36 protein-coding genes and 1 pseudogene (1 of these 37 running past the window's edge) are annotated in these 57,671 nt (G+C 55.1%); 18 read left to right on the forward strand and 19 right to left on the reverse strand.

Going from position 1 to position 57,671, the window contains the following annotated elements; all coding sequences use genetic code 11:
* From FHS27_RS23750 to FHS27_RS23760, 3 genes are all read left to right on the forward strand, one after another.
* The coding region (locus tag FHS27_RS23750; protein ID WP_184307706.1) for an IS30 family transposase at positions 1-335 on the forward strand (335 nt) is incomplete at its 5' end.
* Positions 336-944: 609 nt separating this feature from the next.
* Positions 945-1,217, forward strand: a complete 273-nt coding sequence (locus tag FHS27_RS23755; protein WP_184307707.1) for a hypothetical protein — start codon at positions 945-947, stop codon at positions 1,215-1,217.
* Between the two features lie 235 nt (positions 1,218-1,452).
* The gene (locus tag FHS27_RS23760) at positions 1,453-1,974 is read left to right on the forward strand and encodes a hypothetical protein (RefSeq protein ID WP_184307709.1); all 522 of its coding nucleotides are present in this window, start codon (positions 1,453-1,455) and stop codon (positions 1,972-1,974) included.
* A gap of 359 nt (positions 1,975-2,333) precedes the next feature.
* Here the strand turns inward: FHS27_RS23760 and FHS27_RS23765 are convergent, their stop codons facing one another.
* Together FHS27_RS23765 and FHS27_RS23770 are read right to left on the reverse strand one after the other, a co-directional pair.
* Positions 2,334-3,899 (reverse strand): IS110 family transposase, encoded by a 1,566-nt coding sequence (locus FHS27_RS23765; RefSeq protein WP_184307711.1) that lies wholly within the window; start codon positions 3,897-3,899, stop codon positions 2,334-2,336.
* Between the two features lie 371 nt (positions 3,900-4,270).
* Positions 4,271-5,059 carry a hypothetical protein gene (locus FHS27_RS23770; RefSeq protein WP_184307713.1) on the reverse strand — a complete coding sequence of 263 codons (789 nt, stop codon included), beginning with the start codon at positions 5,057-5,059 and terminating at the stop codon, positions 4,271-4,273.
* A 554-nt stretch (positions 5,060-5,613) separates the two neighbouring features.
* Between FHS27_RS23770 and FHS27_RS23775 the strand changes: the two genes are divergently transcribed.
* The 9 genes from FHS27_RS23775 (at position 5,614) to FHS27_RS23820 (ending at position 20,467) form a co-directional block, all read left to right on the forward strand.
* Positions 5,614-6,225, forward strand: a complete 612-nt coding sequence (locus tag FHS27_RS23775; protein ID WP_184307715.1) for a hypothetical protein — start codon at positions 5,614-5,616, stop codon at positions 6,223-6,225.
* Between the two features lie 1,701 nt (positions 6,226-7,926).
* Complete coding sequence (locus FHS27_RS23780; RefSeq protein ID WP_246420747.1) at positions 7,927-8,904, forward strand: family 43 glycosylhydrolase; 978 nt, start codon at positions 7,927-7,929, stop codon at positions 8,902-8,904.
* Positions 8,897-9,871, forward strand: a complete 975-nt coding sequence (locus tag FHS27_RS23785) for a family 43 glycosylhydrolase (RefSeq protein ID WP_184307717.1) — start codon at positions 8,897-8,899, stop codon at positions 9,869-9,871. Before FHS27_RS23780 ends, FHS27_RS23785 begins: the two co-directional genes overlap by 8 nt.
* Positions 9,872-10,022: 151 nt before the next feature.
* Positions 10,023-11,171, forward strand: coding sequence for a hypothetical protein (locus tag FHS27_RS23790; RefSeq protein ID WP_184307719.1), 1,149 nt, complete (start codon positions 10,023-10,025; stop codon positions 11,169-11,171).
* 329 nt (positions 11,172-11,500) lie between these two features.
* Complete coding sequence (locus FHS27_RS23795) at positions 11,501-13,096, forward strand: sulfatase-like hydrolase/transferase (protein ID WP_184307864.1); 1,596 nt, start codon at positions 11,501-11,503, stop codon at positions 13,094-13,096.
* Positions 13,097-13,223: 127 nt separating this feature from the next.
* Positions 13,224-16,007 carry a GH116 family glycosyl-hydrolase gene (locus tag FHS27_RS23800; RefSeq protein ID WP_184307721.1) on the forward strand — a complete coding sequence of 928 codons (2,784 nt, stop codon included), beginning with the start codon at positions 13,224-13,226 and terminating at the stop codon, positions 16,005-16,007.
* 111 nt (positions 16,008-16,118) lie between these two features.
* On the forward strand, positions 16,119-17,405 hold the full coding sequence (locus FHS27_RS23805) for a sialate O-acetylesterase (RefSeq protein WP_184307723.1): 1,287 nt from the start codon (positions 16,119-16,121) through the stop codon (positions 17,403-17,405).
* Between the two features lie 185 nt (positions 17,406-17,590).
* Positions 17,591-19,441 (forward strand): glycoside hydrolase family 97 protein, encoded by a 1,851-nt coding sequence (locus FHS27_RS23810; protein WP_184307725.1) that lies wholly within the window; start codon positions 17,591-17,593, stop codon positions 19,439-19,441.
* 570 nt (positions 19,442-20,011) lie between these two features.
* Entirely contained in the window at positions 20,012-20,467 is a 456-nt protein-coding gene (locus FHS27_RS23820; protein ID WP_009101830.1) for a hypothetical protein, read from the forward strand.
* A gap of 66 nt (positions 20,468-20,533) precedes the next feature.
* Here FHS27_RS23820 and FHS27_RS31570 read toward each other — a convergent pair.
* The 5 genes and pseudogenes from FHS27_RS31570 to FHS27_RS23845 form a co-directional block, all read right to left on the reverse strand.
* Positions 20,534-21,704, reverse strand: a pseudogene (locus FHS27_RS31570) (zinc-dependent alcohol dehydrogenase).
* 475 nt (positions 21,705-22,179) lie between these two features.
* A complete protein-coding gene (locus FHS27_RS23830) occupies positions 22,180-23,454 on the reverse strand; it encodes a DUF1559 domain-containing protein (protein ID WP_184307729.1) in 1,275 nt (424 codons plus the stop codon).
* Positions 23,455-23,652: 198 nt separating this feature from the next.
* A complete protein-coding gene (glgB, locus tag FHS27_RS23835; protein WP_184307731.1) occupies positions 23,653-25,530 on the reverse strand; it encodes a 1,4-alpha-glucan branching protein GlgB in 1,878 nt (625 codons plus the stop codon).
* Between the two features lie 110 nt (positions 25,531-25,640).
* Complete coding sequence (locus FHS27_RS23840; RefSeq protein ID WP_184307733.1) at positions 25,641-26,942, reverse strand: DUF1552 domain-containing protein; 1,302 nt, start codon at positions 26,940-26,942, stop codon at positions 25,641-25,643.
* 7 nt (positions 26,943-26,949) lie between these two features.
* A complete protein-coding gene (locus tag FHS27_RS23845; protein WP_184307735.1) occupies positions 26,950-29,472 on the reverse strand; it encodes a DUF1592 domain-containing protein in 2,523 nt (840 codons plus the stop codon).
* A gap of 272 nt (positions 29,473-29,744) precedes the next feature.
* Here FHS27_RS23845 and FHS27_RS23850 point away from each other — a divergent pair, with 272 nt between their 5' ends.
* Positions 29,745-30,917 (forward strand): MraY family glycosyltransferase, encoded by a 1,173-nt coding sequence (locus FHS27_RS23850; protein WP_184307737.1) that lies wholly within the window; start codon positions 29,745-29,747, stop codon positions 30,915-30,917.
* Between the two features lie 86 nt (positions 30,918-31,003).
* Entirely contained in the window at positions 31,004-33,424 is a 2,421-nt protein-coding gene (locus FHS27_RS23855; protein WP_246420752.1) for an O-antigen ligase family protein, read from the forward strand.
* 41 nt (positions 33,425-33,465) lie between these two features.
* Here FHS27_RS23855 and FHS27_RS23860 read toward each other — a convergent pair whose 3' ends face one another.
* Complete coding sequence (locus tag FHS27_RS23860; RefSeq protein ID WP_246420754.1) at positions 33,466-34,968, reverse strand: tetratricopeptide repeat protein; 1,503 nt, start codon at positions 34,966-34,968, stop codon at positions 33,466-33,468.
* Positions 34,969-35,274: 306 nt separating this feature from the next.
* On the opposite strand from FHS27_RS23860, the gene FHS27_RS23865 reads away from it, so the two are divergent.
* A complete protein-coding gene (locus FHS27_RS23865; protein ID WP_246420756.1) occupies positions 35,275-36,387 on the forward strand; it encodes a hypothetical protein in 1,113 nt (370 codons plus the stop codon).
* Between the two features lie 349 nt (positions 36,388-36,736).
* Positions 36,737-37,132, forward strand: coding sequence for a hypothetical protein (locus tag FHS27_RS23870; RefSeq protein ID WP_184307739.1), 396 nt, complete (start codon positions 36,737-36,739; stop codon positions 37,130-37,132).
* Positions 37,133-37,224: 92 nt separating this feature from the next.
* Here the strand turns inward: FHS27_RS23870 and FHS27_RS23875 are convergent, their stop codons facing one another.
* The 3 genes from FHS27_RS23875 to FHS27_RS23885 all read right to left on the reverse strand — a co-directional run bounded on the left by FHS27_RS23875 (position 37,225) and on the right by FHS27_RS23885 (position 41,186).
* Positions 37,225-37,647, reverse strand: coding sequence for a hypothetical protein (locus FHS27_RS23875; RefSeq protein ID WP_184307741.1), 423 nt, complete (start codon positions 37,645-37,647; stop codon positions 37,225-37,227).
* Between the two features lie 330 nt (positions 37,648-37,977).
* On the reverse strand, positions 37,978-39,645 hold the full coding sequence (locus FHS27_RS23880) for an arylsulfatase (protein ID WP_184307743.1): 1,668 nt from the start codon (positions 39,643-39,645) through the stop codon (positions 37,978-37,980).
* A gap of 92 nt (positions 39,646-39,737) precedes the next feature.
* Entirely contained in the window at positions 39,738-41,186 is a 1,449-nt protein-coding gene (locus FHS27_RS23885; RefSeq protein ID WP_246420759.1) for a sulfatase-like hydrolase/transferase, read from the reverse strand.
* Positions 41,187-41,604: 418 nt separating this feature from the next.
* Between FHS27_RS23885 and FHS27_RS23890 the strand changes: the two genes are divergently transcribed.
* The gene (locus FHS27_RS23890) at positions 41,605-42,918 is read left to right on the forward strand and encodes a DUF1552 domain-containing protein (RefSeq protein ID WP_184307748.1); all 1,314 of its coding nucleotides are present in this window, start codon (positions 41,605-41,607) and stop codon (positions 42,916-42,918) included.
* A gap of 65 nt (positions 42,919-42,983) precedes the next feature.
* Positions 42,984-45,422 (forward strand): DUF1592 domain-containing protein, encoded by a 2,439-nt coding sequence (locus FHS27_RS23895; protein WP_390854434.1) that lies wholly within the window; start codon positions 42,984-42,986, stop codon positions 45,420-45,422.
* A gap of 28 nt (positions 45,423-45,450) precedes the next feature.
* Here the strand turns inward: FHS27_RS23895 and FHS27_RS23900 are convergent, their stop codons facing one another.
* The 8 genes from FHS27_RS23900 to FHS27_RS23935 all read right to left on the reverse strand — a co-directional run.
* The gene (locus tag FHS27_RS23900) at positions 45,451-48,522 is read right to left on the reverse strand and encodes a PVC-type heme-binding CxxCH protein (RefSeq protein ID WP_184307752.1); all 3,072 of its coding nucleotides are present in this window, start codon (positions 48,520-48,522) and stop codon (positions 45,451-45,453) included.
* A gap of 533 nt (positions 48,523-49,055) precedes the next feature.
* Positions 49,056-49,238, reverse strand: a complete 183-nt coding sequence (locus FHS27_RS23905; RefSeq protein WP_184307753.1) for a hypothetical protein — start codon at positions 49,236-49,238, stop codon at positions 49,056-49,058.
* A 71-nt stretch (positions 49,239-49,309) separates the two neighbouring features.
* Positions 49,310-50,464, reverse strand: a complete 1,155-nt coding sequence (locus FHS27_RS23910; protein WP_184307756.1) for a DUF1559 domain-containing protein — start codon at positions 50,462-50,464, stop codon at positions 49,310-49,312.
* 405 nt (positions 50,465-50,869) lie between these two features.
* Positions 50,870-54,343 carry a family 43 glycosylhydrolase gene (locus FHS27_RS23915; protein WP_221225345.1) on the reverse strand — a complete coding sequence of 1,158 codons (3,474 nt, stop codon included), beginning with the start codon at positions 54,341-54,343 and terminating at the stop codon, positions 50,870-50,872.
* 41 nt (positions 54,344-54,384) lie between these two features.
* On the reverse strand, positions 54,385-54,600 hold the full coding sequence (locus FHS27_RS23920) for a hypothetical protein (RefSeq protein WP_184307899.1): 216 nt from the start codon (positions 54,598-54,600) through the stop codon (positions 54,385-54,387).
* A complete protein-coding gene (locus tag FHS27_RS23925; protein WP_315854673.1) occupies positions 54,554-56,719 on the reverse strand; it encodes an arylsulfatase in 2,166 nt (721 codons plus the stop codon). Before FHS27_RS23925 ends, FHS27_RS23920 begins: the two co-directional genes overlap by 47 nt.
* A 5-nt stretch (positions 56,720-56,724) precedes the next feature.
* A complete protein-coding gene (locus FHS27_RS23930; protein WP_184307758.1) occupies positions 56,725-56,967 on the reverse strand; it encodes a hypothetical protein in 243 nt (80 codons plus the stop codon).
* Positions 56,968-57,061: 94 nt separating this feature from the next.
* A protein-coding gene (locus FHS27_RS23935) for a FecR domain-containing protein (RefSeq protein ID WP_184307760.1) crosses the window boundary here: on the reverse strand, positions 57,062-57,671 show its 3' end. The gene runs 827 nt beyond the window's last position; 610 of the gene's 1,437 nt are visible here — the last part of the coding sequence; the start codon falls outside the window, past its right edge; its stop codon occupies positions 57,062-57,064.

Below are 57,671 nucleotides of genomic sequence, written 5' to 3' on the forward strand. Positions count from 1 at the left end.
AGCAAAGTGCTGTGGTGATGAACCGTATCCTGGATATGTTCAAAGGAATCGATCCGTCCAAGATCCGCACGATGACGTTCGACAACGGCACTGAGTTCTTCTATCACAAGATGATCAGTGACGCGATTAATGTGAAGATCTATTTTGCGGACCCGTACAAGAGCTATCAGCGTGGGACGAACGAGAACACGAACGGATTGATTCGTCAGTATTTCCCAAAGCATCTCAACTATGGCTACATAAGCTGGCAGCAGGTTGCTAAAGTACAAGAGCAGTTGAACTCGCGACCGCGACGAAGGCTCCGCTTCCAAACTCCCATGTCTCAGTTCCAGTGATTTCGAAAAAAATTGCGTTTCGGATTTGAGTTCACGCCTGCGAGTAACCACGCGGTGCACCGGAGACGGCAAGCATCCGGAAACGCTAGTCGAAAACCAACCCGACCGGCCCGGTGACCTTAGACGTTCCCCGACTGCGACCGGCGGACTCTTCCGTTGCCTCAGACCTTCTCGACGTTGACGCGTGCCGTCCCCCTCATGTCCAAGACCCCCACCCCATACATGCCGCCCGATTCGATTGCCCCGTCTGATCGAGACGGCAACTGCTATTTGCGTCGGGTCAAACGAGTTTCTGGGTTTGTTGCGATAGGCTGCATTGCACTTCCGCCCTTCGGGACTGTTTTCGGTATGATTCGAGCATTCAATTCAATCGCGTCTGGGAGCACGGCTGCACCACCAGATGAGCTTGCGAGCACTATCCGCTATTCGATGTTTGTTTCGACTGTCCTGCTGCCGGTCGGAATTCTCGCGTTCATCACATGGTTTTTTTGCTGGTTCCGATTGCGTGGACCTACTCGACTTAGTATCAAAATCGGCGGGGAACAATGACATGCATAGGAGCACGGCCTGCGGCTTTTTTCCCAATGGATAGTCAACTCTCCGTGCCCCGTGATATCCGCCGCTATTGGACTGACTGACCCCATTGCCGCTTGCTGGACGCTACTCGGACATGGCAAACCAATTATCGCGGTACTTGTCGTTGTGACTCGGATCGCCAAGGCCCTCGCTTGGACCGTCGCCTTCGGATTGCTCGGGCTATCGCTCGCACCGGCGATCGCTTCTGCACCCCAGCAACACTATGAACTTCGGTACGTGATTGTTGGCGGTGTTTCCGGGCTGTTGATTGGCTTATTGCTTCACCGACCGTGGATTGCCCCATGATGCTTGCACGCGTATCACCGTCCCGGTGTTGCTTCTGCTCGCGCAGATCTTGCTCGACTCATGCTGATGACGTTCCGTCATTTTTTTCGACTCTCGTGGACCAATACTCGATCATTGCCCGCTATATTCGCCGATAACCATGGGTTGTTGACGGAGCGGCGGTGGTCGCCGTTCCTGTCTGCTTGCACGTCATTTGCCGCCGCCCGCAAAACCCTGCCGTTCTGCTATTGAACAAATGCACGATTTCGAATCATGGAAAGATCATTGTGACTTTCACGACCGGCGTGATTACGTGGGCTTGGTGGCACACTGCAAGAACGAAGTGAAACGCTCGCCGGGCGACCTTTACGCTGCGGAACGTTTGATGCAGGCATTTGTATTGAACGGCGATTACGAAGATGCAATTGATTTCGGCGCGACGTTGGAACGTGATCATCCAGGAATTGGGATGTTCTCCCATCACATTCTCGACGCATTGTTTGCAGTTGGGAAAACGGAGAGCGATTTCCCATGGGCTGTGCAACCAAGCATCATCCGACTCGATCGTAGCGTCGCGGATGATTGCTACGACTTTCTTCGACCCAAACGCAAACCTCGACGACTCGAAGATCTTCAGATTGAACTTTGGTTGCACGACTATGTGGCTTTCTCGGACAACGACCTGCTACACTACTTGAAAAGCGACCAGCGTTTCGTCGTGAATGGTGATTCGCCTAATGACGCGGAGATCGCAGTCAAACGCCGACGCAAAACGTGAACTCAAACCCGGTGAGGAAAAGCACTGTCATGGCCGAACTTAGTTTTGCTCGGGTTCGCACGCGGTGCGCGAACCGGTAGCGGCATTACCTCACGGTAACTTTTTTGCGACTCAAAGTCCAATGGCTTGTGCGCTACCGAGCACGTCTCGGTCAGCATGGATGGTTCAGTCTCGCCACCCTGGTAGATATCTGAAGCTTAGGAGCCTCACACTGTCTTATCCGGCGTTTGAACCGCTGACAGAGCACCACGCTTTTTCCACGGGCTTGTTGACTGCAGCTTCGAAAAGCCGCGCCTGCCCTCGGTGTCAGACGGTGTTATCAGTGTGCCGCAAGCAGCACGACAAGCCAGACGGAGACCCTAAGCTTCAGACGTTTCTGATTCTACTTCACTGGATTGGCCGACTCCAAGACGAACCAACAACGGGATCAATAAATCACCGATCGACGCTGTCTTTCCACGGCGTTTCTTTGAGAGCTTCGCTAGCGGTTTGGCTTCATCGGCATAGGTTGACTTTGGCAGCCACTCGAATGCCCTCTTCATGTCCGCGACGGTTGCCTCGAGCGTTGTGCCATGCCGGCGATGGAACTCGCGCAGTTTTGCCAGCAGGTACTCTCGATCGATCCCTTTGCCACGCCAGACTTGCCGGCCACTGACGATTTGAAATATCATTCGATTGGCGCGATTCGCCATACGGCATTGTCGGTCCACCGTAACGATGTTCCTCTTGGCCCAAACCGCCGCGAGACCACGATAGTAGGGATGGCACTTGATCAAGTTCTTTGCAACAAGGATGCAAGCAGCGCGTAGTTTTCGATTGCCGTGTCGCGCGATCGAGTCACTGCGATCGACTTCGTCGCTTTGGTAGCGAGATGGATAGAGCAACGCCCGACCATTGAGCGCTGTCGCGGAACCGTAGTGCTCAATAGGGCCTGCTTCACCAGCGAGCTCACCGGCAGAAACAACATTGATTCCTGTCACGGATAACAGGAGGACATATGGCGTTTGAACCCGGAAATGAGCTGTTTTCTGCTCAATATCGATAATCTGGCTCGTCATCAACGAATGGTTTTCGGCGAGCTGTTTCCATTGTTCGGTGAGCAACTTCTGCAGGGGCGGTGCGTCAGCGGCTTGTAAGCTCCAGGCATGTGTCTTGTCGAGCGTGCGTTCCTGAAACCGAACCTTGATGCTATGCAAGTACTTAACCAAGCCGGTTTGCTTTGCCTTCTTAACGGCTTCCGCCGACGAGAAGTGTTTTGCAATCGGCATCGCAATCGACTTGTTGAATAGCTTGTCCTCTTCCCAGAGATCTGCGTAGCCAGGCATCGATTGATGCATCAATGCCCTGATCTGAACTTGCAGCCTCGCTCGTTGCTTGACGAGGTTGCGACGGTGTCGTGAAAGTCGTTGCAGCGACAGATAGGTTTCGCTGACCGGCAATGAAGCCAATCCGTATCCGTTGATCGCCGCGTGGAAAATTGCTTCCAGGTCGGTGTCGTCAGTCTTGTTGCCTGGATGCAGTGGCTTGCGATAATGCGAAGACGCAAATGGATGTACGACACGCGTGTCAAACCCAGCTCGACGCAATGCCGCTTGGACCGGTCTGTGGTACACGCCGGTCATTTCCACTGCGGCGATCGAATCGACGATGCCCTCTGCTTGGCAAGCCGCCATAGCAGAGTTCACCATTGCCTTGAACGCTCCGGAATTGTGCTCGACGTTCGTTGGCTCAATGATGACGCGACCAAAATAGTCACACAGCATCCATTTGGATCGACGCTTTGCACAATCGACGGAGATGACAGCGAATCGTTCGGGTCCGACGTCACGTACGCGTGCTTGAATAACGCCATTTGGCTTGCCGATGTAGCGACGATTGGAGGACGCTTTCTTTGCTTTTCGAGTAGACTTGGTCTTGGCGGCCATCTGAGTGTCTCCATGCTGGAAGGAAGTTGATAGTTCTTCCAATGGAGCATTTGGATGGTCCCGCTGTTGGTTTTATTGAACCTGGGGGACATACCAGGTCTGCGGTACCAGTTAGCCGCAACGGTATTGGCCACCTTTTCTTCGGCAGCCTTAATCTACGACGTGATGTTTGCCGAGCGGGTGCCTGCCGCACTCTTGTTTACGGCGTTGAATGAGCGCAAGGATAGCGGAAGTGAATGGCGATCAAGTGCACCGAAGCCGGTCGGCCACTTGAATAGCCGTTCTTTGTGAACGAAGGTCACCGGCAACTCAGGGAAACGGTGCCAACTGCCTTAGGATGTCTCAACTCACCGTTGTTTGTTTACGAGAAACTAGGAATCGTCCGCACTGTTGAGCGTGGACTCCGCAACAGCGTTTGGCTGCCTATGGCTGACCGCGATTGCGATCAAGCAGAGACAGCCGCAGCCGAAAACGACCAACGCAAGAAGCTGATCCGCACGAATCAGTCCATTGAGATTGCGGGCTAATTCAGAGGGTGATGCGCTGCCCGAGTTGATCGCTTGCTCAAAACTGATCATCGACGCGCCGCTCCAGATGATGGCTGCAACGACGAGCACTGCAGTGCTGATGGCCACTGCGTGCTGGAAAAGGGAGCGTGATTTCAGGTTCCAGTAACTCCACCATTGCCGTTTAGCGTTTTCGATCGGGCGTCCTTTGAGACTGGCTACACAGACCAAGGTCGCAGCGGCGATAACGGTAAACCAGCCTGCCAACAGTGGCGTCTTCGTGCTCATGACGTCTGACACAAATGCGTCAGTGTTCGGAGCCTCTGAGGTGGCGAGCACTGTGAATGCCGCATGCATTTGTAAGGTTGCATAGGCGAGACATGCGGTGGCCAAGAAAAACGATGCGGTCGCCAAAAATGCAGGCACGCTAAGCCGTGAGGATTTCTCAAAGTCAACCAGTGCAAAAGCAAGCACGCCCAGCACGATCATCAACCAGCCACTCAGCCCAAGAATATGCCGCGCTGAAAAATGGAGCTCGTTCCCAGGTTTGAACGTGGTAAACGAAATCAGGGCGTCGTAAGTTGATGTCGACGTAAACAGCAGCGCAAGGACGGCACCCATCATAGCGAGGACTACGAACCACTTAGGTGACATGATGAAACTCTCTTTTCGCTTGGACCGTGACGGGTTGAGGAAATCGCTATTAGAGTGTCCTAACGATTCATCAAGACGCATTATACAACGAGCGGTTGGCGGCGTCAGTCGCGAAAGCAAAGGTGCGTGAAAAGCTGCCGGACTTTTTCATCGAGATGGAGATCGCTGTGTCGTTGATTCCCGATCGGTGAACAACTGCAACGCGACAGGCACGATGACCTATCCCGTTTCCGGCGAATTGGCATAGTTGAATGATCGAACGTCTCGACGACGAGAAGCTCGATCAAATCCAACGATTGAGTCGCCGGGACGGTGTGTTTAGTCAGGCAACTTGGGTAGTATCGATAACGCGCCGCATCGTGCTCGAGTCGCCCCTCCGTCTCCGACGCAAGCCTGAATGCATCGAGCTGATTCACGGGGCGTCAGCAACCGTCCGACGATGACGAAGCCAAACTCGGGTGGGCTGTCGTGTTCGTGAAAAGTCCGTAGGATCACGCTGGCCGAGCGATTTGCCGCTGGCTGACTACCTCGAATATTCGCCAATTTTTCGAAAGATGAACCACCTAACCCTTGTGATTTGCATCTGGTTTGCGTCTGCTCCTTTTCTCAATGGCGAGGAGTATCGCATTGATCTGCAGTCGAACGGGATTGAGCTTGACGTCGTTGAACTCGACATCGAAGACGGCATCGCGACCGCGACTGTCGGTGATACGACGGAGCGTTTTGATCTGAAGCAGAATCGTTGGTGGAACGAGGCGTCAGCCCAATGGGTGACACTTTCCCAATGCAAAACGTGGGCCGCGCAGTCGAAGAAGAGAACGAAGGCAAGTAGTGCGTCAATTCCTCCGCACGTCCGCTCGTTTGTTTTGTGGTCTCTCAATCCAACGTATGAATCCAAAGCGACCGGCACGTCACTAACGTTAACTTCGGGGCAAGTTGACTATCGCATCATGGGGAAGAAATCGAATCGCGATCTGTCGAACTACTTTGGATGTGCGAAGCTGAACGCTTACAAGAAGGCGATGACCGAACGCATGCTCCCGCCGTTCGCGGAACTGAAGGCGATCGACGCCATGGAACGCAGTGGTATTCTTCCAAGGTTGATCACAATCGAGATCCCAGGGATCCCGGACGCACCGACGATCAAGATGAGAATAAGTGATTGATAACTGATCGTTAGCCTATCACGAGCACGGCGAGACAACGCGTAAATCGGATCGTTGCTCGAGCGTTGGTTTGGTTCGCTTTGTTTGCTAATTCTTTGTTTAAGCAAGTTGCGTGCATGAACGGTGTGCCGTCGACGGGATTTAAATCATTTGGTTGAGATTGAACGGTGACTAGCCCGTGAGGCTGGGGGAGCTGCACGTGGGCGAATGGAGATGATGTGAGGGGGGGCGATGTTTGAATGGATTGGTGCTTGAGTTGTCGCGGACTGAGGCTCTCAGTCCGTGTTGGTTTGTGGGCCGACCGAGGGCCTCGGTTGGCTACGGGGGTGCTGGTTTGTTGTTTGAGGTGTGGGGAATGGGAATTGGTTGGGGGGGGGCGCGGACTGAGGCTTTTAGTCTGTGTTGGTTTGTGGGCCGACCGAGGGCCTCGGTTGGCTACGGGGGTGATGGGTTGTTATTTGGGGTGTGGGGAATGGAAATTGGTTGGGGTGTCGCAGACTGAGGCTTTCAGTCTGTGTTGGTTTGTGGGCCGACCGAGGGCCTCGGTTGGCTACGGGGGTGCTGGTTTGTTGTTTGAGGTGTGGGGAATGGGAATTGGTTGGGGGGGCGCGGACTGAGGCTTTTAGTCTGTGTTGGTTTGGGTGCCGACCGAGGGCCTCGGTTGGCTACGGGGGTGCTGGATTGTTTTTTGGGATGTGGGGAATGGGAATTGGTTTGGGTGTCGCGGACTGAGGCTTTCAGTCTGTGTTGGTTTGGGGGCCGACCGAGTGTCTCGGTTGGCTACAGGGGTGCTGGTTTGTTGTTTGAGGGTGTGGGGAATGGGAATTGGTTGGGTTGTCGCGGACTGAGGCTTTTAGTCTGTGTTGGTTTGTGGGCCGACCGAGGGCCTCGGTTGGCTACGGGGGTGCTGGTTTGTTGTTTGAGGGTGTGGGGAATGGGAATTGGTTTGGGTGTCGCGGACTGAGGCTCTCAGTCCGTGTTGTTTTGGGGGCCGACCGAGTGTCTCGGTTGGCTACGGGGGTGCTGGTTTGTTGTTTGGGGTGTGGGGAATGGGAATTGGGTGGGTTGTCGCGGACTGAGGCTTTTAGTCTGTGTTGGTTTGTGGGCCGACCGAGGGCCTCGGTTGGCTACGGTGTCTCTGCGGTTCCGAACTTTCTTTTGGGCCAGCGAATGCCCGCCCGTGGATTGAATACGTCTATCTGGTGTCTTCTCTAATTCGCATGTCGCAAATGCCTACGTTGAGGTCGCAAATCGTCCTCGCTTACGCGTTTCGGCTAGGTCAGAATCCATGGGGTTAAGTGAACGAGCGGCACGTACAAACGGCTCGCGAGAGTGTTGAGCATTCGCGTTGCCAGGTGAAATCATATTGGCTGGGTTTCGCGTTCTTGCGTGTGCCCGGGCTGGTAGTCGTTGCAAGCACGAGTGAAGCGTTCTCTGAATCCGTTGAAGTTACGGCGTTCTAGATAGATCAGGCAAACGTCTGGTCGGCGTTTGGTAACTTCGAGCATTTTTGTCTGCGATCGCCGGCGCGACGCAATCTCAACGCGGACTTCGTGGGTCTGGGTAGGGCCAAGTCGCTGCGGAAGTGCGAGGCGTCGTTCGAAACCGATGGTTCTGAAATGTCGAGGTTTGGAGTTGGACCTTCATTCTCGATGCCCTGCCACTAACGACCCAAATCGCTATACACCAAAGCTAGCCCCGATGAAATTGATATCGATGTTCTCTTGCGTTATCTGCCTGCTGATTGGAATTGCTCCGCTTACGGTGCAAGCTCAATCTCACGGGACGGCCTTCTTCACGCGGACCACTTTGTCGGGTATTGGCCCTGACAAATCCGTCTCCCGGCGTGACCCGAGCGATGTGATCAAAGTAGGCGACCTGTATTACGTTTGGTATTCCAGAGGGCTGGTCAAGACCGGCTATAACGCCACTGTCTGGTACGCAACATCGCCTGACGGGATGAGCTGGACGGAGATGGGTGAAGCGGTTGGCAAGGGCGAGGCCGGCGCGTGGGATGAAGCGAGCGTTTTTACACCTAATGTCCTGGTCGCCGACGACCAATACTGGCTGTTCTACACCGCGATTTCAAAAAGTCCTAAGGTAAAACCTGATTCGAAAATCGGTGTCGCCGTATCCGATTCACCGGACGGCCCTTGGCAAAAGCTGGCCACGAACCCGGTTCTGAAAAATAGCGATAATGAATCCGATTTTGACAGCCACCTAGTTGACGATTCGTGCCTGATTGTCCGGGATGGAAAGTATTGGTGCTACTACAAGGGCCGCCAATTGGGCAAAGGCGCAGCGGAAACGAAGATGGGATTGGCGATTGCGGAGTCACCCGGTGGCCCCTACATCCGGCATCCAAAAAGCCCGATCATTCCAGGGAATCATGAAGTTGTTGTTTGGCCGCAGGGTCCGGGGGTAGTCGCTATGGTGGACGGACTGGGCCCCAAGGAAATCGCAAACAGTATTCTGTATGCGGAAGACGGGATCCACTTCACCAAAACGCATGACGTGATTGATCGACCGAAGGCAGCAGGCACGTATCGGCCCGAAGCCTTTACGGACAGCAATCAGGGTGAAACTCCGACGTGGGGCGTCGAAATGGCTCCAGCGGGTAGGCTTCTTTGTATCGAGCGATTTGATATCGATTGGGAAAGTTCGAACGAGAATGAGTAAGACCATTTTGACGGCCACATTTCTCGCTTGTTTGGCTGCGATCTCTTCGGCGAGCGGCGATGATCAGGCGTTCGGAACGGTAAAGACTGAACGAACGGCCTTAAAGGGCATCGGGTTGGAGAAAGGCGTATCGCGTCGAGATCCGAGCGAGGTCATCAAGCACGGAGAGCTTTACTATGTCTGGTATTCCAGAGGCCGATTGAAAACTGGTTATGAAGCCACCGTCTGGTATGCGACCTCTCCGGACGGATTGAGCTGGACAGAAAAGGGACAGGCAATATCGCGTGGATCCGCGGGCAGCTGGGATGCGGGTAGCGTGTTCACGCCAAATATTCTCGTTGCCCAAGGGCGTTATTGGCTCTTCTACACGGCGACCACGACCTCCTATGGGAAGGGCTTCGTTCCCGATTCCAAAATTGGCGTCGCAGTATCGGATTCGCCCGATGGGCCGTGGGAACGATTGCCTGTCAATCCGGTGTTAACCAACAGCGACGATTCGCAGGACTTTGACAGCATGCTCGTCGACGACGCCTGTTTGATGGTGCGTGAAGGGAAGTACTGGCTTTACTACAAAGGCCGTCAGCAAGGCAAAAGCCCGGCGCATACGCAAATGGGGCTGGCTATAGCGGAGAATCCTGAAGGGCCATACATCAAACACGAGGCCAACCCCGTCATACCGGGCAATCACGCGGTGCTCGCATGGCCTCGGGGCAGTGGGGTTGCCGCGATGATTGGTACTACCGGCCCGGCAGACATCATCAACACGGTTCAATATGCAGAAGATGGGATCCATTTCGCAAAGACACACAATGTCGTCGATGGACCGCGGGCGGGTGGTGCCTTCCGTCCTGAGGCGTTCACGGACACGGATACAGGGGGGCCGATAAAGTGGGGCGTGGAAATTGGTAAGCACCAAGGCAAAGAACTCCCCTACATCCATCGCTATGATTTAATCTGGTCGGAATGAACAACTACGATGCGCCGAACGACCTTCCTGGGAACCGGCGGCTGAATGATCAGGCCTCGACTGCCATCGCTGCTATACGTTCTCCGGATGGTTCAGGACGAAAGAAAGAACGTCACTCGGTAAACGATTCAGATCGGAAGTGGAAGCACGCATGAACAAACGAGCCACATGGATTGGACTCGCCGTCACGATGTCACTTGGTTTCTCTGCGTTTGCGACTGCGCAGGCGACCAAGACCGTGACGTTTAACACTCGCGATAAGGGAGTGCCCCGTGTCATCAAAGAATGGGGGATCGATGCTACCTGGGTCAACTATTACAACGCCAAAGCTTCGTTGAAAAACGCAGGCGATCAAATTGACTTCATTCGGATCGGTTTCTATCTGCATGAACAAACCAACGAAGACGGGAGTTTGAGTGACGGGCAAATCGAAAAGTTGGACGGGGCTCTGCGATTTGTGGATATGGTCGATGAAGAAATGCCCGTGATGCTTAGCCCTTGCAACATGGCAGGGATCATTGATTGGTATAAAAATTCTGACGGGACTGCGAAAGTGGATCGTTGGTTCAACGTCATGCTTAGGAGCAAGCAATATGTTGAGTCAAAAGGGCATAAAGTCGTCTCGGTGGAGGTTTTCAATGAGCCAGATTTCCGCAAGTGGAACATGGGAAAGGCTGCGGACTTGAATCACTTGCTCGGAATGTGCGCAACACCGGAGGTAAAGCGTATTGGGCCGAGCACTTTGGCGACGCAGCCTGCTTCAGATTGGTATCAAGTCATTCGAGCCAATGTCGAAGTGGGGAGCACCCATACTCTCGGCGGAAACATGATGCAGTACGTCGAGTTCATCAACTTGGTGAAGCAGCACCGAAAACAGTTCATGAATCCCGAAGTTCATGCGCTGGTGGAAGCGATCGTGGGCGCTGAACTCGGGATTGATTCCGTCTGCTGGTGGGACCAAATCAACAAAGGGCGTGCGGCATTCATGAAAGCGAATCTGGGTAAGCGATTGGCATTTGTTCCAGTGGTTGAGAATTGGAGTGCCGCGTGCGTCTATCGAAGCCCTGACGAGGTTTTGTACGGGTTTGCCAGCACCAATGAACGCACAAACGGGAAGGATACGGTTTACGATTTTGTTTGTTTGGACAACGACGTGACCTACTGCTTGAATGGCAACGCTAAGAAGGGCGTTTCGGTGAAGAAGGGACAGCCGTTTAAGGTACAAGCCAAAGTAGAGGGGCAGGGAAAGGAGTCGATCACGAAGTGGTTCACGATCATCCCCAGCGATAAGGGGAACTGAGATGTTAAGTTGCATCCTTTCGGATTTTGCCGCACGCGCGAGGACGGGTTGGTTTACCACCTTTATTCGACGCGTGAGGAGATGGTGGTTGATGGACGTGGATGAGCCCCCGAGTTCGTTGCGGCCGCCGAAACGAAGATCGGTGAAGGTGAGTGCTGGTGAGTGTTCGCCTTTGCTGATCCATATTGAGAGGCCGTTCCTATTTGGTTGCAACACTAACTCGTCGCTCCGAATTGGCGTTTGGGCTAAGGTCGCTTGTTTAGGTTGGCTGGCACATCGTAAAAACTTGTTGAGTGAAGTCGCCTTTTTTACAAAAGGATATAGTGGTGATGGTTCATTACCTGCCTGAGGTGAGTCGTTTGTTTTATTGTCACTCAAGTTCTCGCGTCATTCACCTGTTTTTTGCCGGTGTCGTTCTGTCGTCTTGTTCGTTGAGTTTCGCCGACGAAGCGGCGCGTCGACCGAACATTGTCTTCCTGATGACCGATGATCAGCGTTGGGATAGTTTTGGTTGTTATGGGCGGCCTGAATTTGAAACGCATCACATTGATCGTTTGGCGGAAAATGGTGTGATCTTCGACAACGCTTACTACGCGGTGTCGATCTGTATGCCCAGTCGAGTGACCATGATGACGGGGCGTTATCTTTCGAGTCACCGAGTAGGCTTCACCGCGCCGTACGACAAGACCCTTTCCCAAAACGATTTCGCTAACAGCTATCCCGCTCTTCTCAAGCAAGCCGGTTACCGCACCGGATTCATCGGCAAGTTCGGATTCTCAGTGACCAAGGATGGAGAGCGGCCGAGCTATTTGAAAAAGAATGATTACGACATTCAAAAGCAAGTCGGGGATGTATTCGATTTTTATGCTGACGAGTTTGGGACGCATACTTACGGCGGGGCGGCATTCTGGCCAGCGAATGATGAAGGTTTGCAGCAAATTTACTCTGACGGGGGACGCAAAATGCTCGCCCGAACGTATCGCAACGGCAAGGCGATGATGCGTTTCCTGGACACCCAGTCCAAGGATCAGCCGTTTTGTCTTTCGGTCAGCTTTTATGCAGTGAAGCCAGGGCATTTTGATTCATCTGATGTTGGCAAATTCAAGAGCCGTCAGTTTTCGGTTCCCGAAAACTGGGTTGAAGGGCCCAATGAACGACTGCCCAAGGTCGTCGCTGAGAATGCCCGAGGTTATCAAATGCACATTGACCGTACGTCGACGCCAGTTCAGTATCAAAGACTCGTGCGTGCTTTTGCCGCTCAAGGGTATAGCGTTGATCAGCAAGTTGGCTTGCTAATGGACAAGCTCGAGCGGACAGGAATGCTTGACAACACCATCGTCATCTTCACCAGCGACAACGGACGCTTTCACGGTTCGCACGGACTCTACGATAAAGCGTTGCTCTACGAAGAGTCCATGAAGGCGCCGTTGATCGTTTTCGACGGTCGAACAAAAGCACCGGAGCGTGGACGTCGAGAAAGGGGGTTGGTTTCGTCGGTAGACATGGCACCTACGATCTTGTCACTGGCGGGGATTACTCCGCCCGCGAACATGCAGGGCTTCGACTTCACTACAGTGCTGAATCAAACTCAGGACATGTCGACGTGGCAAGACGCTGTCTTCATGGAAAACCTGTTTCTAGTGGGGATGGTTAACGCTAGCAGGAAAGGCGACGGTGTGGCGGCCAATCAGAATTTGATCAAGAGTAACAAGTCTTACCGGAGCCATGGCGTGCGAACGAATCGATGGAAGTATTTCGTGTACTACGAGCACGACCCCGTCATCGAGGAGTTGTATGACATGAGTCGAGACCCACTGGAACGCGACAACTTGGTCGACAACCCCGAGCACGCCGGTGTGCTAAATGAACTGCGTCAGAAAACCAAAGCATTGTACAGTGAGATCGTCAATCATCGCATTGAATAGGTCGGAATCAAAGCGGTGAAATGTTCGATAGCCCGTTCATTGCTGTGGCATTTTCGAAGCTCGATAACAATTCGCCGATCGGGCTGAGGATTGCATTCGACCTGTCCCTTCAGAACCAAAATGACCAATGAATCCAAAAACAAAGACTGAACCGACTGCCGATACAGCTTGCTGTTCCTCAGGCGGTGCATGCACGCCCTTGTCGGTTGGTCGACGTGATTTCGTTAAGACTTCTGGATTGGCCGCCGGCATGATTTTTGCGAGACAGTCCGCTGTCATGGCGGGACCGTTCACCATAGACGACTTCGATCACATCGTTCCTGCTGACAAGAAACTGAGCAAGCAATGGATCGATAGCCTGTACTCGCGAGGAAAGCCGCTCACGGCGTCTGGCAGCGAATTGAAATTCATCGGCATGCCCGTGAGTGGAATCGCCACAGGGCAAGTCTACCTAGGGGGCGACGGTCGACTCTGGTGTTGGAATTTGGACGGCGAACCCGACATGAAGTGGGAGGACGTTGGAAAAGGATACAAGTATCTGAAACCTGATGCTCCCTCCAGTCCGATGGACCAGGGCTTCGCTTTGCAGGTTGATTCCAGCGACAGCAAGCGTGTCTTCACTCTCGATTCCGACGGATTCCGCGACATCCGCTTCACAAACCAGTATCCCATGGGGAAGGTGACGTATGCTGACGCGGACTGCCCCGTGAAAGTCGAGCTGGAAGCATACACACCGTTCATTCCGTTGAATCGCGATGATTCCAGTTTTCCGGTGATTGTGATGCGGTACACGATCCAAAACGTGTCGGACCAGCAGCAGGAAGTGGCGATCGCAGGTTGGATCGAAAACTTTTCCAACTATCGCACTGGAAAAGAGAACGACAACGGAGTGCGGCAAAGTCAATATCGCGAACTGGATGGATTGTCGGTGGTGGAGTGCTGGGCGAAACCCCTCGATATTCAAGGTGCGGATGGTGAAAGTGTAAGTGAGAATGTGGCAACGCCCTTCGCCCTCGCCAATGATTTTGGGGCGGTCGCACTGGGACTGTTGGGGGATGAGAAACCGGACTTGGTCGACACGATGCGGTCCCAGATGGGGGCGACTGAGCTGTTTGATGCTCGGCCACCCAACGACGACGCTAGAAATGTACAGCAACGCCCATTCAGCGATCGAGCGTTGGCATCGATGGGACGCAGCGTCGAGTTGCAATCAGGCGAGAGCAAGACCATCGCGTTCACGCTCTCGTGGCGTTTTCCAAACGCAAGACATGTCACCGGATTTGGGCGTAAGGAATGGACCCGAGACGTTAACTATTATTCTACTCAGTGGCCCAATGCGAGCGATTCAGCCGCGTCCGTCGCCGCACGCGAAAACGAGCTGCGGGGCACGACACAGACCTGGGTCGATACCTGGTACGACTCGACGTTGCCGTACTGGTTCCTGGAGCGAACCTTCATCCCGATCGACTGCATGCAAACCCAACTCGCTCAGCGTTTGGCGATGCAGGAAGGACGGTACGCGCTCGACGAAGGTGTGACTTGCTGTGAGGGCAACTGCACTCATGTTTGGCACTATGCCCAGGGCTTGGCACGGCTGTTCCCGGTCATCGAACGCGAGTGTCGGGACAAAGTAGACTTTGGATTGAGTTTCCAGGACGACAGCGGAGCGATGAATTTTCGCTGTTCGACGAAGACTTTCCGCGAGGCGGTCGATGGTCAGTGCGGGACCATTTTGCGAGTCCTTCGCGAAAGCCAGATGACGACCGATTATCGGTTCCTCGAAAGCATCTGGGATCGGACCCGATTGACGATGGACTACGTCATCAAAAGATGGGACAAGGACCACGACGGACTGCTGTCAGGTGATCAGCACAATACGCTCGATAAAGCTTGGTATGGCAAGATTCATTGGCTGATTAATCTCTATCACGCTGCTCTCAAAGCATCCGCTCAAATGGCGAGGCAGATGGACCAACCCAAGGTGGCCGAGCGGTATGAGTCGCTGGTTGCCAAGGGGGCTGTCTCCATGGTCGACATGTTGTGGAACGAAGACTTCGGCCACTTCGTGCACATCCCCGAACGAAAGCCGGAACAGACGATCGGCTCAACGACGGGCTGCCACATCGACCAAGTGCTTGGCGAGTTCTGGTTGCGGAACCTTGGGCTGGATCCGGTTCTGCCTCAAGACAAGGTGCGCAAGGCACTGGCGTCTCTTTGGAAGTACAACTTCTCGCCGAACGTGGGCGATTTCCGAGCAGTGGAACGTAGCGGGCGTTGGTTTGCAGGGGAAGGTGATGCGGGACTGATCATGTGCACCTTCCCGCACGGCAAAGAAAACGCTCAGAAGACAAATTTTCATCGCTATTTCAACGAGTGCATGTCAGGATTTGAGTGGCAGGTGTCCGCCTCGATGATTTGGGAGGGCATGCTCGAGGAGGGGCTCGCCATCGGCAAAGCGATCAACGATCGCTATCAGCCAAAAAGCCGCAACCCGTACAACGAAATCGAATGCGGCGATCATTACTCCCGAGCCCTGGCAAGCTACAGTGCCTTCATGGCCATGTGCGGATACCGCTACGATGGACCGGAGGGCAAGCTTGGGTTTGGACCACGTATGCAACAGGAGAACTTCCGAGCCGCCTTCACGACGGCGGAAGGATGGGGCCGCTTCAGCCAGACCATCGAAGGCGGCAGGCAGAACAACGCGATTGAACTGCGCTACGGCACACTCTCGCTGAAAGAGTTAACTCTCGATACGGGTCTGGAATTTGAGGCGACCAAGGCGGAGATAACAGTGAATGATGATCGCATCGAAGCCCGATGGAAACTACAGGCGGAGCGAGCGGTCATCGAATTTCCTACCGTACTCGATCTCTCGGCAGGCCAAATAATGGTAGTGAAAATGTCGTAGCGATTCGATCAAGAGAGCTTACAGATCGCACACAAAGCGATCGTCCGGCGTTCGTGTTTTGCACCGCATGATGAACGCTGTCCAAGATAATTTCCTAGAAAAGAAACTTCGATGCTGTTAGAAAAACCTCACGTCCGGCGAATCGGCTTGGTATTGCTAATCACGGCGGCACTGTTCGGTCCGGTTAACTCGTTTGCCGAAAGCGAAAAGAAACCTTTGCGAGTTTATGTTTTGGTGGGGCAGTCCAACATGGTCGGTACGGGAGCGATTTCGACGATCGACTATATTGGCGAGGATCCGGAGACCGCTGGGTTGTTCAAGAGCATGCTCGATGAAGAGGGCAAGCCCAAGACATGCGAGCGTGTTTGGATATCATCGCTCAATGGCAAGTACCGGACCTATGGTGGCGAGGGCTTGGGGAAACTTTCCCCGGGCTACGGGCTTCGCCGAGAGGATCCGGCCACGCCTGGTGATTGCATTGGACCGGAGTACACGTTTGGGATCACGATGGAGCAGCACTATGACGGGCCCATTCTGATTATCAAAACGGCATGGGGTGGAAAGAGCCTACATCTTGAGTACCGACCGCCGAGTGCCGGTGAGTACCAGTTGCCGGGTGAGCTGGTCGAAAAGTTTCGCGAGAAGGGAGTTCTTGAAGCGAAGCAAGCAGAGGTCGACGAATACTCGGGCAAGTACTACCGCTACATGATTGAGCATGTGAAAAAAGTTCTCGGCGATATCAAACGCGTCTGTCCGGAGTATGAGCCAGAAGCGGGATATGAGCTCGCGGGCTTTGTTTGGTTTCAGGGGTGGAATGACTACGCTGCGACCGCAGAGTACCCAGCGTCGCAGGGAGATGCGCAGTTTGCCACGTACAGCGACTTGTTATGTCACCTGATTCGCGACCTGCGGAACGACTTGAACGCACCCGAACTGCCGTTTGTAATCGGCGTGATTGGCGTCAATGGGAATCATACTCCTGGGCTATTTTCGGGGCCACCGAATGCCCAAGAGAAGATGGAACGCCTACGTAGGGCCATGGCGGCGCCGGCTCAACTCGACGAATTCAAAGATTCGGTCATGGCCGTTCCCACCGCTCCTTTCTGGGACGACAAGCTAGGGAATCTTGGGATGAAACAGCTGAAGGTCCAGCGAATGCGGACGAGCATCTATAAGAAATCCGAGTCTGGCCCCAACGCAGACGGTTCCATGAGTCAGGCGGACATCAAGCGGTTCATGGAGGATTACACCTCGGAGATCTTCACACCCGAAGAACTCGCATTCAAAGAGCGAGCGTCGGGAACCGGTGGCTTTGTGCATTACTACGGAAGTGCCAAATTCCATGCGCAAGCAGGGCAGGCATTTGCGGAAGCTTTGTTAAGTAATCAGGCTCAGTAAGTGTCAGCCCAGTTCCTATCGGGTAAAGTATGAGCGCGACGCAGCAGCGTGAAGTTGCTCGCACCCGGTTCGCCCATTGATAGTTTCCTTGTCTCGGGTTTGCTCTCTTGGCGAATCGTTGCTCCTGCGGAATCCTGTTAGGACTCGGTCCTGCGATCGTATCCACGAACCCCACGCCTCCCACCATGAACTCAATGTCAAAGCTGTCTCTATTACCGATCGTCTGTTTGTTAATTCTTTCAGCGTTCACCGGCCGTTTACTAGCTGACGATATGAGCGTTTCATCTCCGTCAGGAAACCATGTGATTCGGTTTTTGCTGAAAGACGGAGTGCCGCATTACAATGTCTCCTATCGGGGAACGGCCATCCTTTCCGATTCGGGTCTCTCGTTGGACCTCGAAGGCGATGGCTTCAGCGACCGGTTTGTGGTCGAGGATACCCAGACCCCGTCGCAGGATGACAGTTGGGATCCCGTGGTCGGCTCCAAAAGTTCCTACCCGGATGCCTACCGCGAGTGTGTCGTTCAACTTCGGGAAGCGTCCGGCAAGAAGCGACGGCTCGATCTCGCGTTCCGTGCGTACGATGAAGGTGTTGCGTTTCGCTACATGATTCCCGCGCAGAAAGGCGTCTCGAAAATCACGCTCCGCTCGGAAGACAGCCGGTTTCAATTCACCGACGATCACTTGGTCTACTGGGACGACTACCCGCAGGCGGAGTATTCCAAAGTGCAATTGTCTGAGATGCCGGACCAGGCGATTCGGCCCTTGTTGTTGGAAACTAAATCGCATTTTGTGGCGATCGCCGAAGCGGGGAGTCTCGAACACTACGCACCGATGATGTTGAATCGATCCGGCGAGCTGCAACTGATCACTCGATTTCGCAGCGGAACGGTTTCGGCCAATGATTCTCTCACCACTCCTTGGCGAGTGGTTATGGTTGCCGACCATCCCGGCACGCTGGTCGAACACCATTACTTGCTGCAAAATCTTTCGGAACCGAGTGCGTTTGATGATACGTCTTGGATCAAACCCGGCAAGGTCTGGCGAAGCAATCTCGCGACTGACGCAGCCAAGGCGATCATCGACTACGCCGCCGCCAACAACTACCAATACGTGCACTATGACGCGGGCTGGTATGGGCCCGAACGGGCGGCCGATTCCAACCCGTTGACGGTTGTTGGTTCCATCGACATGCCGGAGACAATTCGATATGCGGACGAACACGGGATCGGTCTGATTTGTTACATCAACAAGATTGCGATGTCGCGATACGATCTGGACAAGACCTTTCGCACCTACCAGCAATGGGGCATTCGGGGCGTGAAGTTCGGATTTGTCGATTGGAAGAGTCAGTCCGACATGGAGTTCTTGTTCGGCTCGATCAAGACGGCCGCGAAGTACAAGCTGATCGTTGACATCCACGATAACTTTCGGCTGACAGGGATCGAGAGAACCTACCCAAATGTTTTGACGGTCGAAGGGATCCTTGGCAACGAGGAACTGCCGGAACGGGGGAACCCACCGAAGAATGTTCTGACAACATCCTTTGCCCGGATGATCGCTGGAGCGGGTGATTACACTCCCTGCTACCTCAACGGTCGAGTGGTGAGCCGCTCGTTTCAGCTGGCGTTGGGTGTCGTGTTTTATAGCCCACTGCAATACCTCCACTGGTATGACCAAGCTGATCGCTATGCCGGACGATCGTATCCTGAGTTAGAGTTTTGGAAGGAGATGCCGACGACATGGGATGATTCGAAAGTGATTCATGGATCGATCGGCAGCTACATGACCGTGGCCCGCAAGAAAGGTGAGCGTTGGTTTGTGGGAACGATCGTTAACGAGGCGCGAAGCCTCGACATCCCGTTGGACTTCCTTGGCCCCGGAGAGTACACGGCGAAGGTTTTTTCCGAGAATCCCGGGGACAAAAAACTGGTCACGGTCCAGTCGCGTGCAGTCACGTCGAGCAGTTCGCTGACGGCGACGATGAGATTCGGAAGTGGGTGTGCAATCATCATTTCGCCGGCTTCAGCGAAGTGACCTCGCTGAGTAACTGAAGTGTCCCCGAGAGTGTGATCAACGCACTTTCTGCTATGAAAACGACTGTGTGGTTTTAGCGAGCGATAATGGTCCGTGGTGGAGAGTAGGCGATCACGTGGGGCACGGCGAACCACTGCGTACATTCAAGACGAGCACTTCCAACGGTGGGTTTCGTATTCCTCTCATCAGTCGGGCACCGGGTAGGATGCCGGCCGGAAGCAGTTCGGATCTCGTCCATGCGAATATCGATCTGCTTCCAATGATCGCGAAACCGACTGGCGCCGATCTTCCTGATGACCGAGTAATTGATGGGCCAGATCTTTCTGGAATCGTTCACGGTACAGAAACGGAACTTGATCGGCCAGTCTTCCTTTACCAGAATTGATCGTTGCGAGCGGTAAGATATGGCTTATGTTCCAGAGAAGGATCGCCATTACATCTTGGGAACCACACTCTATAATCTTGTCGACGACATCGTCGAAACTTCCCGGCGATGCCAACGGTCAGCTAACCCCCAGTCCAACTCCTTGGAAACGTACCGCTAGATCCAACAAACGTGATGACGACCCTATGAGAATCGGAAAATACGAACGCCTTGCTGCTGATATATTCGGCTATACCTATGACAACTATCTAGGTCATCTCCAAATCGGTAACGAACGTTACGAGTCGTTGATGCCGAGGGATGCAAAATTGCTCGAAAAGGCGGTTGTCGAACGTTGGTCGATCCTACGGATCTCCGAGAAGTTGGAGGTGGATGTCGAACAGGCTGGCAAGTTGCTCGTGTTAACGAAGGACGCGTTAGAACGCTATGAGGCTGCGAATCCGGCGGAGTTCTTCCGAGTCGCTGTCCGACAAATGGTTGAAGAAGCTGTGTCAGAAGGTTTGAGTGACGAGAAAGATGTCAACGAGCTCGTCAGTCAGATTTGTCATGTCGCGTCTGACATGGCGGTTTTGCTAAAAGCCGAAAAATCCGAGATGGTTGAATATTCGGGTGAACTCCGGCGACCGGCGGGTGAAGTGTAGAGCATCGATACGCTGACCTCACCCATTGTCAACGTTTACCCGTCGCAATCGAGGGCGGTAGTGACCTTATGGTTTCAGAACGACTTTGATGCACCCGTCTTCTCTGTCTCGGAACTTCTTGTAGGCGTTTGGAGCGTTCTCGAGCGGTTCGACGTGGGTAATCACGAATGACGGATCGATTTTGCCTTCGGTGATTTTTTCCATCAGAGGCGTCAAGTAACGCTGCATGTGAGTTTGCCCCAGACGGATTTGCAGTGCCTTGTTCATCGCAGTTCCCCACTGCAAGTTCACGCTGCTGAAGTACACGCCGGGCACAGAGACTCGGCCGCCCTTGCGACAGCACTTGAAAATTTCGTTCAAGACGTGCGGGCGACCCGAGCCCAGATGTAGTGCCGTTTTGGCGTCATCGAGTGCGGATTGCAAATTGCCGGCGGCGTGGTTTTCGGCGCCGACGGCGTCGATACAACAATCCGGGCCACGCCCTTTTGTCAGTTGTTGCAGGGTCGCGTAGACATCAGACTTCTCGTAATCGACCACCTCCGCGTTGGAGATCTCTCGAGCCATTTTCAATCTTTCAGGCACTGTATCAATCGCGATAACGCGTTTGGCACCGAGCGATCCATGCACTTTGGATCGCGAATTGTCCGACGGGGCCACAGCCCCATACTGCAACTGTGTCGGCTGGTTGTATTTCGCAATTTTCTGCGGCCATGTAGCCGGTCGGGAAGATGTCTGATAAGAAAACAACCTGTTCGTCCGGCAAGCCATTGGGAACTTTGATGGGTCCGACATCAGCGTAGGGGACTCGCAAATATTCGGCTTGCCCGCCCGCGTAACCACCGAGCATGTGAGTGTATCCAAACAATCCGGCGGGCGAATGGCCCATCACCTTTTCCGCCTGTTCCGCATTGGGGTTCGACTGATCGCACAACGAATAGAGAGTTGATTGACAGAAGAAGCATTCGCCGCACGAAATCGTGAACGGCACGACAACCCGGTCGCCGACTCGCAACCGTTTGACGTCATTGCCAACCTCAACGACTTCTCCCATAGGCTCATGACCGATAATGTCGCCGGCTTCCATTGCCGGCGCTGCACCGGCCATCAGGTGCAGATCGGATCCACAGATCCCGGTAGCCGTGACTCGTATAATCGCGTCACGAGGGTCTAAGATTTTCGGATCGTCGACGTTGTCAACTCGAATGTCATTCCGACCGTGCCAGCAAACCGCTTTCATCAATTCTGTTCCTTTATCCAATGAGTTGGCCCCCGCGAATGAACGCAGATCTCAGTGCGATCTGAATGAGGGGCAATCTGAGTTCACGCTGCGTCTCGATGAGACGTTCGTTTGCTGAGGCAACTACGAAATTGACCTCCTGCGGGCGTGAGCAATCGCAACTCCCGTGCCGATCGCACACGCGTTGATGCGGGAGTGTCAGCGCGGATAGGCGTCGCGCCACCGCGCAGCGCACCCGATCATCCGAAAGATGCCGTGAAAGATGGCTAACGTAACTGTCGTGGTGATCGACTTCGTACGCATTCCAATGACGTTGATCGACATGACGGTCGATAATCGAGCAGCGTGCGGTTGCATCGACTACGCGGTTGTTATCACGGTCGCAAGAGAGACGCCCATAGATGCGTTGCGATCGGCGAGGTTCGAGATTGAGATTTGCACCGTTGAGCTCGAGGCGCGTTTTGATTGTGAAATACTACGGTGATTCAGGTTTTGATTCAGCGTTCTGTCGCGCTGCGATCGTGCCCAAGGCACCCCAGACGCCGTAAGGACTGTCAACGTTTGAGTCCATTGGGTTGTCTGTGTAAACGCTCGCTCGCGTGAGATCACCGGTGTCGATGGTGTTGACGACAAATCGCACAGCCCCGTCGGCAAACAAAGCGTGACAGCCGCCGTGGTGTAAGCTCGAGGCACTGAAAACGCCCTCGAGACGTAATTCGCGTTCGGTGTCGCAGTTCGGTGAATTGGGGGGAAGGATCGTGTTGAATCCCGACCAGGAGATTGCACCATCTGCCCAGTTTCCTCCCCGCGAGGCTTTCCCGTCGGGAGTGAATCGCAACTGAAAATCGGGCTTGACGTTGCCGCTGCTGTCAACGACGTCAAGACAACGTGAGGGATTGTCTTTCAAGTCCGTGATGTTGGCCGTGATACTGCTGAAGCCTCGTCGTGATGCGTCGCTCGTCGCGACTTCGGCGGCCAATAACGTGTGGTTCAATCCATCCGTGATGTCATCGAATCGCGTTGGACGTCCCGCTTTGAATGCACCTCGGTGCGATCCGGTGTCGGCCGTTCTCAATCGGAAGTCTAGAAACTCGCCGGCAGGGTAGCCGACGTCATGAATGGCGTCGCCGTAACAGAACACATAGTTGCTGAGCGCAGCATGCGCTTGAGGCTTTTGCGTTGGATCGCTCGGGCACCGCAGCGTAGACAATCCCCATTGCCAAATCGGATAAACGTTTGCTTTCCAAGGTGCGGGACCCATAGGCGGAAAATAGAATGATCCATCCTCGCTCATTAATGGGCCCGGTGCGACGGAGAGTGCGTCCAACTGATCCCGGAAAGATTCGCACGATTTTGTCTTGGTCAAATCGTCGAGTCCCTCATTTGATGAAGGATGCGGCCCGGTGGTGTACGGGTTGCTGATCATGTCCCACAGGCACGATGCCTCCACAAACGGCACGACGGCGACCCATGCGGATAGGCGATTCTGATTCGATAACTCGTCACCGCCGGCGGTAGGACCGGTGCCGCCGCATGCAGGCGGAAGTTGGAGAAAAGCAGCGTGGTAGTTATGGAACGCCAACCCGAGTTGTTTGGCATTGTTGATACACGACATTCGCCGCGCCGTTTCGCGTGCGGTCTGAATCGCGGGAATCAACAGTGCGAGCAGCAACATTAGGCAGCCCAGCAACGCGATGGCACCCGCTCGCGTCAACCGCCAGCGTTCTTTCGTTTGCGGTTCCCCTGACATCACACACTCTCCGTGGTCGACTTAATTCGATCCCGCGTGCCAATCCGTCGGCGACCACGAATCATGCCCGACTCTTTGACAACCACGCAAGCATGACCTGGCGTGGTGTAGCGAGAGCATTTCGGATGTTAACGTGCTCGTTCACCGTTGCTGGATATCGTCTCGATCGTGCTAGCGAAACAGGGTTCGGCGGCGTTGCTACGAGTTATCGGTTGCGGAGAGCATGACCATGGCGAGCGGAGGAATGTTGAGTTTGAGGCTCTGTTCGCGTCCGTGTGCCGCGATCGGATCGCTGGCGATCTTGCCGAGGTTACCGACGTTGCTGCCCCCGTAGAGTTTCGAATCGCTGTTGAGGATCTCGATGTACTTGCCCGATTGTGGAACGCCGATTCGATATCCCGCGTGCGGTGCGGGAGTGAAGTTCAGTACGACGACGACGGTACTGCCATCCGAGGCCATACGGCAGAACGTGAAGATGCTCTTATCCGCATCGTCAGCGGCGATCCATGAGAAACCGGCGGGGTCGCAATCGAGTTCATGCAGCGCCGGATAGTCTTTGTAAATGCGGTTCAGGTCGCCGATAAACCGCTTCACCCCGTCGTGCACATCGAACTGTAGCAGCGACCAGTCGAGTTGGCTCTCCGCATTCCATTCCGACGACTGACCAAATTCACATCCCATGAAGAGCAGTTTTTTACCTGGGGATGCGTACTGGTACCCGTACAGCAGACGCATGTTAGCGAATTGTTGCCATTGGTCGCCCGGCATTCGCGACAAGAGCGAGCCTTTACCGTGAACGACCTCGTCGTGCGAGAGCGGCAACATGAAGTTTTCGCTGAACTGGTACACCGAACGAAACGAGAGTTCATTTTGGTGGTATTTGCGATAGATAGGATCGCGCTTGATGTACTCCAGCGTGTCGTGCATCCATCCCATGTCCCACTTCATGCCGAAACCTAGCCCGCCGTTGTAGACCGGGCTCGATACGCCTCCGAACGAGGTCGACTCTTCGGCGATCGTCAACACACCGGGGAAGTCCGCATGCAGGTGAGTGTTGAACTGTTTGAGGAATTCGATCGCTTCCAGATTCTCGTTACCACCAAACTGGTTCGGAACCCATTCACCGTCTTCGCGTGAATAGTCGAGGTACAACATCGAGGCGACCGCGTCGACACGCAATCCGTCGATGTGATATTCCTTGCACCAGAATCGAGCACTCGCGTGAAGGAAATCGCGGACTTCCTGTCGTCCGTAATTAAAGATGTGCGTGTTCCAATCGGGGTGGAAGCCTTGACGTTTGTCGGCGTGTTCATAGAGTCCCGTGCCGTCAAAGTACGCCAAACCGTGTTCGTCATAGGGGAAGTGTGCAGGAACCCAGTCGACGATCACGCCGATGTTGTTGCGATGGCAGTGATCGACGAAGTATCGAAACTCGTCCGGGCCTCCGAAGCGGCTCGTTGGGGCGAAGTAGCTCGTGACCTGGTATCCCCATGATCCGTCGAACGGGAATTCCGTGATCGGCATCAATTCAATGTGGGTGTACCCGAGTTCTTTGACGTAATCGACCAGCATCGTGGCGAGTTCGCGATACGTGTGGTACCGGCGTCCGTCCCACGGGCGTTTCCAAGACGAGAGTTGCACCTCGTAGACGGAGATCGGTTGTTTCAACCAATCAACGAGTCCCCGGCGACACATCCAATCTTCGTCACGCCACTTGTACTTTTCCAGATCGTGAATGATCGATGCCGTGGCGGGCGGGTGTTCGGCCGCGAATGCGTAAGGGTCGGCTTTGTCGGTCACGATTCCTGATTTGGATCGCACGCCGTACTTGTAGTGCGTTCCGACACCGGCGCCGGCGATGAACCCTGACCACACGCCCGAGTCGCTGCCTTGCAACCAATCCTGGCCGTGTTGCCAGCCGTTGCCCTCGGTCAGCACGCTGACTTCGGTTGCGTTGGGAGCCCAGACGGCGAAACGTGCTCCCGCGACACCATCACGCGTTTCCGGGTGAGCACCGAGCCAGTGGTAACGTTCGTTGCGTTCGACCGACACGGGTGCTTCGTCGCTGGTTTTCATCTCGATGGATACCCAAGTTGTGGAGTCAGGTGAATGTTTCCAGCGAATTTTACAGGATCGGCGGGGACGCGTGTGAGGGGGTGCGACGATCTCTCAGATCGAGTCCGCGGTTACGACAAACCGTCCATTGTTCCGGTGCTGGTCGCAAATTGGTCAACTTCCAAACCGAATTTCTGCAGCAACGAAAGGTAGAAATTTGGCAACGGGTAGTTGTTCTTTTGACTGAACGCGAGGTGTCCGGCGTGGCGGAAGGGGCCACCCGCGATCAGCATGGGCATGTTCCGGTTGCTGTGGTTGGACGCGTTTCCGAGATTGCTCGTTAGGAACGAAGTGGTGTCGTCGAGAAGGCTGCCGCGAGCGTCGTCGGCCGAAGCAAGCGACCGTAAAAAACTGCCCCACTGTGCAACGAGTGCTTCTTCGACAATTGCGAGTTGCTCGAGTTTCGTGTCGTCGAGACCGTGATGGCTGAGTGAATGGTAGCCTTCCTCCACGCCCTCGATCGGAACAACGCCACCACCGCCGGGAAGATGCAAGGTGATGAATCGAGTGGAGTCCGTTTGCAACGCGAGGTGCATCAATTCACACATCGTTTGGAAGCGTCCGATCAGATCGTTCGGGTTGCGAATGTCGATCGGTCGGTCGGCGTCCACTTTGGGCTTCGGCATCTTTGCCCATCGTTCGGATTGTTGCATTCGCAGTTCGAGGCCGCGGACGCTCGAGAAATAGGCGTCCAGTCGATCCCGGTCGCCACGTCCGAGCGTCCGTTGCAGCGACTTCGCGTCTTCGGCGACCACGTCCATGATGCTGCGTCCCTGGCGAACGCGGGCGGCCTGTTTTTGCCGCTCTTGACGTGAGTCGTCGACGAACAACTCGGAAAACAATTGGGACGCGGACGTGATCGGAGGGATCATCGCACCGCTCTCGGTATAGCACGGGCTGTTGGTGCCACCGGTTGCCAATACCAATGAAGGGTACCGCGTCGCGTCACCGCGATGTTTGGCGAGCATCTGATCCACTGAGATCGTATTCACGGCGCGTCCGGCCGTACCCATCGGCGTCGCCGTCAGAATGCTGGCTTCGGCCCGGTGGCCTCCGCCGACGCCCGGGTGAGAGACTCCCGATGCGATGGTCAATTGATCGCGTAGATCATCGAGGGGACGCAGATACCGCGATGGCGTGTACTGTTTGCCCTCACCGGCAGGCATCCAGTTTTCACTGACCAAGCCCAATCCGACCGTCACGGCAACGAGGCGTCGTGGGTTCTGTCGTGCGTTCTCGTCCGCGGATTCTTTCGCAAAAGCCGATCGCATGGCCGAGAGCCAGGGCAAGCTCATTGCAACGCCGCTGCCACGCAAGACGGTTCGACGACGAAGACGTTTCTGCAAGTTGAACTGGGTAGATCGAGGTTTCATCGCGTGACTACTTATTGAGAAATGTTTTGCTGGAGACGACCGCGTGGAGAATGGAGCGGACGCCGTGATCCGATTCCTCCGTTTGACGCACAATCGACTTCACGATCGGGCGATCGGCAAACTGAATTTTGGCTCCGGTCGCGTACGTCAACAACTGCGAAGCCAGGTTTGCGGCTAACACGTCATCGTTGTTGGCGAGCAGTTGTCGAAATTCACCGAACGATTGAAACTCGGTTCCGTCGACCATCGTGTAACTCGCATCAACCACCGGTCCACGCACGTAGCGTTTGCCTTTGAGTTGTCGATAGTGATCTCGCCATTTTCCTCCGGCGTCGAAATTTTCGAGTGCAAAACCGGGCGGATCAAAATTTTTATGGCACGCCGCACAGGAAGCATCTGATTCATGTTTGGTGAGCAGTTCACGAATGGTCGTCGCACCACGAATGTCGGGCTCGACGGCCGGGACGTTTTTGGGTGGAGGGGATATTTCCTGACCTAAGATCCGTTCACAAACCCAAATGCCGCGCAGCACCGGCGACGTGTCGTTACCGTTGGCAGTCACTTTCAGGATGGAACCGTGTGACAGCAGCCCGCCACGTTGCGAATCACGATTGAGCGAAACCATTTGCACACGATCGTCGAGAGGATGACCGGTGATGTCGACGGGTTGCTCGATCCCGTAGTAGCGAGCGAGTCGCTCGTTGAGAAACGTGTAGTCGGCGTCGATTAAATTGCGAATCGGCAGATCGTTGTCCAACAAGTGTTGAAGGAATCGATGTGTCTCGGCGAGCATTGCGTTTTGCACCACTACATCAAAGTCGCGAAAGAGACGTCGATCGGGTTCCGTGAAGTCGATGTCGACGAGGTCCAGCCATTGTGCGGAAAACTCTTCGACGAACCGGCGTCCACGGGGCGTCGTGAGCAGTCGATCGGTTTGTTGACGCAATTGTTTGGGTGTACGCAACCCGCCATTGGCTGCGGCGCTACGTAGTTCATCGTCGGGCATCGACCCACACAGAAAGTAGCTCAGTCGAGAGGCGACCGACCATTGATCGAGGTTTCCGGCGTCGTCGGCGAATTCGCATAAGTAGAGAAAGCGGGGCGAACATAGGACCGCTCGATAACCCGAACGCAGTGCGGCGACATAGGCGTCTTCGCGTTTCTCGCCCAACGCGAGACTTTCACGCCACTGGGTTTCGGCGAACTCAACGTACGGCTGGATTTGTTCTTCGCTAGTTGGTCGGCGAAACGCCAATTCGCTGAAACTGTTGATTTGTTGAGCAAGTGCCTCAAACACTTCGGCGTCGTTCATTTCTCGAATCGATGGGACGCTGCGTTTGGTGTTTTTGTCGTAACGCAAGGTCATGTCGTCGAACAGTCGCTTGCGTACGCCGTGGTTGTCTGAGAGCGGATGGATGCGTTCCATCTTTAAGTGGTGCATGGCAACACCGGGGACGTCTTGGTCTTCGCACTCGCCGTATCCAACTTGGCCGCCTTGGACCGTCGCTCGTGGAAGGGTTGCATCGGCGGGACGGATTTCGATCATGTGCCCTTCAGGAATCCAAGCTTCATAGCTGATTGTTTTGGGGGATTCGGTGGCTCGGAAGGCGCCGATCCAATTCATCAACGGTGAACTCGCAACGCACTCGCCGCTGCGAACGCTGCACCAAACACCCGGAGGAAGGCTCACGTTGTCATCCGTTGGCGGATTGTCGGCAACAGCGGGTGGCTTCAGCGCCGACGCGGTCACCGTGATTCGATAGGTTCCCGATTCCGGGACTCGCGTTGAGGAGATGCGGCCGTAAAAGACAAGTCCTGCAGACCAAGTCACCGCAAGTCCCTCGCGGAGTTCGGGTTCTCGGTTGCGACGTTCGGGGCGTTTGTTTGCGATCTTTTTGGGTTCGTAGTCGATCGACCATGGACGTTCGGGCAACGTCGCTCGTTCGAACGCTTCGTCGAGCGCCGCATCGACGACATTGAGGTGTGATTCCAACTGAAAATGCGACATCGTCTGAGTGTCAGCAAGATGCACGAATCCGCTGTTGCGTGTTTCAGCGGGCATCAGGCGAGCGAGCGGCACGTCGATCATCAAAAGATCTTGGAGTGTCCGTTGCAATTGCATGTTGGTCAGTCGACGACCCTGCACACGACCGGCGCTGACTCGTGAGATCCGAGCGGCTCGCATCAGTGCCGCCTTGGTCGTCGGAAGGAACGATTGCAACTCGCTGCGTTCGAGTTCGGCGTCCTCCGGCGGCGGCATTTCGCCCTTCTCGACTCGGTCAAAGATCCGCACCCAAGTCTGGTAGCTCTGTAGACTATCGATGTCGTTCGACACGGCCTCGACATCGAACCCGCCTTCGCCCGAGGGCCCGTCATGGCAATCGACGCAATTGGATTGCAGAAATTCGATCGAAGAATCGGGGACAGACGTCGAGCCGTCGTTTTGTGCCGAAGCAAAATCTCCACTGACAACGATCAGGACGATCGTCAGTGCCAACATGGAAATACGCGAACCAGGAAACAAACGCATGAATGTTTGTCAGAAGATGGGGAGGGTCAATGAGCCCGCGAGCAGTGGGGAGGGAGGCTTAAGGCGGGGCTCGCGGACGGTAGGGCGTGTCTATTGTAGCGGTTGGTATGATTAATGGAAACGGATTCTCGCGAAACGCGTTTTGAAAGGCGGGATCACTTCGATTCGGTCGGTCCAATACCTGTTAAAATCCCGTGAACAAAATTCGCGACGCTGCGTAATGGCAACACGCATTCGATCTCTTCTTTATTCCAACCACACCCGCGTCTTCTATGTCGGCTACCGTCTTGCTCGTATTGGCGGCCGCCGGGATAGCGACCTTGATCAGTTGGTTGGTTCTCTATCCGGTTCGTTACTACGCGCGTCAATTGGGACTGCTCGATCGCCCAGGCGGGCATAGCAGCCATACCGTGCCGACGCCTCTCGGTGGCGGTATTGGAATCTACTGCGGTATCGCCGGAACGATTCTGATCGGTTTGATCGCGGCGTGGTGGATGCAGGATCCAGAACGAGCGGCGACTCTTCAACGATCGCTCGGTGGTCTGTTGCCGGATCAGTTTTGGGGCGCGGCGATCACGCACGCGCCCGGTGTTTGGTCTCGATCACCCGACATGTTCTGGTTGCTTACCGCCAGCACGATTTTGATGGTGCTCGGTTTGTGGGACGATCGCCGGGGCCTATCGATCATTGTGAGATTGGGCGTCCAGTTCGGAATGGCGGCGGGCGTCGTTTTCGGATTGGGGATCGAATTGACTGCGTATCTCGACGCCGGTTGGCTGACCAAACTCATGTCGGTGGTTTGGATTGTTGCGGTGATTAACTCATTCAACATGCTCGACAATATGGATGCGCTGTCCGGCGGCATCGCGGCGATCATTGCGAGTTCGATGGCAGTTGTGATGTTGACGACGACGGATCCCGGAACGGATCGCCCGCAGCTCTTGGTCGCGGGACTGTTGCTCGTCGTTGCCGGATCGCTGATCGGTTTTCTCTTTCACAATCGTCCACCGGCGAAAATTTTCATGGGCGACGGTGGCAGCTATCTGGTGGGTTTCTTGATCGCGGTTTCAATGCTGATGGCGACGTTCGTCGGCGGACCGTCCGCGGATGGGACCGTGCGTCCACACGCTGTGTTGGCGCCGTTGTGTGTCATGGCCGTTCCGCTGTACGACATGATATCCGTTTTGTGGATTCGCATTCGGGAAGGTCGCAGCCCGTTCCTGGGGGATCACAGTCACCTGTCGCACCGGTTGGTGGATTTGGGGCTGTCGCGAACGGCGGCGGTGGCCACGATTCACTTGATAACCGCGACGTGCGGTTTGTCTGCGATTTTGTTGACGCACGTCAGTCTTCTTCAAGCGATTACGGTGCTCGGCATTGTTGGCTGCATGTTGACTCTGGTCGCGATTCTCGAATCGACGCGCGACCGTGGGGCGAAGTCGTGAGCGGCCGAAGAGCTTCGTCGCAAAAGTCGACGTCGACGCCGATAAAACCCCACACGAGTGAACCGACGAAAACAGCGTCGACTGAAATGAGTCTACGAGAGAATCCTGCTGACTCCCTGGGCAGACTCGTTTTGTTGGCGCTTTTCTGCGTTGGGATGGTGTGGGCGGTCTATCATCCCGCCGATTCAACGGCAGTCGAAAATGGGGACGCGTTAGGACTATGCCTCGCGCTAATGATCTGGGGTGCCGGGGCAACGTGGATGCTACGCATGTCTCCAACGTTTCAATGGCGTCGAACATCGTGGTGGGGCGACGCCGCGCCGATCATGTTGGCCGGGTGGGTGTTCCTCTCCGCATGGATCACCGGGGGATTCTTTGCGTCAACTCAGCCAGCCGTTGGCGGCGATTTGCGGTCCGCGACGAACGAAGCGTGGTGGTGGATTGCGGGCGCGACGGTTTTCGTGGTTGCTCGCCGGTTGTTCCAATGCCGACAAGCTTCGGCCGCGGCAATCGGATTGCTGATCAGCCTCGGCGGCCTTCTCGCGGTACACACGCTGCACCAGTATTTCATCTCCTTTCCCGAAACGATTCGCGAATACCAGAACGATCCCGACGGAATGCTGGCCAAGATCGGTCTCGACGCCGAAGCGGGCACCGCAGCTCGAATGATTTTTGAAAACCGCATGAGGGACGGCGGTCCGACGGGGACGTTTGCCCTCGCCAATTCGCTCGCCGGACCGCTCGCGATGTGCGTGACGCTTTGCGCGGGTGTGGTCATCTGTTGGATCCCACGATATCGCAACCGTGACGGGAGTCGACCCGATTGGATCGGCGGCGCAGCGGTGGTTGGTGTGATGGTGTTGACGCTGATTGCACTCCTCACGACGGGAAGCCGCAGCGGCGTGTTATCGGTGATGGTCGTCGCGTTTGCATCGCTTGGCATCGTGTTCTACCGCAAACGGGCGCACTCGAAGAGCGAACGCGTCGATGCGATTACGTCGAACGACCGGAATAATCACAGTCAACCGGTGTCAATGGATCGACGTACTGCGACGCGGGTAGCTGTGTTGGCGACAGCCACTCTCGGTGTGTTCGCCGTGTTGTGGAAGTACGGACAATCGTTGTTGGGCGGTGAGTGGGTGACGCAAGCTCCGGCAACGATTCAATTACGGTCGCAGTACTGGCGATCCACGCTCGGTATCGCATCCGATCATCCTTGGTTTGGTGCCGGGCCCGGTAACTTTCAGCTCGTTTACCAGAAGTATCGGGACGTACGTGCGCACGAGTTGATTGCTGAGCCGCATAACTTTTTCTTTGAAACGCTCGCGTGTGGTGGTTGGATCGCCGCCGGTTTGCTCGTGCTCTTCCTGATCGCCGGTACTCTGGTCTATCGGCGAGCGTCGCGGACGAGCGAACTGTCATTACCAGAGCCAGCGAAGGTTTCCAACGGTGAACGCGTTCGAATCGCGATCGCAGTTGGCATAGGAACCGTGCTCGCGTTCATGGCGGTGTGGTACATGGGAATCGTCACCGGCAACCTCCCTGACTTTGACGCTCATTTGTTGGCCGTTCCGATTGCGATCTCCACGTTGGCGATTTGGCTTTATGCAATGCATGAGACGAGTGAGCTGCTCACCGACAATCAATGCCGCAACATTGCTGCCGCGTCCGCTGCGACGGGATTGACGCACCTCTGTTTTTCGGGCGGTTGGACGGTACCAGGAGTATCGATGTTTCTAATCGCGTTGGCCGCGATCGCCGCGAAATGGACGCCACCGGAGAATGCAGAGACACCCAATCGGCAAGCCAACACTTTCATACCGCGAGTCGCGACGGTCGGGTTGATGGGGGTCTTGATCATGGTCAGCTACTTCTTCTCGTATCGTCCGGTGAGGCGATCGGACGCGGCGCTGTCGAACGCCACGATGTTGGCAAGTACCAACCGGGGAGCCGCTGCGACGACGGTGTTGAAGGAAGCGTTACGGTCGGATCCTCTCAATTCCGACATCGCGATTTGGTTGTCGACGATCGATAACCAGGAATTGCTTCCATCGCTCGCCCGCAATCCGTCAACCACTCGTCAACGCAAAATTGCCGACGCGTCCATTGATGAAGCCGTCCGGCGATCGGGTAACGATCCGGTTCGGCTGCGTGCGATCGCCGAGTTGCTGTTACACCGTTATCAAGTTGCCGGAGTGGTGGATGATTTGGTCGCCGCCAACGAGATTCTCGATCGCGCTCGTGAACTGTCGCCGACTCATGAAGCGATCACGGCTCAGCAGGCCGCCGTGCTCCACGAGCTCGAACAGAATAACAAAGGAGCTGAGTTAACGACATCGAAGGAGCTCGCCGAAAGGGCCCGGATGCTCGCGAGCAGCGGCGGAGTCATCACGCGGGTTCTCGACTTGCAGCCGATTATGCCCGCAAAGGTTTTTGGTGCTCGCGCGATCGAACGACCCGTGCGGCAATCCGCCGAGAAAGTTTTGAAGTGGGAAGACGCGAAGTAGTCGGACGAACCCGATCATCGCGATGGGATTCGCTCGCAAGGTTACCGCGTGAAGGTGAACTCGATGCCGCCTTCGGTTCGTTCGGTGTCAAAATCGACGTTGTCGGATGCGAATCGGTCGTGTCCGCAAACGGCCGCGATGCTGAGCCATTCGTTCCACTGGTATTGCAGTCGACCATGAACTCGCCAGAAAAGTTCGTTGCGTTCGACTGCCCCGGTATAGTCTCCGTAGTCGCGGTAGCCGACTCCCCACGTCGGGATCAGTTCCCACTTGCGTGAAATCTTCCACCCGGTCGATCCGTGAAGATTGACCGACTGATATCGATAATCATCGCCCTCGGTGTCGGCCGACTCGAAGTCCAAACCGAGTGAATGCATTGGTAATCGCTCCCATCCCGTTTGAAAGAAGCGAGTGATCCCGGTGGTGATCGTCAGTCCGTCGAGGGAGGTTTGCGAGGGGGTGATGCCGTCGTCCTCGAACGCGGATTGCGCGATGGTTAGATAGAGATAAATCGCATCGAGGTCGGGGCGGATCAGCGTCAGCGATGTGGTTCCGGAGTGTCGATTGCCAACCGCATTGCCGTCGAAATAGTCAGCCGAGAAAACGTAGTCCACTCGCGCAATCGCCTCGTTTGAGCCGAGTTGGAATTCGCGTTCAAAGAACGCGCCGGGCTGAAAGCTGGCGAGATTGAAATCGGACAGATGGTCTTCGTTGACTGTGTAGTAACCGCGGAACAACGGACCGGCACGCATGTTGTCCGTGCGGATCCATTTCCAGTCGATGTCCGGATTAAGAAACCCCTGGGTGCTGGCGCTATCGTTTTGGGCGAGTTCACGGCTGATCGGAGTTAACGTCACGTTGGAGTTGTACAGCACGCCGGTCTTCAGGAATACGCGAAGCCGGTTCGCTGGTGCACGGACTTCCGCCCCCAGTTGTTCCATACGCAACTCTGCGTCGTCCGATCCATCAAAGGATTGGATCTCGTAGCTTGCTGCTTGAACCGGTGTTTGATTCAGCGGCAACATCGGCAGGTGATCGATGCCGAGATCGCCGCCAGTTGCTCGGTTCCCGTCATTGCTCGAGACGATCAGAGGCATCTGCAGATTCGCGACACTTGTCGGTGGTGCATCAATTCCTTGCGAACGAAGTTGGTCGGCGTAGGAACTTTGCGGTGCGATCGAAAACACGCGGTCGTAGTGAACTCGGGCCTGGGCCGATTGCCCCGTCTTTTCGAGGAACTGTCCCAGATCAAAATGGGCCGCTGCGTTGTGGGGATCCTCTTGCACCGATCGGCGAACCGATTCGATCGCATCGGAAGGCTGTCCGAGCGTGAACTGCAACTTTGCCAACATCCGCCACGAGTCGCTGTGGTTTGGTGAATCGGCGACCCGCTTCTGCATCATCGCCAACATTTTGAGTTGGCCGGCGGATGGAGTGATACTGGCACTCGCGGATGCATTTTCGGGGGCTGCGGGAGACGGTGAAAATCGCGACGCGCCAGTTCCGCTCGAATCGTCCTGAGCACGCGCGACGTGAACAAGCATCGGCAGCCCTGCGGCAGCGAATGCGAGTGTCCAGGAAAGGACGACTTTTCTGGTTCGGCGGCGTCGTAGCAAGCGATTGGGGGCCGTGTGCTGCATCATTTTCCGGTGGAGCAAAGGTCGAATTCGGCTGGCGGGCGTTGCTCTCAGTTCGCTACCTTGTGCTTTCAGTGAACAATTCGCCAGCTTCAGAACTGATACGTATCACGACAAGGCTTAAAATTGCCAGTCCAGATCCTGATTCGGTCTCGTCGCCGGTTCGAAGTTTGTTCAGTAACACAAGTCTCGTGCATGGAGCATAAAACGAGTATGAGTAGTCGAAAACAAATGCGTTGTTTTGTTGGTGCCCTTTTGGCGGGCGCTGCGATCGCTGCCCCAGCATCGGCCCAAGGAGTGGGCGGATTGTTGCCAGGTGCGCAGAGCCAAATCCAACAACAAGTACAAGCCCAGGTACAACAACGCGTCCAGGCACAAATTCAAAGCCAAGTGCAGGCTCAGGTCCAAGGCCAACTGCAACAACGGGTTCAGGCTCAGATCGCCAACGGAATCCAAACCCGCGTCAACAATCAAATTCAAGCATCGGTTCAGCAAGCTGCCCAGCTCGCGCTTCGTGCACGAGCTCGTGCGAACAATACCACCGACGCCGCCATCAACGGTGCCACCGCTGCGGCCAGTAGCGTTCGCGTGGATGTCGGAGTCGGAGCGAACGTCGACAGCAATGCCTCCGTCGCATCCCAGCCAACCTCGTCAACGCGAATGAGTTCATCGGCGAACGCGTCGTTGAATGCTAACGTCAACGCGTCCGTCGCTCCAATGCAAGTCACGTCGGCAGACATCTCTGCCTATGACAGTATCTTTGGCCAATTCAATCCACTGCGGGTTGCCGGCGTGGTTCGCTCGAATGCACGTGCCCGTGCCAATGCCGCGGCCAACGCCGCGTCTGAAACCGCTTTAGATTGGTTCGGCACAGCACAAGGCAACGCGGAAGGTGCCATCAGTGGTGCGTTCGCCGCCGCAGCCAATGGAAGCGCAGCGGCTTCCAACGCCACCGCGTCGAACGCGGCTGCCGCCGAAGGTGAGTCCTCGGCCGCGGCAGAGTCGCAGTCCAGCGGCGCGCTGGCGATCGCCGGCGTCATCCAGAACAACGTGGACCTCGGTGCCATGATCGCGGTTGCCGCTCGGCAGCGTCGTGCGGAAATTTCTCAGATTCGGGATACCGCGCTCGCGACGGCCGACGTTGAATTGATGGCTCAAGCCGATTTGATGGAGGCACAACTTGCCGCCTTCGCATCTGCCCAAGCGCAACTTGGTGCCGCTCAGCCCAGCGAGCCTGCTCACGAGACCGCTTCGGCTCCGGCAGCGTCAACGCAGCCGGAAACCGCCGCCGCACCTCAAAGCGAAGACGCTAGCACGGTTCGCTAAAGCGTTCCGCGAAAAGAGGTAGCCGATCTCGCCAGTCTTCGCGAAAACGAATTCTGGCGAGTCCAGCTAAGGTGAGCGAGCCTGTCATCACTTGAACTGCACTCGCTGTCACCTTCACGGTCTTGGGATTCCGTTCATTCGCGACCCGAGTGAACGGTCAGCTTCCAACGATGATCTCTCGCAATCGATGTGCACGGTCTCCCGTTCACATCGATTTTGCATTTGATTCGTTGTGGTGTCTCTAAACCTTGGCGACTGGGAGGGGACGCGGCGATTTCGCGCCTTTTCCGCCCGGGGAACGTGCCTGTGAAGGTCGGCAGAGACTTTCACGCTCGATAGGACGTTCACAATGCGACGCAACGAAACGCTGTTCGACATGGCCGATTGGCTTACTGATCCGCCGACGGGTGGACCGATTCAAATGTGGAGCGTCGGGGTGATCCTATCCAGTATCGTGACGGGGTACGGTGTCGGTTGTTGCATCCTTCGCCGCGCCATTACGTTGAATATTTCGCAACGTGGCTTTCGCCCACTGAGTCAGGGATTTTGGTTGGAAATAGCCGGAATCCACGCGGTCACGTTCGGCCTTGTTGTCGTATCCATTGGCGCCTTCATGCATTTTCAATGGTTCTGGGGAAACCATGAGAAGCTTGCCGGGTACCACGAGATCGGAAAGTATCTGTCCGTTCTGGGGTTGTTGATTGCGAGTGTAGCCCACGTATACACGATGTTGGTGCACACTTGATTCTCACGACACAGGCTCGGATGGCACTCCCGCGAAAATGCTAGATCGATTCGCGAGACGCTCGCAATCACGTTGGTGTTTTGCGAATCGAATCAGCAAACGTAAAGACAGTCCATTTGACACGGGAAATGATCTAGCCGAGCGAGGTAGACTCCACCGGATCCGTAAAACGGTCCAAGAGCCCCACGCCATTTCAGTGCGATGGCCATGTCCACGTCGACGCCACCGACCACCATATGAATCGCAATTCGTTGGTGCAGCATTGGATCCTCATGGATCAAACCGACCGATGTCGCACCGACGTCGCGGGTGACCATTTCAAACGGATCGGAGACGGGCTGGTTTTGGTCATCGAGTGCCACACCGATGACGGGAACCATCATCGGGAACCGTCCCTCGCGACGACGTTGTCGGCCCTTATAGAGCGTCGCGTTGACAAGTTGACGTTTTGCGAACGCGACAAGTTCGGGCGAAAGCGTGCCGGTGAAGCCGAATTGTTCGATTACGTTGCTCAACGGTCTACCTACTCGAAAAGAATTCGATCGCGCATTTTGTGGCGCGGAAGAGTGATGTAAAACAGGTTGGGCATAAGGAACATGGGTGACGATTAACGCGTCGTGCGAATGAATCTTTTCAGATTCCGGGAATTCCGGAAACAACGTCTCGGTCACGCTAACGATTATCACCGTTTTGCAATTTGCGCGTCCGAAGCAATCCAACGCCCCCGAATTTGAAAAGCATTAAAGTGGTGGCGTTCACGTCAAACGATCGAATGATTGCCCCGTCAAAGCATTGTCTCAGTCGCTTGAACGCTTGAAATTCCGAAACGGGGTGCGGCAAAAAGTCTATGAGGCAGATTCATTTGCAGGCGGGGCACTTGCCTTTTTTTGCTTTCGGTTTTTACCGTTATCCCCGTTCTTCTTCACCGACTGTTTCTTCTTCGCTGCAGGTTTGGGCAACACGTTAGCGCGCTGTGCCCATTCATCCCACTGCTTGCGCAACGTTTCGGCTCGTTCCGCGTTATTTGCGAGCAAGTTGTGTTGTTCCGTTCGGTCCTTCGCTAGATCAAACAGTTCCCAATCACCGCGTTCTTTTTGCCTAACTAGCTTTTCGTTGCCGACTCGTATGGCCGCGTTGCCTTCGTGTTCCCAGTACAACGCGCGTTCGGCGAAATTACCCGACCCGGTTAACAAAGGCCGCAAGCTTTGTCCCTGCATGGCCGTGATCGTGCTGCCGTTAAACTGCGAAGGATACTTCGCAGATGCGAGGTCAACACACGTCGCCATGATGTCGATCACGTGCGTCGGTGTTGTGATCCAGGCGTCTGGTCCGACGCGAGGTGACACCGCCGCGGGCCAGTGGGCGATCAGCGGCGTCGCCGTACCGCCTTCGTGGTTGTAGTGCTTATACATGCGAAACGGCGTGTTATTCAAATGCGCCCAACATCGTCCGACGAACACGTTCGAATGAGGATCGCCCGGATGATCGCCGTCGTATTTACCCTTGATTCCCGCTTCGGCGTTGCCTCCGTTGTCAGACAAGAAAAGGATCAACGTGTTGTCGAGTTGCCCGTTCTTTTTCAGTGCGGTGACGAGTGTGCCGACATTCTTGTCGACTTCGTCAATCATCGCTGCATAGATGGCCATCATGTCGTCGTATCGTTGCTGTTCCTCTTGGGAGAGCGAATCCCACGCCGGGATTTCGTCCGGACGTTTCTCGAGTTCCCAGCTTTCGTCGATCAAGCCTGACTCAATTTGGCGAGCGTAACGTTCCTCCCGCAATTCGTCCCATCCTTTCATGAATTTGCCGCGATATTTGGCGATCGTTTCTTCAGGAGCCATGCAAGGAAAATGAGGTGCGGCGTGTGCGAGGTACCAAAAGAATGGCTTGTCTTCTTCGATGGCTTCGTCAACGAACCTGAGCCCCGCGTCTGTCCACAGATCGGCGCCGTACCAGGGCGGATCGAATTGAGGATCGTCACGGGCGACTTGCTCGCCGTTGAGCATCAGCTTCGTGCCGCCTTTTGAGCCCGTTTGATTAGAAAAGTGCAAACCTCCCGCTGGTGTATTCAAGCTCCGATCGAAACCGCGTCCCGAAGGAGTGCACCCGTTGTTTGATCCGACGTGCCATTTACCGGTCATGACCGTGAAGTAACCAGCGTCTCGTAACACTTCCGCGATCGTGACACAGTGACTGTTCAGGTGTCCTCGATATCCTGGCATGCCTTGATCGGTCGTCATGTGTCCGATCCCCGCTTGGTGGGAGTACAATCCGGTCAACAACGCGGCCCGAGTCGGGCAACAACGCCCGGTGTTGTAGAACTGAGAAAACCGAACGCCGTTATCCGCGAGAGCGTCGAGGTTCGGCGTCGGGATTTCACTTCCATAACTGCTAATATCCGAGAACCCCATGTCGTCGACCATGATCACGACGATATTGGGTCGTTCGGCCGCGAAAGCGTTGATGGTGGGCACGCATAACAGCGTGAGCGTCAGCGAAGTGATGTTTTTCAAAGTTCTATCCAGGTTTGGGGGAATCTGTTTCTTCACGCCATGTCTTGAGTGTACCCTTTCTCAGTACACGTCCGCCTTGCTCTCAGGTACTCTCAGGGGAGAGGGCTGTTAGCGTTCCAGGTTGGATCGCCGGCATCTTTTGGCATCGTCGCGTTCCAACGCATGAGCGAATCGTGCAGCGTCGCGGCGACACTTGCGTTATCCTCAATCACGTTATTCGACTCAGAGGGATCGGTCGTGAGATCGTACAGTTGCGGCATGCTGCCGTCGTAGTTGACGAGGTACTTCCAACGTCCCTCGCGCGCCGCGAGGTCGGGATTGTCCTCGTTCATGCCATGGCCAAATCCTGGGCGATCAGGTGGTCGTCGCCAATAGATAGGCGACGTTCGCTGTCGTTGATGGTTGCCAAGCATCGTGTCGGCGAAATCCTCGCCATCGAGCACCACGTCGACAGGCAGTTCCGCCCCGGTGATCGAATAAAGTGATCGGTTAACATCGAGTGCACACAGGATCGATTCTTCGTTCGTCGATCCCGCCGCATCTTCGGCAATCAATCCCGGCCCCCAAACAATCAGCGGCGAACGAATGCCGCCCTCGTACAACCATGTTTTCGTTCCACGCAGCGGTTCGGCGGACCCGGCACCGCTTTCGGGACCGTTGTCTGACATGATTAAGATCAACGTGTTGTCTTTGAGCTCGGGATCATTGCGAACGCGGTCGAAGAGCTTCTTGAGTTGCTGGTCCATCGCCTTTAGAACGGCGTAGTACAACGCTCGCTTGCTCCCGTCGGTCTCGTCTCTGAGAACTTTGGGAGGAAAGAATGGGCCGTGCACATCATCGGGCCAAACGTTGACGAAAAACGGTTTCCCGTCGTTCTGGGCCTGATCGATAAACGACACCGCGTCATCCACAAACGCGGCCGTTACGACCGAGCGGTCTTCCCAGCGGATCGGGCCCCGGCCGAGGGTGTCGGAACCGAGTGCGTGTTTGCGTGGTGGTTTGCCGTCGTACGAGTCTTTCAGAGGTAAGACTCGCGGTCCCAAGCCTTCGAAGTTCGTTAAGCTCTGATCAAAACCATATTCCGTGATCAGCGGGGCTTCACCCACGTCGCGTTGACCACCCATATGCCATTTCCCGAAATGTCCGGTCGCATATCCCGCGGCGTGTACCTGACGCGCCAACATCGGAGCTTTCAAATCCAGCCACTGCGTCATACCGCGTTCGCGGTTACTGCGACGGTTGTTCAAAAATGAGCTAATCTCCCATCGCTGTGGATACTGGCCCGTTGAAAGTGCCACGCGTGATGGTGAGCAGATCGGCGAGTTGACGTAGAAATTCGTAAATCGAATGCCTTCTTCTGCGACACGGTCAATGTTCTCGGTTTGCGTGGCCGTACCATGGAAGCACGACAGATCAGACCATCCCATGTCATCGATGAAAACCGTTAGAACGTTGGGACGTTCTTCGGCATACAGCGAAGGGGACAACAATGACAAACAGCACAACGCTGCGATCAATGCGCGACCGGGGATCATGGGCATTTCCAAATAGACGGTGAGGCGTGGGGGGCGTTTGCGGGAATTGATTCGCGGGCAATCACGACGATCGATGAAGTGAACTTGCTTATGCCGCAAGCCAGAGCGTCAGAAGCTAAGCGGTTGAGTGCATACGAATGAGGGCTCGAAATCTCGACATGCCCCCCGATGATTCTAGATCAATGGCGATGCGTTGTGTGAGAAACGCGTCACACGCACGTTCGGCGTTCGACTTTCGCGGGCCGCGAAGTTTCCGGAATTTTGATCATCCGTGCATCACGATTGACGCCAACGTCGCTCCGCCGCGTTATCATGAGTGCTGATTCGCTCGCGACGGGAAAGGTGATTTCACTTTCCTCCGTGAACGGATTCCCCGCCCGCATCTTCCCCACCGTTTCCGCCCTCCACCAACGTGAATTTGGCAATGCGTCAATCAACACTCCAACGTCGTGGGCTGTTACGGGCCGCGGGCGTGTCGATCTCGTTGCCCTTCTTGGCGTCGATGAAAGGCACCACGTCCGCGTCAACCGTACAGCCGAGCAAGCAACGCATGGTTTGCATCGGTAACATGCTCGGCTTTTATCCAGGGGCGTTCTGGCCATCGGGAAACCAGGCGGATGGAAAATCATCGCTTTCGCAAGACGGGTGGGAGGACCGGACGGATTTCCAATGGGGGCGTACGACCGAATGTCTCGAACCACTTCGAGATCAGTTGACGATGATTTCGGGCTTAGATCACGGGCTCAAGGGCGGTCACTTTGCGATCCACGCGTTCCTGTCGGGCGTTCGCCAAATCGATGCGAAGTCGATGCCGATGGCGAATGTCACGATCGACCAATATGCCGCTGAATTCATTGCCGGACAAACCCGCTTTCCGACCCTCACGATCGGCAGCGAATCGGGGATTCATCAAGGGTGCCAACTGTCGTGGACACGCAGCGGAACGCGAGTGCCACCGATTCCCGGACCGCACGAACTGTTTGAGAAATTATTCATTGGAAACGATGCGGCGAGTCGCGAGGCCGATCTCGACCGTGTTCGCATGCAATCGTCCATTCTCGATCTTGTTCGCGACAGCGCCAATGATCTGAATCGCAACTTGAATCGCCGCGACAAGGACAAACTGGATGAATACATGACGTCCGTTCGAGACGTCGAGAAGCGGATCGCACTACGACGCAACTGGATCGACGTCCCCAAACCAAAACCGCCGTTCGATCAGCCGAGCGATCGCAATATGGTGGAAGACCTACCGTTGCTGTACGACCTGATCGCGCTCGCGTTGCAAACCGACGCGACACGCATCGCAACCTTGGAAATCGGCGGTGACTTTAACCCGAACGATCTCGGTGTCAGTGGTGGTTATCACGGTTTGTCTCACCATGGTCAACGAAGTGAGAACATCGAGAAACTCGTCACGCTCGAAACGTATCAAGTCGAACAGTTCGCACGCTTTGTCGATAAGATTGCTCAATCCACGGATGAAAACGGATCGTTATTGGAGCAGACCACGGTGCTCTTCGGCAGCGGGATGGGGAATGCGAACTCGCATACCAACAGTAACCTGCCCGTGATTCTCGCCTGGGGTGGTTTGCGTCACGGACGGCATCTCGCTTTCGATGTTCGTTCGAAAAACCGTCCACCGCTCACCAATTTATTCGTTTCTATGTTGCAGAATTTTGGATTGGAAGCGGATCAGTTCGCCACCAGCACGGGAACCCTTCGGGGGCTCGCCTGATGCGTCGACCTTCGTTCTTTCCCATTATGCGTGCCGTCTCGTCTCGATCAAAACTTCTTGTCAGCATGTTCGGTGTTTCGGCGTCGCTCATGCTCGCAACTTCGTCGATCGCCGAAGCCCCCTCTGCGTTTCTGGATCGCTACTGCATCGAATGCCACGCATCCGACGATCCGTCCGGCGAACGCGAGTTTGAGTCGTTAGATCTATCGCAGTCGCATCTCGATAACCAAGTCGCGATCCAAGAAATCATCGACGCACTGACGTTGCGATCGATGCCGCCCGAAGACGCAGAACAACCTACGACACAGGAACGAATCCACGCGATCGGTGATCTCACCAGACGTTTGTCGACGATGCGTCAGCAAACATCGAGCACGGGCGGGAAAACAGTGCTCAGGCGTCTGTCGAATCGGGAATACCGACGCACCATCGGCGATCTGTTGGGACTCGACATGACGATGTTTGATCCCACGATCGAATTCCCCGGGGACAATCTTGCCGGGCACTTTGACAACGTCGGTGACACACTTGTGATGTCTGAGCATCTGTTGCAACGTTATCTCGACGCGGGCGACCGGTGCGTTGAAAAGGCGTTACCCGACAATCGAACTTCCATGGAACAAACGTGGACGTTCCGTGACGACTTTTTTCAACAGGCGGAATTGAAGGCCGCTCATTTGCGTGCGTTCCGAAATCGCTGCATTTGTCTATACGACCATCCATTCAACGATAAGCCGGAAGGTGCGTACGGTCACGTATCAAACTTTCGCAACGGCGTTCCGGCCGATGGCATTTACGAAGTCAGGGTTCTCGCAAAGGCAATGAACCGCGATTCACCTTACGGTTCCCGTGCGGTGCAGATCGACCTCAGTGAACCGTTCCGGATGGGCGTGCGTCCCGGCGACACGCGGATCGGCGACATGGTGCACACGCAACCGGTGCAACCAATCCTCGGCGAAACGGTGTTGTCAGATGACCAATTTCAGTGGCACACCTTTCGCGTGCCTCTGGATCGTGGCTTCGCACCCCGATTTACTTTCGAAAACGGCAGTCACGATTTTCGAGGTTCGATCGGTCGTGTCTACCGTTTGCATCGAGACCTGTTACCCGAACGAGCTCGAAACGCAAAAGGCATTTTCGCTCAACGCATTGATCTGATCACGCACGGCGAGATACCGCATATCCGGATCGACGAAGTTGAGGTTCGTGGACCGCTCGGCGCCGATGGGCCAACCCAGAGTGAGCGACTGTTACTCGGCGGATCCACCTTCGACGAGTCCCGTGCGATTGAGTTGATCGGGCGGTTTGCGACTCGCGCGTTCCGCCGTCCGATTGCGAATGGTGAACTCGCCCGTCTGAGCAATTTCTATCGGTCGCGGCTCGATGATGGCAATAGAGCCTATGACGCGTACAAAGACACACTCAAGGCGGTACTCTGTTCGCCTCATTTTCTCTATCTACAAAACATCGACGAGACGGACGAGATTTCTAATCACGCAGTCGCTGAGCGTTTGTCGTACTTTCTCACATCCTCGATGCCAGACGAGCGTCTGAGATCACTCGCCGATCAGGGCCAGCTATCGGACGACAAGACACTACGATCCGAGGCGGCGCGTTTGATCGCGAGTCCTCGTTCCGATGCGTTCGTGGCCGACTTTCTCGACAGTTGGCTGAGCCTTCGTTCTCTCGGAAACATGCCACCGGATCCGAAGGAGTTCTGGTTCTTCTATGCGGCAAATTTGCAGCATGACATGAAGGTCGAAACACGTACGTTCGTGCGTGACCTCATTGATCGGAATGCCTCCGCGCTCGATTTGGTCGACGCCGACTATTCATTTTTGAATCGAGATCTGGCGAAGCTTTATGGCGTCGAGAATCAGGTTCCCGTTGACGAAGCAGGAGAGTTTCGGCGGGTTCGCTTCGCTGACAAGACACGAGGTGGTCTTCTCGGTCACGCCAGTATTCTGACGGTTTCAGCAAACGGAATTGAAACGTCCCCAGTGATTCGTGGCGTTTGGTTGCTCGAGAATATTCTCGGAACTCCGACCCCACCCCCGCCCGACGATGTGCCCGCGATCGATCCCGACACTCGGGGAGCACAAACTATTCGTGATCAGTTGAACAAGCATCGCTCGGACGAGACGTGCAACCAATGCCATCGCAAAATCGATCCGCTCGGCTTCGCACTCGAAGTCTTTGATCCGATCGGACAACATCGTTTGTACTACGACGCCAAACGCAGGATTCCGATCGACGCCTCGGGCCAACTGCCGGGCGGTGGACCGTTTGTAGGTCCTGACGGTTTGCGAAACGAACTGCTGCAACAGAAAACGTTCTTTGTCCGCACTCTCACCGAGGCGTTGCTGACGCAGGCCCTCGGCCGACGAATCGAACCAATCGATCGTGCGGCCGTTGACAAGATCCTCAACGGGCTGGCGAAGGACAACTACCCGATGGCCGATCTCATTGAATCCATCGTGGTCAGTGACTTGTTTCGCCGATAGGGGTTCACGCAAACGCGCCCCGTGTCGATCAATCGAGGCGGCGTGCAACCTGCACCGCAATTGACCTTAACGCCGCTTGCTTGTTATCGCCTTGGGGCTGGAAATCGAGGGCTCGGAGATAGCGAGCGGAATCGGAACGGTCGCTTGAGTGATTTAGCACGTTTGCGATCAGCTCACTCGAACTCGTTGCTCGACTCCGCCAAATCAGATCACGGCCCGCGGGAGTGTCCCACCCGTCGTCGACGGCACTTTTCCACGCCTCCATGCACGCGTCCCAGTTCCCGTCTGCCGCGATGCCGAGAGCCTCGAGGTACCAGCGGTCCGTGGCATCGTGTTTGAGTGCATACTCCGCCCAAGTCGATGCCATTGCATCACCGTGTCCTCGTAACGACAAAACGGCCTCGCGGCGAACCTGGGCCGACGGATCCGAAACAGAACGTGAGGCAATGTCAATCATGTTCATGTCTCTTTGCGACGCAATTCGAATCGCGACGCAGCGGATGTTCGAATCAGAATCCGTGGACGCGAGTGCAAACGCCTTTTGAGAATTGGAACTCGCGAGTACCCATAAAGCCCGGGCTCGAAAGACAGGATTTACGGACTCTTTAACGAAATCGATTAGGTTTGGTTCCGCATCGTGCCCTTCACTTCGCAATCTTTCAGCTGCCAGAAAGCGAGTCGCCACGTTGGGACTCTTGAGTGCTTCGATTGCCCCACTCGTCGTCTTCAAATCGGGTTTTGCGAACCGGTATTCTGATTCTGCACCCACGTTTGTCAGACGGAAAATGCGGCCTCGTTCCGAGTCGCCCATCTGGTGTCCACCCACACCCGGATCGTACCAGTCCGCAATCAACAACGAACCATCGGGAGCCACGCAAACATCAACGGGACGGAACCACTTGTCTCGGACTCCGTTTAACATTTCCACCTGATGACCAGCGTACCCGGCGCCATCATTGCCCAATTCATACGTTCGAACGGAATTTGGTCCTGGGTCACAGTGAATGAGTTGGCCTCGATATTTCGGCGGCAACGCCTCCCCTTCGTACCGGATGATCCCGGTAGGTGATCCCGCGCCCGTCTGAACCACGTTGGGAACCACGCCCGGATCTCGCAAGTGCCAATGTCGCAGCGGGATTTCGGCATGCATTCCCGTTCGGGGAACCTGCCAAGTTGATTTGTCTAGTTCGCCACGATATCCGTAATTGCCGTACTGCATCACGTAATTGATTCGTGTTCCCCTGTTACCGTCGTCGTCGTTGTCTGACTGCCACATGGTGCCAAATGAATCGACGCAAACTTCCCAGTTGTTTCGGAAATTCCATGCGAGCGTTTCAAAGTTGGAACCGTCTAAATCACAACGAAACACCATTCCTTGTTGATACGGATTTCCGTGATCTCGAACTTCATTCCCGCTTTGATCGACGATTCGTTTTCCGTTGGCGTCCTTGATCTGATGGCCTTCGTTTCCGAAGTTGAAATAAAGTTTACCGTCGGGGCCTGGAACAAACGCGTGGATGCCGTGATCGTGCTCGACACCCCCGATGCCCGTAAACATGACCTCTTTGCGGTCCGCAACGAGATCGCCGTCTTCGTCATAGAAGGAATAGACGCTGTCGCCCGCGGAAACGATGACGCGATCTCCGAGGACGCAGATTCCGTGGGCCGAATTGATATCCGTTCCCTGGTGAAAGACGGTCTCCTTGTCCGCGGCACCGTCCCCGTCGGTGTCTTCGAGAACCAAGATTCGGTCGCCTTCGGTGCGGACCGGGTTGTTCGGGTTTCGAAAGTGGCGGTAATTCACAACTTCACAAACCCAAACGCGACCGAGATGGTCGACGTCGATGTTACTCGGGTTGCGTAACTCGGGTTCGGCGGAAAACAATTTGACCGCGAGCCCGTCCGCAACACTCAATCCCGCGATGGCATCGGCTGCATCACGAGACTCCGCTTTAATTCCTTCCTTCTCTTTGTCGTTGGCAACTGCCACTCGTTTCGGAGCTTCTTTCTTGAGCTGTACCAAATAGTCGACGAGGTTGACGAGTTCCTGCACCGACATGAGTTGATGAAGGTTTTCCGGCATCAGCGAAACGTCGCGTTGAATCATTTCTTCGATGTCATCAGTCGCAATTTTTCTTTCAATGCCTTCCGACGTCTTGATCGTCACCTCGTCGTCGTTTTTGTTGATTAACAATCCATTGAGGACTAACCCGTCGACCGTCACAATGCCATATTGTTCGTAGTTGTGGCTGATGCCAGCGTTTGGATTGAGAATCGCGGTATACATCGCTTCACGAGAAAGCTTGCTGCCAATTTCGGTAAGATCGGGACCGACGTCCTTACCCTCGCCATGCACTTTGTGACATTTCGAGCAAGTCCCCTTGTCGTTGAAGGTGATTTTGCCGGCCGACTTATCGCCTTTCATCCGTATCAGTTTTGAGATCGCGGGCAAGGACTCACCCGTCGTCGACGGAGGTGGTGCGAGTTCTGCCGCGACATCGCGGTACTCGTCGGTTCTCGAGTTCAAAAGCGAATTGTAGACAACGAATCGGCACGGGATCGGGAGTTCGCCGTTTTGGTGTAGCGACACGAGGTACTTTTGCCCGGCACGACCGCGCCCTAATGCTCCTGCTGCAGCGATTCGCACCGACGTTGGTCCGTCACCCGTCACGATCGGTTTAAGAATTGCGACCGCTTCCGGATGGTTAATTAGGCCGAGTGCTTCGGTAATCGAGACTGACAGCGCATCGCCCCTTCCGATTTGCTCTTTGACTAAATCCGTCTGGCCTAGCGTGATCAGCAAACGTGCCGCTTCGACTTGCAGACTGGCGTCCACCTCCGGTCGGAAGAAGCCGAGCAATTTATCGGATTGGTTGGTTAGTTTTAATTCTGAAACAACGTTGAGGAATTCATGTTCTCCAACATGCTGTTGCAGATAGCGATCGACCGCGCGGGCAACGTCGGCATCCGAAGTCACAAGCTCGTTCCCGTCGTCCATCCTCAAGAGGGACTCAACGACGATGAAATCATTGTTTGGAACATCGGCGTACGCCACGTCTATCAACATCAGCAGGGAAATCGCGCGCAAAAGAAAACGCATGGTGGGAGACTTTCTCGGTCTGGGGGGAGGGAAGGCCTAAACGGTTGCTGTCCGGCCAAATGTGTAGATCGGATTCTAGCGTAGTGAACCTCACCCGTGGCTCGTGACCGTCATGCGAATTCGTCGCGTTTTGAAGTGATACCGCTCATTCGCGGGCGTTTTTTTGCTAAGCCTGCTAATGCGGGTTTGAGGATGGCTATGATCGCTCGAAGTCCGGATTTGGAGTCTCAGTTTGTTTGCAACCGCATTAACAAAATGTCCACATCGCGCAACGCGTCAACGTCAGACGACTCACTCGACTTCAACGTGCGCGGCACTCAACGCTGTCCTTCATTCGACTTTTCCCGATATCGAAAATGGTTCGCCGCAGAAGTGTTTAACCGCCGCCCAATCGACCAGGAGGACTCCCGGTCAAATGAGAAGCGGTTCGATCCTTCGAAAGGAGTTACACGGTTTTCTCGCCGCGACGAAGGCATTGCTAACGCTTGCTCGTGGTGTCACCAACTTCGGCGTGGTACCGGGCTGAAGAGTGATCAGTCCTTTTCCTTCGCATCTTGCCGATCCGCTTCCAACCTGGCCGCCGCTGCCTCTTCTCCCATTCGCACGTAGTCCGAATTGGTCTTCTCGGGTGGTGGAAGAACAACATTTTCGCTGTTGTTCGAACAGCCGGAAATGGATACGAGAGCAAACGTGGTCAACAGTAAAAGGCGTTTCATTGGAAGTGACGGCAATCGGAACAAGATGGTGGTTGAGGCGATGATGTTTCCAAAGCGATAGGCTCTTGCGACTAGAAATCGGAAGCGATTATCTCTTTCGAGGCTCTCGATCCGAGGCTTCCCCAGAGACCGTAATTGCTAGCGGCTCCGATTGGAGGTGCGGATGCGTGAGGCACACCGACGGGGGCTGAATTGAGGTCACCACTGTCGATGCTGTCCGTTACGAATTTGACGGCACCGTCGGCCATCAAGACATGGCATCCGCCTACGTGCCGACTGGCCATGGTGAAGATGCCCCCCGCGCCGCCCGCAGCGTTACCAGCGTTTCCTCGTTGAAAACTCGGGCCGTTTGGTGGAAAGACAGTCAGGACGCCCGTGTGCATGCCGAGACCACTCGCCCAGGCTGCACCGCGACTTCTCGCGACGTCACCGGACTCTGACGTGATCGCGGTGTTCTGAGCGTAATATTGCGGGCGGGCTGGGTCGACGCGGTTGTCCCAGCCTTCGAGTTTCGGATTGTTCCGAACAGAGTTTTGCGACGGACTCCCCGTACTGAAGTACGCCAAGTCACCGATGATTTCCCTGGCACCGGCGCTGCGTCCGTTTTCGCCCATCGCAATCGTATTGCTGAGGCCGTCGAGAATGTCTCGGAAACGCATTGTCGTGCGATATACAAACACACCGCGGTTTTGGCGGATGTACCGATCGTTGTCGTTGTTGCAGTTCCAGAAAGAGTCACCCAAGCAAAACGCATAGTTTGAATTTCCCGTGTCCGTCACCGCAGTGCGATCCAGATCAGAAGGGCAGAGCAACGTGCCGATTTGGGTTCGCCACGGTTCGTAGAGCCCAACATAGGGCGCCGGGCCCATCGCGGGATACTGGTTCGTTCCGTCATCGTACGGATTCACAATACGTTCCCACAACGCTTGCTGCTCGAAGAACGGCAGCAGTCCCACGTGGGCGCTCAGGGTTTCGAGATTGCTCTGCACGGCATTGCCGATTCCCGTACCACCGCACTGACGTGGCAGTTGATTATACGCACTGTGGTAATTGTGCATTGCCAACCCAAGCTGCTTCAAATTGTTTGAGCACTGCATCCGACGTGCGGCCTCGCGTGCAGCCTGGACCGCGGGTAGCAATAGGCCGACCAGCACACCAATGATGGCGATCACGACCAATAACTCGACGAGCGTAAATCCGCCCGATTTAGAAGACCGAGAATTCATGTCAAAGAAATCCTATGTGAGGAGTACAACGATAGGACAGTGCGGATACGCGGACTGCCGGAATTAGAAGACTGCCAAAAAAAGCAGGACGCCCTCTACCGGACGATACGGGTGAGGAATCATGCCTCTCTACACTTGCCAATGCAAAAATTGCTTTATTGCAATTGGGCATTGCTTTGCGTTTGAAAAATGGTGCCAAACCAATGCCAGTGGGATTCTAAATCGACGATCTCTTCATCAATCTGCGAGCACGTGTTGATGCGTTTTGCGAATCGACGGGAGTCGGAGTTCAACTCCGTGGGCGTGCGAAACAAGCACGGGGCATCTACAACTGCAATGCATATTCTATTGCTGTTGTCGACGCTCCATATTTTGAACTATCAATTGTCGAGATGAGCGTCGCGATCAAAAATCTTGAGCTTCATCTGGTCCGGGCGTCGCGTATGCGGGATCTTTCGCGCGAATATGCACATCGCCATCGTCCAGCACGCGTACGTCGAGCGGCACGATGGTCACGCCCTGTTCGTTGATCGTTTGGGCATTATCACCGAGGTCACGCGACTGGATTCCCTCGCGTGGTAGCGGCGGAACGTTCGCGTTGAAAAAGGCGGTGCACCACCACTTGCCGTCTTTCGTTTGAAACGGTGTGCCGTGGCCGAGAAACCGCCCCGCGAATTTGCGTGGGCCGTACGGACCAGTGATTTTGTCCGCGATACAGTAGTAAAGATTGTAGGAACCTTTGCGGCCCTGGTCGGTAGACCAGGCCGTTCCGAGATGCACATATTTTCCACGGACCTTAATCATTGTCGCGCCTTCGTGGCCGATATGGCGAATCGGTGTCCCTTCGGGTGACAGCCGCGTTCCTGCGGGATCGATTCGCACCGGGTCGGCCGTGTACGTGGAAAGTTGGCCGTCTAAGGGAGCGATCATGGTGTTCTGCCATAACAGATACACGGTCCCGTCATCGTCCGTGAACAAGGAAGGATCGTGTCGTTGGCCGAGTCGAGTCCCCATGGGATGCGTCCATGGTCCCTTGAGTTCGGTGCCCTGCGTCATCGCAAGGCTCGAAATCTGTTTGGGACAATGCACCAATGCCCATCGTCCGGGTTCGCTCCCGTTGCCGGCCATCCAGTGAACTTCGGGGGCCCAAATGCGGCGTGCGTTGTTTCTCTGCTTCACGCCCGCGACGGTATCGGCGACGGAAAATGGAACTCCCAACGATTCCCATTCGATCAGATCCTGGCTCCGGTATACACGCACTTGATCGCCAACGATGCTCTGGTCACCGAGCCCAATGTTGTAAGGGTTTTCAGCTTCGCGAGGATCACCCTCGTTGGGTTGTGTTCCGGTCAGGTAATAATAACCATCCGGTCCGCGAGTGATGTACGGATCACGTATCCAGCCGGCTTTGATATAGAGGGCGCGGTCGTGCGACTTCAGCCCGGACCGGATCGTTTCCGGATCCATCACAGGTCCGGGCTTGCGATCGGTTTTTTGTTCGACGAAAGCCGACTTCGGGAACTTGTCGGCATTCTTGGCTGCCTTTTCGGTGTCAGTGCTCGCTGACTTCGTCAACAACGGTCGATGCAAACGTGCGAGTTCCTCGGCGGGAATCTTGATGACTTTGCGGTCATAGGTGATCAACCCGTTGATCTCGCCCTCAACGTCGGTCGTCTGCGTGTAGACGCCTGCGGCGATTCCCTGTTTTTGCAATTCCTCGAGCAGGTTGATGGACTTCACATATCGTTCTTTGTATTCCGCTGCGTTTTGTGGCAACCCTCCGTAGCCCCAGTTTCGCCGCGACGAATCCCACAGGTGTTCTTTCACGCCGTATCCGTGTCCTCCAAATTCCCCCATGACTTTGATGTAGTCATCGAAGCGTCCGTCGGTATTGAGTTCAAACGGAAAGCCTGGATGCGGGTAACGGTGCTCGTCGACGATATCACCTACCGGCCAAAAGTTTCCTCCACTGGAAATATTGACGAGGCGAGTCGGGTCGCGTTTCGAAGTCCATCGACCGACGTCCATGGTTTGGTGTTGTCCCCACGCCTCGTTGAAAGGAACCCAGCAAACGATCGACGGGTGATTCTCCAATGAATCGATCATCTCCTCAAATTCGTACATGAATTGTTGGTGTTCTTTCGGTGGCCACTGCGCGTCCACGGGATCTGGTTTCAAACGGCTCCAGGCCGGCCAACCTTGGTTGCGGCCTTTACCTCCGCTCACCTGGTCTTGCCAAACCATCATCCCCAAACGATCGCAGTGGTAGTAGTAACGTCTCGGTTCGACCTTGATGTGCTTGCGGATCATGTTGAATCCGGCCTTCTTGAGCCACTCAATGTCAAACAACATCGCTTCATCCGATGGCGGCGTCAGCAATCCGTCTGGCCACCATCCTTGGTCGAGCGGTCCCCAATGAAAAAGAACCTCTCCGTTGAGCGTGAATCGCCAATTCCCATCGGCATCTTTCGTTTTGCCGACCGTGCGAATTCCGGCGTACGACTTCACTCGGTCGAGCACATTGCCACTGACATTTACGAGCGTTGCTTCCATGTCGTACAGATGTGGAGATTCGGGCGACCAAAGCTTCGCGTTCGGAATTTTGAGTTCGGTCGACTCGTTATCCACGGTCGCGTCGGCGACAACCGTTTCACCATCTTTGACGATGATGTGAACACGCCCGTTTCCTTCGACGATCGGACGAGCGCGGATCGTGCCGTTGCTCGCGTCCGTGCTGATTTTCAAGTCGTTGATACGGTCTATACCAACGGTCTCTAACCAAACGGTCTGCCAAATTCCTGAAACCTGGGTGTACCAAATACCGCGAGCATTGAGTGTTTGCTTACCCCGCAGTTGCCACTGTTCGGTTGCATCTTCGACGCGAACAATTAGGTCATTCTCACCGTCGTGGATCGCGCCCGAGATATCGAAAGTGAAAGGCGTATTGCCGCCCTGGTGCGTCCCGACCGATAGACCGTTGACGAACACTTCGCAGCGATAGTCGACAGCCTCGAAATTGAGATGTTGGCGTTTGTCTGCAGAATGTGATGCCTCGAAAGTCCGGTGATACCAAAGTGCCTCGGACTCGTCGAGCAAGTATTGCACTCCGCCGAGTTTCGACTCTAGGCAATACGGAACGAGTATTTTCCCCGACCATTGTGCCGGCGTTTCGGATTGCGAGATTGGAGTGATGGCGTAGTCCCAATTCCCATTCAGATTCTGCCATCCATCTCGCCGTAATTGCGGGCGAGGGTATTGCGTCCATGCGTTTGTCGCGGTGACTTGTTCGCCCCATTTTGTCGTCAAGTCGGATTGATACGGTTTCGTGTTGCGTTGGACCTTTGGCAGTTCAGGGACGTGATCGCTATCCACTAAATGAACATCGATGAATTGGCCGCCTTTGGTTTGCCGGCAGTGAACGGCGAGAACGTTGACCCCGACCTTCAGAGCAGAGCGTTCGTCGGCGGATAAAGACACGACCTCGTAGTCAGTTGAGAAGCCTTTGATCGTGGCAACGCGTTTCCCGTTGAGGTACACCTCGACGTCTTCGTCATGGTGCATTAGCAACGCGGGGTTGGTCGGTAGGTTCGTGACATCGACGCGTTTTCGCAGCCAAATATCATTGGTCGCCCAGCGTGTGCCAACTCGCGCATTCGGTGTGCCGGAAGTACCGAATCCTCCGCCTCCTTCTTGCCACCGAGAGTCCTCGAATTCGGGCGTCTGCCAACCCTTATCAGGTCGTTTCAATGTGTACCGCCAATCATCAACAGTCTCTTTGGCGAAACCACGCTCGCAATTGTGCAACAGGAAACAAGAAACGATGACCGCGCTGGCCATGGCTCCTTTCAGCAGGTCAGTAAATCGTAATGGCTGAATCATGGGGAGGATCGCGATGAAAGCGGGTGGGGAACTGAGGAGCATCAAAACGGAGGAAGGACAATTTGGGAATCGCGGTCACACGCGAGTTCAGTGCCGTCAACGGTCAATTCAGCCATCTGTAGAAACGAAATCTTTTGGTGCGGTGTTCGTTGCTCCTCAGGCGGCGTCGGATACGGGCGGTTTGGTTCGGTGTGATAGAAGATGCCCGATTCATCTCGTGTCGCCGAAGTGTCGTTTGTGTGGAACGGCAAATTCATTCACGGAATACTTCAACACGGTTCCGTTGAACTGGTTGTTTTGAGGGTAATCGCCGGCCGCGCTGCGATCGTCGAATCCGACACTCAAATCGTCGATCGGTTGGACAGGGATCAGCCCCGGGGACCTACCGACGATGGGATCGACGTCGTTGAAGGAGAGTGTCATCGCGTCTTCGGTCAGCGTCGCTTTCAATGTCACGGTGCCCGTCACGGTCGCCTCGCTCGTTATCCGGCTGACGATCCCGTTAACACGCACGTCAAAGGCTGGATGCCCATTGATGAAATGCAACGCGAATCCGTGCTGGTTTCCTCCCTGCGCGATTGCCACGCCATGGGGTTTGTCCGAGCGTATTGTCACTTCAACATTCAGTGGTCGATTGGCGACGCGGGGCGACTGAGTCGACGGCGCCATCGATTGAGCTTTCACGTCCACTGCATTCTTATTCGATTTGGCTTTTGACTTTTGCACGACGCCGACGCGTTCTGCCCAAGTTTCCCATGCGGCGGCCATTGCTTCGACCCGTTCCGGATATTGCTCTGCGAGATCGTTGGTTTCACAGCGATCGTCGGCGAGGTTGTAGAGTTCCCATTTCAGTTCGTTGGGCATTCGCTTGCTGTAGACCGCCTTCCAATCACCGTCTCGCCACGCGTGAGCGGCTTGATGGTCGAACCCGATCGTGCGTGGCGGGGCGTTCTCACCTCGCATCACCGGCAGAAGGCTGGTTCCCTCGACGGGCGTGATGTTGGTGCCGTTGAACGTCGTTGGATATTCAGCGTCGGCGACTTCGATGAGCGTTGGAAGAATGTCCATCAGGTGCGCCGGTTTGCGAATCCAATCCTCGCTCACGCCGATACCGGCGGGCCAATGAGCGATCAGGGGCGTGCAGATTCCGCCCTCGTGAGTGAAATGCTTGTACATCCGAAACGGCGTGTTGCCGAGGTTGGCCCATCCGCTTCCGTAGGATTGATAGCTGCCGCGGTCGCCAATCGATCGGACATTGTCTTCCGTCGATAATTTTGTTTCTCCTCTGCGAGACTGACCGTCGAAACCAAACGGTCCCCATTCGTAACACGCCCCGTTATCGCTCATGAAGAGAATCAGCGTGTTGTCGAGGTCGCCGGTTTTTTGCAGATGCCCAAGGATCTTCCCGACGCCTTCGTCGACGCCTTCGACCATCGCGGCGAACACCGCCATCCGCCGTGCGAGGTCGCGTTTCCGATCTGCGTCGAGTGAATCCCACGCCGGATTTTGCTGGCCCGGAAACCCGTTTGCGATATCGTCGCGATCGACAGGGACGATTTCTCGGGGCGGCAACTTCCACCGTTCGCTATCGATCAATCCGATCTGCTTCATTCGTTCGAAACGCTCTTCTCGCAACACGTCCCAACCTCGTTGGTAGGTGTCATCATAGGCGTCGGCACGTTCCGGGGGCGCTTGCACCGGGAAATGGGGCGATGAGTGACCGAGAAACACAAACCATGGCTTCTCGCTCGCCTGACCCTTCCGAATGAACTCGATGGCGTATTGGTTGAACACGTCCGTCGCGTAAAACTCCTCCCGTGAAGGATCGATCTCTTTCTTCCGTCCTTCGGGCAATCGAACGTAGTAGTCGGCGTCGTATTGATCATGCGAGTGGTCGTTCGTGTAGCCGTAGAACTCGTCAAATCCGCGTTTGATTGGTCCTGTTTCGGGATGCAAGTGCCATTTTCCGACGTAGTAGCATCCGTAGCCGGCGGGTTTGAGAACTTCAGCGATCGTGACGCAGTCATCACGCAGTCGTCCGAGATATCCCGGTCCACGATTTCGATCGGGTGTTTGGGTCGTGAAGGCACCGATTCCGGCTTGGCTCGGATAGACCCCGGTCATCAATGACGCGCGACTTGGACAACATCGAGCCGAGTTATAGACTTGAGTGAACCGGGCACCGTTTGCCGCGAGCGAATTAATGTTTGGCGTTTTGATTTCACCGCCGTAGCAACCGAGGTCCGAGTACCCGAGATCATCCGCCAAAATAACGATGATATTCGGTTGATCTGCCGCAGTCGCTATGCGATCGCAAGCGAACGCAAACATGAGCAACATCGCGAGCGATAGTCTTGCAAGTAGCCGTGTGGTCATTTGAGTTATTTCGAGTAATTGGAACGTTCTTTCGGCCATGCCAACACGTTGGCTTGCTTCGCCCAGGCGGTCCATTCTGTTTTCAAATCAACAACGAGTTCAGGATGCTGGTGAGCGACGTTTTTTGTTTCGTTGCGAACGTCACTCAGGTCGTACAACTCCCATGCGGCGTCATCAGTCGCGTCGAGAGTCACCAACTTCCAATCACCTTTGCGAACCGCGGCATGTGTTTCCTGTTCCCAGAGCATCGTGCGACTGTTTCTCGATTTTGCGGCACGAGTCGCCCGTTCGTCGCGCGATGACAACCAACCATGCCCAATTCGGCGGAGTCCAGCAGTCGACTCACAACGAGGGAGTTTCGTCGACTAGCACTCGTAAGTTGTCTTGCCCCGCGCCGACATTCAATTGGAAGTGAAGCGTCTTTCCGTCGTCGCTCACTCGCAACGAATCCGCGGGAAGGTTGCCGTCTTCCGTCGCCTTGTCTTCGAGATATCGAAATTGCAGGTTCTCATAGTCGATTTCTGGATTTCCAAAGAATCTATCCGACTTCGCCAACGCCATGGGCCCGACAACAACCCCGATGATCGGCTTCTGGAACGAGACACTGCCCGTGAGCGTATGCCTGTTCCCTTCCCACCTTTCGACGGGCAGGTAGATAAGCAGATAACTGCTGACCAACTTTCCGGGCCTGATCGAGATTCGAGAGTGTCGGTTTTCGGGATACGATTCACTCGGTTTGATCGCCGCTATCGATAATTTTGTTTCGTTGCGATAGTTCATCGTTTCGGGAATCAGCAACAACTTCGAGTCATTGGCGAACTTGTCTAATGATCCGAGCGGGCCTGGGGGGACGAAGTCGATCAAATTTGACGCTTCGTCCACGCCGATCGTCAGCGGCCAGATGTCTTCGTACTGCTCGGGCGAATAAGCAACCGCACGGCTTTCGCTTTCG

This window comes from Aporhodopirellula rubra, assembly GCF_014192335.1.
GTDB classification, from domain to species: Bacteria; Planctomycetota; Planctomycetia; order Pirellulales; family Pirellulaceae; genus Rhodopirellula; species Rhodopirellula rubra.

What these genes read in the sequence shown, in the direction of transcription:
- FHS27_RS23760 (WP_184307709.1), top strand. Translation starts at nt 1,453, where the DNA reads ATGCACGATTTCGAATCATGGAAAGATCATTGTGACTTTCACGACCGG.
- FHS27_RS23765 (WP_184307711.1), bottom strand. Translation starts at nt 3,899, where the DNA reads ATGGCCGCCAAGACCAAGTCTACTCGAAAAGCAAAGAAAGCGTCCTCC.
- FHS27_RS23770 (WP_184307713.1), bottom strand. Translation starts at nt 5,059, where the DNA reads ATGTCACCTAAGTGGTTCGTAGTCCTCGCTATGATGGGTGCCGTCCTT.
- FHS27_RS23775 (WP_184307715.1), top strand. Translation starts at nt 5,614, where the DNA reads ATGAACCACCTAACCCTTGTGATTTGCATCTGGTTTGCGTCTGCTCCT.
- FHS27_RS23780 (WP_246420747.1), top strand. Translation starts at nt 7,927, where the DNA reads ATGAAATTGATATCGATGTTCTCTTGCGTTATCTGCCTGCTGATTGGA.
- FHS27_RS23785 (WP_184307717.1), top strand. Translation starts at nt 8,897, where the DNA reads ATGAGTAAGACCATTTTGACGGCCACATTTCTCGCTTGTTTGGCTGCG.
- FHS27_RS23790 (WP_184307719.1), top strand. Translation starts at nt 10,023, where the DNA reads ATGAACAAACGAGCCACATGGATTGGACTCGCCGTCACGATGTCACTT.
- FHS27_RS23795 (WP_184307864.1), top strand. Translation starts at nt 11,501, where the DNA reads ATGGTTCATTACCTGCCTGAGGTGAGTCGTTTGTTTTATTGTCACTCA.
- FHS27_RS23800 (WP_184307721.1), top strand. Translation starts at nt 13,224, where the DNA reads ATGAATCCAAAAACAAAGACTGAACCGACTGCCGATACAGCTTGCTGT.
- FHS27_RS23805 (WP_184307723.1), top strand. Translation starts at nt 16,119, where the DNA reads ATGCTGTTAGAAAAACCTCACGTCCGGCGAATCGGCTTGGTATTGCTA.
- FHS27_RS23810 (WP_184307725.1), top strand. Translation starts at nt 17,591, where the DNA reads ATGAACTCAATGTCAAAGCTGTCTCTATTACCGATCGTCTGTTTGTTA.
- FHS27_RS23820 (WP_009101830.1), top strand. Translation starts at nt 20,012, where the DNA reads ATGAGAATCGGAAAATACGAACGCCTTGCTGCTGATATATTCGGCTAT.
- FHS27_RS23830 (WP_184307729.1), bottom strand. Translation starts at nt 23,454, where the DNA reads ATGTCAGGGGAACCGCAAACGAAAGAACGCTGGCGGTTGACGCGAGCG.
- glgB (WP_184307731.1), bottom strand. Translation starts at nt 25,530, where the DNA reads ATGAAAACCAGCGACGAAGCACCCGTGTCGGTCGAACGCAACGAACGT.
- FHS27_RS23840 (WP_184307733.1), bottom strand. Translation starts at nt 26,942, where the DNA reads ATGAAACCTCGATCTACCCAGTTCAACTTGCAGAAACGTCTTCGTCGT.
- FHS27_RS23845 (WP_184307735.1), bottom strand. Translation starts at nt 29,472, where the DNA reads ATGCGTTTGTTTCCTGGTTCGCGTATTTCCATGTTGGCACTGACGATC.
- FHS27_RS23850 (WP_184307737.1), top strand. Translation starts at nt 29,745, where the DNA reads ATGTCGGCTACCGTCTTGCTCGTATTGGCGGCCGCCGGGATAGCGACC.
- FHS27_RS23855 (WP_246420752.1), top strand. Translation starts at nt 31,004, where the DNA reads ATGAGTCTACGAGAGAATCCTGCTGACTCCCTGGGCAGACTCGTTTTG.
- FHS27_RS23860 (WP_246420754.1), bottom strand. Translation starts at nt 34,968, where the DNA reads ATGCTTGTTCACGTCGCGCGTGCTCAGGACGATTCGAGCGGAACTGGC.
- FHS27_RS23865 (WP_246420756.1), top strand. Translation starts at nt 35,275, where the DNA reads ATGAGTAGTCGAAAACAAATGCGTTGTTTTGTTGGTGCCCTTTTGGCG.
- FHS27_RS23870 (WP_184307739.1), top strand. Translation starts at nt 36,737, where the DNA reads ATGCGACGCAACGAAACGCTGTTCGACATGGCCGATTGGCTTACTGAT.
- FHS27_RS23885 (WP_246420759.1), bottom strand. Translation starts at nt 41,186, where the DNA reads ATGCCCATGATCCCCGGTCGCGCATTGATCGCAGCGTTGTGCTGTTTG.
- FHS27_RS23890 (WP_184307748.1), top strand. Translation starts at nt 41,605, where the DNA reads ATGCGTCAATCAACACTCCAACGTCGTGGGCTGTTACGGGCCGCGGGC.
- FHS27_RS23895 (WP_390854434.1), top strand. Translation starts at nt 42,984, where the DNA reads ATGTTCGGTGTTTCGGCGTCGCTCATGCTCGCAACTTCGTCGATCGCC.
- FHS27_RS23900 (WP_184307752.1), bottom strand. Translation starts at nt 48,522, where the DNA reads ATGCGTTTTCTTTTGCGCGCGATTTCCCTGCTGATGTTGATAGACGTG.
- FHS27_RS23905 (WP_184307753.1), bottom strand. Translation starts at nt 49,238, where the DNA reads ATGAAACGCCTTTTACTGTTGACCACGTTTGCTCTCGTATCCATTTCC.
- FHS27_RS23910 (WP_184307756.1), bottom strand. Translation starts at nt 50,464, where the DNA reads ATGAATTCTCGGTCTTCTAAATCGGGCGGATTTACGCTCGTCGAGTTA.
- FHS27_RS23915 (WP_221225345.1), bottom strand. Translation starts at nt 54,343, where the DNA reads ATGATTCAGCCATTACGATTTACTGACCTGCTGAAAGGAGCCATGGCC.
- FHS27_RS23920 (WP_184307899.1), bottom strand. Translation starts at nt 54,600, where the DNA reads ATGAATTTGCCGTTCCACACAAACGACACTTCGGCGACACGAGATGAA.
- FHS27_RS23925 (WP_315854673.1), bottom strand. Translation starts at nt 56,719, where the DNA reads ATGACCACACGGCTACTTGCAAGACTATCGCTCGCGATGTTGCTCATG.
- FHS27_RS23930 (WP_184307758.1), bottom strand. Translation starts at nt 56,967, where the DNA reads ATGCTCTGGGAACAGGAAACACATGCCGCGGTTCGCAAAGGTGATTGG.